46 protein-coding genes and 3 pseudogenes are annotated in these 57,671 nt (G+C 43.5%); 16 read left to right on the top strand and 33 right to left on the bottom strand.

Annotation, left to right across the window (positions count from 1 at the left end; all coding sequences use genetic code 11):
* Window positions 1-286: 286 nt before the first annotated feature.
* Window positions 287-1,270, bottom strand: a complete 984-nt coding sequence (locus V5G28_RS02675; protein ID WP_332996671.1) for a tRNA (5-methylaminomethyl-2-thiouridine)(34)-methyltransferase MnmD — start codon at window positions 1,268-1,270, stop codon at window positions 287-289.
* Window positions 1,271-1,487: 217 nt separating this feature from the next.
* On the opposite strand from V5G28_RS02675, the pseudogene V5G28_RS02670 reads away from it, so the two are divergent.
* Window positions 1,488-2,332: pseudogene (locus tag V5G28_RS02670) on the top strand (sulfurtransferase).
* Between the two features lie 24 nt (window positions 2,333-2,356).
* Here the strand turns inward: V5G28_RS02670 and V5G28_RS02665 are convergent.
* Window positions 2,357-3,877, bottom strand: coding sequence for a hypothetical protein (locus V5G28_RS02665; protein WP_332996669.1), 1,521 nt, complete (start codon window positions 3,875-3,877; stop codon window positions 2,357-2,359).
* A 359-nt stretch (window positions 3,878-4,236) separates the two neighbouring features.
* Here V5G28_RS02665 and V5G28_RS02660 point away from each other — a divergent pair, with 359 nt between their 5' ends.
* Window positions 4,237-5,718 (top strand): FecR family protein, encoded by a 1,482-nt coding sequence (locus V5G28_RS02660; RefSeq protein WP_332996667.1) that lies wholly within the window; start codon window positions 4,237-4,239, stop codon window positions 5,716-5,718.
* Window positions 5,719-6,434: 716 nt separating this feature from the next.
* On the opposite strand, the gene V5G28_RS02655 is transcribed toward V5G28_RS02660, so the two are convergent.
* The gene (locus V5G28_RS02655) at window positions 6,435-8,867 is read right to left on the bottom strand and encodes a serine/threonine-protein kinase (protein WP_332996665.1); all 2,433 of its coding nucleotides are present in this window, start codon (window positions 8,865-8,867) and stop codon (window positions 6,435-6,437) included.
* 908 nt (window positions 8,868-9,775) lie between these two features.
* Between V5G28_RS02655 and V5G28_RS02650 the strand changes: the two genes are divergently transcribed.
* From V5G28_RS02650 to V5G28_RS02640, 3 genes are all read left to right on the top strand, one after another.
* On the top strand, window positions 9,776-10,018 hold the full coding sequence (locus V5G28_RS02650) for a hypothetical protein (RefSeq protein ID WP_332996663.1): 243 nt from the start codon (window positions 9,776-9,778) through the stop codon (window positions 10,016-10,018).
* Window positions 10,019-10,311: 293 nt separating this feature from the next.
* Window positions 10,312-10,833, top strand: coding sequence for a LabA-like NYN domain-containing protein (locus tag V5G28_RS02645; RefSeq protein ID WP_041034447.1), 522 nt, complete (start codon window positions 10,312-10,314; stop codon window positions 10,831-10,833).
* Window positions 10,834-10,926: 93 nt separating this feature from the next.
* Entirely contained in the window at window positions 10,927-12,528 is a 1,602-nt protein-coding gene (locus V5G28_RS02640) for a 2-isopropylmalate synthase (RefSeq protein WP_332996660.1), read from the top strand.
* A 317-nt stretch (window positions 12,529-12,845) separates the two neighbouring features.
* Here the strand turns inward: V5G28_RS02640 and V5G28_RS02635 are convergent, their stop codons facing one another.
* The 6 genes from V5G28_RS02635 to V5G28_RS02610 all read right to left on the bottom strand — a co-directional run bounded on the left by V5G28_RS02635 (window position 12,846) and on the right by V5G28_RS02610 (window position 18,576).
* A complete protein-coding gene (locus V5G28_RS02635; RefSeq protein ID WP_332996658.1) occupies window positions 12,846-13,706 on the bottom strand; it encodes an SDR family oxidoreductase in 861 nt (286 codons plus the stop codon).
* A gap of 294 nt (window positions 13,707-14,000) precedes the next feature.
* The gene (locus tag V5G28_RS02630; RefSeq protein ID WP_332996656.1) at window positions 14,001-15,020 is read right to left on the bottom strand and encodes a catalase family protein; all 1,020 of its coding nucleotides are present in this window, start codon (window positions 15,018-15,020) and stop codon (window positions 14,001-14,003) included.
* 104 nt (window positions 15,021-15,124) lie between these two features.
* Entirely contained in the window at window positions 15,125-15,859 is a 735-nt protein-coding gene (locus V5G28_RS02625) for an SDR family oxidoreductase (protein WP_332996654.1), read from the bottom strand.
* Between the two features lie 302 nt (window positions 15,860-16,161).
* A complete protein-coding gene (locus tag V5G28_RS02620) occupies window positions 16,162-16,545 on the bottom strand; it encodes a nuclear transport factor 2 family protein (protein ID WP_332996652.1) in 384 nt (127 codons plus the stop codon).
* Between the two features lie 87 nt (window positions 16,546-16,632).
* Window positions 16,633-17,541, bottom strand: a complete 909-nt coding sequence (locus V5G28_RS02615; RefSeq protein ID WP_332996650.1) for an NmrA family NAD(P)-binding protein — start codon at window positions 17,539-17,541, stop codon at window positions 16,633-16,635.
* 162 nt (window positions 17,542-17,703) lie between these two features.
* Window positions 17,704-18,576 (bottom strand): SDR family oxidoreductase, encoded by an 873-nt coding sequence (locus tag V5G28_RS02610; protein WP_332996648.1) that lies wholly within the window; start codon window positions 18,574-18,576, stop codon window positions 17,704-17,706.
* A 217-nt stretch (window positions 18,577-18,793) separates the two neighbouring features.
* Here V5G28_RS02610 and V5G28_RS02605 point away from each other — a divergent pair, with 217 nt between their 5' ends.
* The 3 genes from V5G28_RS02605 (at window position 18,794) to V5G28_RS02595 (ending at window position 19,778) form a co-directional block, all read left to right on the top strand.
* On the top strand, window positions 18,794-19,150 hold the full coding sequence (locus V5G28_RS02605) for a TetR/AcrR family transcriptional regulator (protein WP_336229527.1): 357 nt from the start codon (window positions 18,794-18,796) through the stop codon (window positions 19,148-19,150).
* Entirely contained in the window at window positions 19,144-19,443 is a 300-nt protein-coding gene (locus V5G28_RS02600; RefSeq protein ID WP_336229525.1) for a TetR-like C-terminal domain-containing protein, read from the top strand. The genes V5G28_RS02605 and V5G28_RS02600 overlap by 7 nt, the downstream gene beginning before the upstream one ends.
* Window positions 19,444-19,532: 89 nt before the next feature.
* Entirely contained in the window at window positions 19,533-19,778 is a 246-nt protein-coding gene (locus V5G28_RS02595) for a hypothetical protein (RefSeq protein ID WP_332996644.1), read from the top strand.
* Window positions 19,779-20,205: 427 nt separating this feature from the next.
* Here the strand turns inward: V5G28_RS02595 and V5G28_RS02590 are convergent.
* From V5G28_RS02590 to surE, 4 genes and pseudogenes are all read right to left on the bottom strand, one after another.
* Window positions 20,206-20,679, bottom strand: a pseudogene (locus V5G28_RS02590) (AAA family ATPase); the annotation flags it as partial.
* A gap of 99 nt (window positions 20,680-20,778) precedes the next feature.
* A complete protein-coding gene (locus tag V5G28_RS02585; RefSeq protein WP_332996642.1) occupies window positions 20,779-21,849 on the bottom strand; it encodes a bifunctional riboflavin kinase/FAD synthetase in 1,071 nt (356 codons plus the stop codon).
* Window positions 21,850-22,054: 205 nt separating this feature from the next.
* The gene (locus V5G28_RS02580) at window positions 22,055-22,975 is read right to left on the bottom strand and encodes an MBL fold metallo-hydrolase (protein ID WP_332996641.1); all 921 of its coding nucleotides are present in this window, start codon (window positions 22,973-22,975) and stop codon (window positions 22,055-22,057) included.
* 291 nt (window positions 22,976-23,266) lie between these two features.
* On the bottom strand, window positions 23,267-24,064 hold the full coding sequence (gene surE, locus V5G28_RS02575; RefSeq protein ID WP_332996734.1) for a 5'/3'-nucleotidase SurE: 798 nt from the start codon (window positions 24,062-24,064) through the stop codon (window positions 23,267-23,269).
* A 274-nt stretch (window positions 24,065-24,338) separates the two neighbouring features.
* On the opposite strand from surE, the gene pheS reads away from it, so the two are divergent.
* Window positions 24,339-25,331: a phenylalanine--tRNA ligase subunit alpha gene (gene pheS, locus V5G28_RS02570; protein WP_332996638.1), complete on the top strand. Its 993-nt coding sequence runs from the start codon at window positions 24,339-24,341 to the stop codon at window positions 25,329-25,331.
* 109 nt (window positions 25,332-25,440) lie between these two features.
* Here the strand turns inward: pheS and V5G28_RS02565 are convergent, their stop codons facing one another.
* From V5G28_RS02565 to V5G28_RS02550, 4 genes are all read right to left on the bottom strand, one after another.
* Window positions 25,441-26,883, bottom strand: coding sequence for a RecQ family ATP-dependent DNA helicase (locus tag V5G28_RS02565; protein WP_332996636.1), 1,443 nt, complete (start codon window positions 26,881-26,883; stop codon window positions 25,441-25,443).
* A gap of 74 nt (window positions 26,884-26,957) precedes the next feature.
* Window positions 26,958-27,635: a pyridoxamine 5'-phosphate oxidase family protein gene (locus V5G28_RS02560; protein WP_332996633.1), complete on the bottom strand. Its 678-nt coding sequence runs from the start codon at window positions 27,633-27,635 to the stop codon at window positions 26,958-26,960.
* A gap of 65 nt (window positions 27,636-27,700) precedes the next feature.
* Complete coding sequence (locus tag V5G28_RS02555) at window positions 27,701-28,120, bottom strand: GNAT family N-acetyltransferase (protein WP_332996631.1); 420 nt, start codon at window positions 28,118-28,120, stop codon at window positions 27,701-27,703.
* A 69-nt stretch (window positions 28,121-28,189) separates the two neighbouring features.
* Entirely contained in the window at window positions 28,190-28,666 is a 477-nt protein-coding gene (locus V5G28_RS02550) for a GNAT family N-acetyltransferase (RefSeq protein ID WP_332996629.1), read from the bottom strand.
* Between the two features lie 108 nt (window positions 28,667-28,774).
* Between V5G28_RS02550 and pdxR the strand changes: the two genes are divergently transcribed.
* Together pdxR and V5G28_RS02540 are read left to right on the top strand one after the other, a co-directional pair.
* Complete coding sequence (gene pdxR, locus V5G28_RS02545) at window positions 28,775-30,247, top strand: MocR-like pyridoxine biosynthesis transcription factor PdxR (RefSeq protein ID WP_332996626.1); 1,473 nt, start codon at window positions 28,775-28,777, stop codon at window positions 30,245-30,247.
* A gap of 352 nt (window positions 30,248-30,599) precedes the next feature.
* Window positions 30,600-32,156 carry a serine/threonine-protein kinase gene (locus V5G28_RS02540; protein WP_332996625.1) on the top strand — a complete coding sequence of 519 codons (1,557 nt, stop codon included), beginning with the start codon at window positions 30,600-30,602 and terminating at the stop codon, window positions 32,154-32,156.
* A 520-nt stretch (window positions 32,157-32,676) separates the two neighbouring features.
* Here the strand turns inward: V5G28_RS02540 and V5G28_RS02535 are convergent.
* From V5G28_RS02535 to V5G28_RS02520, 4 genes are all read right to left on the bottom strand, one after another.
* Window positions 32,677-32,874, bottom strand: coding sequence for an NblA/ycf18 family protein (locus tag V5G28_RS02535; RefSeq protein WP_041034419.1), 198 nt, complete (start codon window positions 32,872-32,874; stop codon window positions 32,677-32,679).
* A gap of 652 nt (window positions 32,875-33,526) precedes the next feature.
* The gene (locus tag V5G28_RS02530; protein ID WP_332996621.1) at window positions 33,527-34,252 is read right to left on the bottom strand and encodes a PP2C family protein-serine/threonine phosphatase; all 726 of its coding nucleotides are present in this window, start codon (window positions 34,250-34,252) and stop codon (window positions 33,527-33,529) included.
* Window positions 34,253-34,268: 16 nt separating this feature from the next.
* Window positions 34,269-35,954 carry an ABC1 kinase family protein gene (locus V5G28_RS02525; protein ID WP_336229523.1) on the bottom strand — a complete coding sequence of 562 codons (1,686 nt, stop codon included), beginning with the start codon at window positions 35,952-35,954 and terminating at the stop codon, window positions 34,269-34,271.
* A gap of 110 nt (window positions 35,955-36,064) precedes the next feature.
* A complete protein-coding gene (locus V5G28_RS02520) occupies window positions 36,065-36,391 on the bottom strand; it encodes a DUF6825 family protein (RefSeq protein WP_096570113.1) in 327 nt (108 codons plus the stop codon).
* A gap of 168 nt (window positions 36,392-36,559) precedes the next feature.
* On the opposite strand from V5G28_RS02520, the pseudogene V5G28_RS02515 reads away from it, so the two are divergent.
* Window positions 36,560-37,300 (top strand): annotated as a pseudogene (locus V5G28_RS02515) (CHAT domain-containing protein); the annotation flags it as partial.
* A gap of 163 nt (window positions 37,301-37,463) precedes the next feature.
* Here the strand turns inward: V5G28_RS02515 and abc-f are convergent.
* From abc-f to V5G28_RS02500, 3 genes are all read right to left on the bottom strand, one after another.
* A complete protein-coding gene (gene abc-f / locus V5G28_RS02510; RefSeq protein ID WP_332996616.1) occupies window positions 37,464-39,131 on the bottom strand; it encodes a ribosomal protection-like ABC-F family protein in 1,668 nt (555 codons plus the stop codon).
* Between the two features lie 443 nt (window positions 39,132-39,574).
* Entirely contained in the window at window positions 39,575-41,287 is a 1,713-nt protein-coding gene (locus V5G28_RS02505; RefSeq protein ID WP_332996614.1) for a diflavin flavoprotein, read from the bottom strand.
* Window positions 41,288-41,438: 151 nt separating this feature from the next.
* The gene (locus V5G28_RS02500) at window positions 41,439-43,163 is read right to left on the bottom strand and encodes a diflavin flavoprotein (RefSeq protein ID WP_332996613.1); all 1,725 of its coding nucleotides are present in this window, start codon (window positions 43,161-43,163) and stop codon (window positions 41,439-41,441) included.
* 147 nt (window positions 43,164-43,310) lie between these two features.
* Between V5G28_RS02500 and V5G28_RS02495 the strand changes: the two genes are divergently transcribed.
* The gene (locus tag V5G28_RS02495; RefSeq protein WP_332996611.1) at window positions 43,311-44,111 is read left to right on the top strand and encodes a pantothenate kinase; all 801 of its coding nucleotides are present in this window, start codon (window positions 43,311-43,313) and stop codon (window positions 44,109-44,111) included.
* Here V5G28_RS02495 and V5G28_RS02490 read toward each other — a convergent pair.
* The 4 genes from V5G28_RS02490 to V5G28_RS02475 all read right to left on the bottom strand — a co-directional run bounded on the left by V5G28_RS02490 (window position 44,108) and on the right by V5G28_RS02475 (window position 47,408).
* A complete protein-coding gene (locus V5G28_RS02490) occupies window positions 44,108-44,908 on the bottom strand; it encodes a hypothetical protein (RefSeq protein WP_332996609.1) in 801 nt (266 codons plus the stop codon). The two genes, V5G28_RS02495 and V5G28_RS02490, sit on opposite strands and share 4 nt — an antisense overlap.
* Window positions 44,909-44,918: 10 nt before the next feature.
* Window positions 44,919-45,581, bottom strand: coding sequence for a PEP-CTERM sorting domain-containing protein (locus V5G28_RS02485; protein ID WP_332996607.1), 663 nt, complete (start codon window positions 45,579-45,581; stop codon window positions 44,919-44,921).
* Between the two features lie 291 nt (window positions 45,582-45,872).
* On the bottom strand, window positions 45,873-46,685 hold the full coding sequence (locus V5G28_RS02480; RefSeq protein ID WP_332996604.1) for an alpha/beta fold hydrolase: 813 nt from the start codon (window positions 46,683-46,685) through the stop codon (window positions 45,873-45,875).
* Between the two features lie 228 nt (window positions 46,686-46,913).
* On the bottom strand, window positions 46,914-47,408 hold the full coding sequence (locus tag V5G28_RS02475) for an NUDIX hydrolase (RefSeq protein WP_332996600.1): 495 nt from the start codon (window positions 47,406-47,408) through the stop codon (window positions 46,914-46,916).
* A gap of 675 nt (window positions 47,409-48,083) precedes the next feature.
* Here V5G28_RS02475 and V5G28_RS02470 point away from each other — a divergent pair.
* Window positions 48,084-48,248 (top strand): hypothetical protein, encoded by a 165-nt coding sequence (locus tag V5G28_RS02470; protein WP_169154005.1) that lies wholly within the window; start codon window positions 48,084-48,086, stop codon window positions 48,246-48,248.
* A gap of 73 nt (window positions 48,249-48,321) precedes the next feature.
* Here the strand turns inward: V5G28_RS02470 and argH are convergent, their stop codons facing one another.
* Together argH and V5G28_RS02460 are read right to left on the bottom strand one after the other, a co-directional pair.
* Window positions 48,322-49,710 carry an argininosuccinate lyase gene (argH, locus tag V5G28_RS02465; RefSeq protein WP_332996597.1) on the bottom strand — a complete coding sequence of 463 codons (1,389 nt, stop codon included), beginning with the start codon at window positions 49,708-49,710 and terminating at the stop codon, window positions 48,322-48,324.
* A 50-nt stretch (window positions 49,711-49,760) separates the two neighbouring features.
* Window positions 49,761-50,513, bottom strand: coding sequence for a hypothetical protein (locus V5G28_RS02460; protein WP_332996595.1), 753 nt, complete (start codon window positions 50,511-50,513; stop codon window positions 49,761-49,763).
* Between the two features lie 464 nt (window positions 50,514-50,977).
* On the opposite strand from V5G28_RS02460, the gene V5G28_RS02455 reads away from it, so the two are divergent.
* Together V5G28_RS02455 and V5G28_RS02450 are read left to right on the top strand one after the other, a co-directional pair.
* Entirely contained in the window at window positions 50,978-51,874 is an 897-nt protein-coding gene (locus V5G28_RS02455; protein ID WP_332996592.1) for an AraC family transcriptional regulator, read from the top strand.
* 282 nt (window positions 51,875-52,156) lie between these two features.
* Window positions 52,157-53,098, top strand: coding sequence for an SDR family NAD(P)-dependent oxidoreductase (locus V5G28_RS02450; protein ID WP_332996590.1), 942 nt, complete (start codon window positions 52,157-52,159; stop codon window positions 53,096-53,098).
* A 41-nt stretch (window positions 53,099-53,139) separates the two neighbouring features.
* Here the strand turns inward: V5G28_RS02450 and larB are convergent, their stop codons facing one another.
* The 3 genes from larB to V5G28_RS02435 form a co-directional block, all read right to left on the bottom strand.
* On the bottom strand, window positions 53,140-53,913 hold the full coding sequence (gene larB, locus V5G28_RS02445) for a nickel pincer cofactor biosynthesis protein LarB (RefSeq protein ID WP_332996587.1): 774 nt from the start codon (window positions 53,911-53,913) through the stop codon (window positions 53,140-53,142).
* A 133-nt stretch (window positions 53,914-54,046) separates the two neighbouring features.
* Complete coding sequence (locus V5G28_RS02440) at window positions 54,047-55,864, bottom strand: ABC transporter substrate-binding protein (RefSeq protein WP_332996585.1); 1,818 nt, start codon at window positions 55,862-55,864, stop codon at window positions 54,047-54,049.
* Window positions 55,865-55,993: 129 nt separating this feature from the next.
* The coding region (locus tag V5G28_RS02435; protein ID WP_332996582.1) for an ABC transporter substrate-binding protein at window positions 55,994-57,671 on the bottom strand (1,678 nt) is incomplete at its 5' end.

The raw sequence follows: 57,671 nt of genomic DNA, 5'->3' as shown, positions 1-57,671 counted from the left end.
GAGCAATAATTGCAAATCTTAAATCAGGTTTTTTACGGAGATTTATTCATATCAGATTCAAAAAAAATCTTTAACTGCCGAATTTTCTATCAAACTTAGGTGTATTTTGTTTAAAGTTGTAATTCTGAGATATTTAGTTATGCATCATTGCCGATCTCTTTATGCGAACCATCAAACTACGCTTATCACTAAGTAGCAGTGACCATTTACTTATCATAAGGTGATGTGAATCACAAAAAATCATTGCCCAAGATTATAGAATTAACCGAAAAAATAGTAACAAATGTTACAAAACTTCTAGTAGACTTTTCGATAACCATCTTTTGCGCCAACGAGAGGTAGGCTCTAGGAAAGAGGCTTGTTGCTCTTGTTGTCGTCGTCTCAAAATCACATCAGCAGTATCGCATAATTGTGGATCGCGATAAGCAATGGCAGCACGCGTGAGTAAATGTTCGTGTTCAGCCTGGGAAAGCGGCGGAAGCACAGATGAGGGAGATGAGGGAGTGAGGGAGTGAGGGAGTGAGGGAAATGAGGGAGAAATTCGTTGCTCCCCTACTTCCTGCGCTTCCCCTACTCCCCCAACTCCTTGATGTCTGGCTACAGTACCGGGTGTTTTTCTTCCCACTGGTGGTGTAGAGCCTATTTCTAGCCCAGCTGCTAAAAGAGCCGTACGTACAGCAGCAGCGCAGGAATAAGTCGCAAGTAAGCCAGATACATCTAAACTCATAGAAAGTTCTTTGATAAATTCAACAGTCCATAACTGAGGACAATGAGGCGGTGAAAACGGATCGAGAAAAATTGCATCAGCCTGAAAACCTGAGTCGTTCACAAACTTAATCGAGTTTCTCGCATCGCCAATGAATAAGGTTGCTTTGAGACGGTGTTGCAGCACTTGATGGTTAAAGGCTAACTGAGTCAAAATTTGGGTATATTCGTATCCCCAGTTGTCGAATAAGCCATGGGCGATCGCAGCTTGTGGTACAGCAGCATTCATTTCTAAACCAATGACTTCTACATAACAATTCGGATTAACTGCCCAAATGGCTTGTAAAGCAGCCGCTGTATTGTATCCCAACCCATAACAAACATCCAACAGCCGCAACGTTGGTTTGTTTGCTCTTCCTTGCAATTGAGTAGGACCAACAAACTTGAGAAAACTCTCTTGACGCGCTCCATAATGGCTGTGGAACGACTCGCCAAACTCATGAGAAAAAAAAGTGAACGACCCATCTGCTGTTGGCTTAGGTGTAAAATTGTCTAAGTCTGACATAGTAATAAAGACTAGTGGTCTATCGCATTAATTGTAATGGGTTACAAGATCCCCGACTTCTTAAAGAAGTCGGGGATCTGACCCCTAGGACATATCAAAATTAATCACATAAACTACTAGTCAGTGATTAGTAGGAATCGAACAACTAACAAATGTACAGACGCTTTCATTCAGCGCGTCTCTACAACTAATAATTACAAATTACCAGCTTTAGTTTATGACCGACAGCCTTTTCGTTGTTTCTTGTGAGTGGCTATTTAAACATCTTGACGAACCGCAAGTTGTTATAGTAGATTGTCGCTTTTCTCTCGCTGAGCCACAACTAGGACGACAGCAATACCAAGAAAGTCACATCAAGGGAGCATATTACCTAGACTTGAACCAGGATCTTTCTAGTCCCGTAGGAGAACATGGAGGAAGGCATCCTTTACCCAACCCTATTGAATTAGCTGATAAGTTATCAGCAATAGGGGTGAATTCCCAAAAAATCGTTATAGCTTACGATGACTCCCGCCTTGCATTTGCATCTCGTTTGTGGTGGCTATTGCGTTACCTCGGACATGACCAAGTAGCGGTGCTGGATGGAGGGTTTTCTGCTTGGAAAAAAGCTGAATATCCCGTGACAAATATTATTCCTGAAACTAAAAGGCGACTTTTACCCCTAATCTACAATCACAAATGGTAGTGGATATTTCGATAGTGAAAAGTCGCAAAGATTCACAACAGGTAGCGTTGGTTGATTCACGAGAAAGAGAGCGTTATTTAGGGATAACAGAACCAATTGATAAAATCGCTGGTCATATTCCTGGAGCCATAAACTATCCTTGGCAACAAGTAACAGATTCCTCCGGCTATATACTTCCACAACAACAGCAACAAGAGCGATGGTTGGAATTGGAAAATCCAAAGGAAATTTTTGTCTATTGCGGTTCTGGCGTGACTGCTTGTGTGAATTTACTTTCCTTAGAGATGGCTGGCATTCACACGGGTAAACTGTATGCTGGTAGCTGGAGTGACTGGATTAGTTATTTAGGTGAGGACGAGGAACTAAGAACTGGGTGAATTTGCTATCGCTCATGACTGATTTCAAAATCGACCTAATTCCAAATTGTAATTAACACTGAAGAACCAGCCATCAAAATCAATATTTCTGTCAGTTGAACCACCGATGGTGAGACCTCCCTGCAAGCTAAGATTTGTGTAGTTGGATATTCCGTAAGTTAAGTGACCATATAACCGATGGTACAGGTCTTCTCTCTGGCGTCGGGTAAAGTCTGAGAAACCAAGCTGGTAGTCAAGACCAACTTGGAGGGATTGTTTTAAGTAGTAGTTCAAAGAAATCCACACAGAATGAATGACTCGATCGCGGTTCTCTTCTTTACTGGGAGGGTCAGTCAAACTTAGACGGAATTCGTAGAAGCTATCTAACATTAATTTGGGTGTGAGGGGATCTCGTCGTCCCAAAGACACACGGAAGGAATTTTCATTTAAAAAGCGATCGCCTGCGTCAAAGTTACTGCCATTTCTGGCATAGAACAACTGTTGATTGATCCATCCAATTTCACCGTACATTCGCGGTGATAGCTGCTGGTAAACTCCAACGTTGAATCTCAGTTGGTTGTAATTGTATTTTGATTGATTGATGTAACGAATCAGGTTGCCATTAATTGATGCATTCAAATAAGTTTTGCTTCCTAAGGCTAAAGGCGCAGAGGCTAGTGTGAGTCCTGAGTAAATTAAGCCATCTTCTATTGGATTTACTTTCGAGGAAAAAATGTTGTTTGTATGGAAATAGCCAACATGAGCCTGTAGGTTGCCTATAGGTTTAGGCTGAGGCTGAGGAGGCGGTGGGGGTTGTTGCTGTTCTAGTGGTCGTTCCTCTCGCAGCAGCACTGTTCCTAGTTCATTATTGCTAGTTCCCTCTTGCGGCGGTTGCTTGTTCTCTTGCAACCGTTGCAATAGTCTTTGCAATCTTTGTGCGTTATCTATTTCAGGTACTTGCAAGCGTTCCTCTAAGGGTGGAGAGAGAGGATTGGGGAAATCGGCTGGCTGACCTTCTAATTGTGGTGGGTTATTCGGTACAGAAGGTTGGGGTGGTGGTGCGGTTGGCGGCGCTGGCGCGGGTTGGGGTGGTGGTGCGGTTGGTGGTGCTGGTCCGGGTTGGGGTGGTGGTGGAGTTATATTTTGTTCCGGTGGTGGAGGTGGTGGCGGAACCGGATTTTGTTCGGGTGGTGGAGGTGGTGGCTCTGGCGGAGTCTGCGAATATAAACTTGGGGTCTTAGTATAAGCACTTGCCAAGTAGGCTGAGGAGCCACAATAGTTAGAAGAGAAGCCTTCTTTTCGCTGTGACTCTCCCCCTGCTTTTTTACCAAAAATTGTTTTATCTACTTCTTGGCGAGATGTTTTTTGCTCACGCTCTTGGCACAATTGAGCAAGTACCCACGCAACCCCTAAAGATGGTATGGTTGATACTAGGTCATCTTCAGTAATTGATAGGTCTGTATTCGCAGCCTGCGCCGCATCTACCTTCTTGATGCAAAACAAGTTTGCACTACTAGAAGCTAATACAATCCAAAAGAACAAATTTATCCAGCCCTTGGGTTGCATATTTAATCTTTTTTGGCAAACGTAGATTCACGGACTGTGCTAAAAGTTCCAAGAAAAAATATTAAATTTCTAAGAAACTTTAGCCACAAGATGTGGTAAATGTACCTAATTTTTTTAAAGAGTAAAAAAATTATGAAGTATATACTATGGTATCCAAAAAACTGATTTTTCTTAAAAGAAACTTAAATCATGCAGATACAGTAGAATCACGGCCTTTCTAGACAAAAGTATTAGTACAACTTAAGCAATTTTACGTACGGGAATAAAGTTGTTATAACAGATAACAGGCTTAAGCCGTAAACATCAGAACCTGTTCTCAACTGGTTTGGTATCAATGAAATTATCCGAGGCTCCAAACGATGTTTCGCAAGTTTTTTTTACTCGTAGTAATTAGTTTATGGGGAGCTGTTGTGCTGCCGCTGCCAAACCGGGCAGATGCTACAACTCCTCTGACTCTTGCTGTCATTCAGAATCTCCGCAATTTGGTACAACTGATGCCGCAAAACCAACCAAATCGTCAGGCACGCAAATCGGATGCTATGAGTCCTGGGGATGGGTTATCCACTGGGCGATCTGCCTTAGCAGACTTGCGTTTTAACGACGGTTCTTTGGCTCGCATAGGAGAACAAGCAGTCTTTCGATTCTTACCAAAGACAAGAAATTTCAACCTGACGACTGGGACAGTGCTGCTGCTCATTCCACCAGGAAGGGGGCAAACACGTATAAATACGCCAAATGCAGCAGCAGCAATTCGCGGTTCAGCATTATTTGTACGCTACGACGAGAAAACTGACACTACCCTTGTCGGCGCACTGACAAACAGCGGCATTCAAGTTTCTAACAAGGATGCTTCTCAAAAACAGGAGCTAGAAGCAGGGCAAGTGATAATTATAGTTAAAGATAAATTTAAGGGCTTATACGATTTTGATCTGAGAACTTTTTATGAAACGGGTGAGCTGGTTAAGGGGCTAGATCTGACTTTAAAACAGGGTGTACCGAATTCAGATCCGGCGATCGCCAGCGTTCAAGCTGAAACTGCTGCAGCTGTAGCTGCACAGCCGCCACTCACTGGTCAAGATATTGTTAAAAACCCATCTTTTGGAAAGCCAACGACGACGACTTCCCCAAATTCATTAACTAACAACATTATTAGAAACAATTCCCCAGTTGGCACCTTGCTCGATACAGGACAAGTCGTATCAAACACTGCTGCACAATCTGACAGAAAAAATTCCAATCCACCGCCATCAGTCGTCGTCACACCGCCGCCAGTCGTCACACCGCCAGTCGTCACACCACCAGTCGTCACACCACCAGTCGTCACACCACCAGTCGTCACACCACCAGTCGTCACACCGCCACCAGTCGTCACACCACCAGTCGTCACACCACCAGTCGTCACACCACCAGTCGTCACACCGCCAGTGACAACACCACCAGTGACAACACCACCAGTGACAACACCACCAGTGACAACACCACCAGTGACAACACCACCAGTGACAACACCACCAGTGACAACACCACCAGTGACAACACCACCAGTGACAACACCACCAGTGACAACACCACCAGTGACAACACCACCAGTGACAACACCACCAATATCAACAGTGGAACCACCTACTCCTGCTAACCCGTCATCACCCCCAGTGACACCACCTACTCCGGCAAACCCGTCACCACCCCCAGTGACACCACCGCCAACATCAACAGTGGCACCACCTACTCCTGCTAACCCGTCACCACCGACAGTGACACCGCCTACTCCGGCAAACCCATCAGCGCCAGCCACAAATAGTCAACCTTTACAGCCAGCTCCGGTCATACCTAGCACATGAAATCAACTTCTTGACACTCCGAGCGCCTAAAGGCATGGGGATTCCTGCTTCATTGGGAGTTCTAAACAAGCGGACGAATCGACTCTTTCAGATTACTTTACCCGAAGCCGCGCTTGCACCGACTGCCCGACCGCACTGAGGCTATTTCTTAAGCTTTTCTAACACTCCCACATTTGTACAAGATTTTGGGATTATTGCCCCCAGGGTTGGTGGCTCAGGAGTTGTCCACTCGACCTACTAAGCTTTTTATATGTGCGCATTACCGCTAAAAAGCACTTTAGCAGCAACCTACACACAATTGCAATCTAAAAAGACAATTGACAAATATAAAGCCGCCCTTCTAGGGCGGGGCTTTAAACCCAAATTTTCGGTAATATTAAGTCCCGTTAATAGTCATCCATTGTCAGTTATCCTCTGTTCGCTAATTTGATCATTAGGTTTCTTGCAAAAATCTGGTGATGGGCTATTTGGAACCGCAAATGTACAAAGCATTGGACTCAGACAAATACAAATGTTTATCTGTGTCCATCTGTGTTTATCTGTGGTATTACAGCGCTTTCGTGTAATAATTAGACCTCTCCAAAAAATAATGTAGAGTGCCATGGCAGGTCTCTACAAGGGTTGTAGAGAACGCACAATTCATTTCAGCAGATGTGTATTCTGTGTTCTGCGTTCTTCTTCAATTTTGCAACGCCCTATTTTTGCCGCTTCCAACCCTACTTTGTAGAGGGAGGAAAATCCTTACGGTCTTTTATTGAATTTTTATAATAAGTTGGCAGTATAGATGTGGAGGAAGTTTGTGCTGTGTTCTCAGATATTCCAGTCCAAGGTGTGGTGGCAATATCTGGCTCTTCTAAAGAAACAGCATTGAGTGATGAGTCGTCCTTGGGCAAAGTTTGTGTGTACTCACCAACTAACTCTTGCAACGCCTGAAGAGCTGCAGATGCAGATTGATAACGTTGTTGGAAGTCTTCCCGCACCATTTTACTGAGAATGTTGGATAAGGAGTGGCTCACGTATGCTTTCTCAACCCATTTCAGTTCTCCATTAACATCTCTTTCTATCTCGTGGGGAGCCATGCCAGTTAACGCTTTTATACCAATCATGCCGACTGCATAGATATCACTACTATATTGTGGACGTCCGTAGCACTGCTCGCTAGGTGCATAACCCCTAGTACCAATCCCAATAGTAAAGGCAGTTTGCTCTGAATTATCCACCACTTGTGTAGTGACTTCTTTAACGGCACCAAAGTCAATGAGTACCAGCTTGCCGTCTGATTCTCGTCTTATGATGTTGCTGGGTTTTATGTCCCGGTGAATAACGCTATTGTTGTGGACAAATGCCAATGTTTGCAATAAGTCCCGTAAAATCTCGATGACTGCTATTTCATCGAGCCGTTTACCTGATGGCGTTTCCTGGCTGAGAGCATGACCAACTATATATTCTTGAATTAAATAAAATTCTTCTTCTTCTTCAAAATAAGCTAAAAGCTGTGGTATTTGTGTGTGAGTTCCTAGTTTTTGGAGTGTTTGAGCCTCTGAAGTAAATAAACGTCTGGCTACTGCTAACTGCTCTGGTTTACTATTAGCTGGTTTTAGCTGCTTAACAACACACAAAGGGTTGCCCGGAAGTTTGGTATCTTCAGCAATGTAAGTTTCGCTGAATCCACCTGAACCGAGAACTTTAACAATTCTGTAGCGTCCGTCCAGGATTTTTCCTGATATTGCCATCTCCCTTTGCTGTAGCAAGTCTTTGAGATCGTCCTGCTGGCTGAGAATCTCTTGGACAACACGGTGAGAGGAATATTTCTGAAAAATATCGAGCAATTGGCTTTTTCTGATGATCTCCCTAGCCATTTCTGTTCCTAGGTAACATACCCCGATAGTGGCGATCGCTACCATAGGTATAGCTGTAGGTAAGATGAACAAACCGTAGACAAAGGTAAAATAGCTGATTCCTCCCCAACTCATGGCAAGGGCGATACTAGAGAAAAATCTCGTCGCACCTCTTTTTCTTAAGCCAATTATTACCCCACATCCACTCACTAAAAAAAGCACAAATAAACCGCGCCCTTGTGGATTGGGAATTGCTTGCGCGATCGCTTTATTTTGCATTAAAGTTGCGATCGCATGGGCGTGAACTTCCACCCCTGACATTCGCTGTGGATGCCACCAACTGCTAATCGCTGCAACTGGATGATAATCGTCCCCCTGACCCGTCTTAGCTGTTGCTCCAATCAGCACAATTTTGTCCTTAAAAAACTTTCCCTGCTCCAAATAGGTGTTCCAGTTTTCCGGGTCGAGAACGTACCAAAACGGAATTTGCTCAAATGTCCCTGCTGGTCCGTAAAAATGTATGTGATCGCCCTTTGGTGGTGGATAATTCACTTGGGCTGCTCTCAAAACTGCTTCATCAAAAGAAAGCATTTTCACCGTTAAAGCATCTTCACCTACAAGCTTGGAAAACTCACCCGATAATCTGTGAATTTTGCCATCTACCTCTAGAGGGAAATTTACAGTACCAATGGCGACAGACCCAGTGCGAAACATCTGCTGGGGCTGTGTCAATTGCATGAGCATGCCTTGGGGTGTTTCAGAATTTTCGTAGAGTGCAGCCAGAGTCACTTGGCTTCCATAGCGTTCCAATGAGGAGCGCAACTTTTCATCGTCCTGCGATCCGTAACTACTTGGTGTATCAAAAACTATATCCAAGGCTACAGAACGTGCCCCTGCGTTGATCAACTTCTCAATAACTTGGGCGTATGCAGCACGTTTAAAGGGAAAAGCTTGCAGCGGTTCAAAAAAAGCATACTCTTTTGGATCTGTTTTATAATACTGCTCACCTACTGATATCGACTGTTCATCTATTGCCAGAATCACGATATCTTTTGGAGGATCTACGGGCCCCTGTAATAGATAAAATGTGCTTTGAGCTTGACTTTCCATGAATTTAGCCAAGTTCACACCAGAAGTTGCCAGTAGTGCTGCACCCACTGCTGCAACACCAGCCAGTAAATGACCCAAGTGAGCCAATCGCTTTGACCGACGTGCCGATACCGTCGAAGTCGCTTTTGTAGGGTTCTTTAACGCTCGATTGGCAGCAGAGACGTTTTTTTTGGTGAATGTAGATGTAGGTTCTTCTGCCATATCGTATTAGTGATTAATTTACCTTCAACGCCTTTATTTACACACTCTTGAAGTGCCACACAGTTGAAATTAGATTGAAATCAAAAACTTATACATTTGTAAACTATTTTGTCTGACTTCCCAAATGTCCGGAAACAGTTTTGAGTACCGAGTGTTAAGTGTCTAGTGCTTAGTAGTATGCAGAAAATTTGGAAAAAGTGACTCGGCACTGATTGCTCAGAAGTTTGGACTTTAACGCTCTGACATGAGTCAAGCACTAACCTTACACGGTAGATGTCGCCGTAAATGCACCGAAGGCAGTTCTTCTTAGGTGGGACTTGACAACAGTCGATAATTGTTCATTCTTTCCCGCAGATGGGATAAACAATGTGCTACAGAGCAAAAAACTTTGCAAGTATCATTTGTACAGCATCTTGTCGTAGAACCTCGTATTGTCATAAAACCCTGTAAATACCCAAAGGTCTGCTTCCCAAAAGGGAGAGTAGGGTATGACATAATAAGGTACGCAACAACAGACACTACCTAACCTCTTGCCTAATTTAACTCATAATAGTTATTATTTCACGGACAAACAAGTTACGGCTAGTTAATTTTGCCACCACAGGTGCATTTTTATTTTACCTAAGGGGTACGCTTTATTTAAAAAGCAAAGTGCCATGCTACGGGTCTTTGCCTCCGCTTCGCAGATGACGCCTAACAAAGAAGCGCCCTCCAGAGTTCTTGAGAGCAACGTAGTGTCGTGAGCAGGGTGGTGAGACGAGCAGTTCTCAAAGGAGGGAAACCCTGCACGAAAAACTGCGGTGCGAATCACGACTTTCAGTGAACTCAAGCGCGATCGCCTTCACCGTCAGGAGAAGGGCTTCTTGCACAGTAAGGTAAAGTAGGGTAGGCTCAGCAAATTGACCGCTTTGAACAATATAAGCGGAACTCTACAACAGACGCTTTGTGCAGCTGTTACGAATGCTCTGTTGCATCCTACTGTTGTTAAAAATGTTAAGAAAATTTATAAATGTGCGATCGCCTTTAAGGGTAGTGCGCTTCTCGCTATCCCCCTTTGGAGCATCGCCAACGCGGGTGTGTGCGTACGCTTAAACCCGGTGATCTGCACCATCGCTTGTACGCTATCGTTGACCTATTCCATACCTCTTTAGGAGTAAAGTTGACTGATACGGAGCTAAGAATGCTGTTAATGAGTCAATTTTATTGGTAGATTTTGATCACAGGGGCGGCAGAGCCCGCTAAGAGAGAAAAAAGTTAGCACTATTAGAGAGGAGGAGAGCTACTACTTATCATATTTGAGTTAATTTTCTGAGATGCGCTCTTGTTAGATAAAAGCTATATATGACAAGATAATTTATAGAGATTAGCAAACTTATTATTTTATAATTGCTATAATCTATTGTTCAATCTAAATTTTTTTTATATTATTAGGTGTAACTTTACTATGGGTTCTCCGATGAATCGTCTGTCTATTTTTGTAGACGGAAACAATATGTTCTATGCTCAACAAAAAAATGGCTGGTTTTTTGACCCGCGAAGAGTCTTAGAATATTTTAGACACGAACAATCAGACACAACCTTAACTAATGCTTTCTGGTACACTGGCTTAAAAGACCTACAGGATCAGCGAGGATTTAGAGACGCTCTAATTAGTCTAGGTTATACAGTCAGAACTAAAATTTTAAAAGAATATTATGATGATTCATCTGGTCGGTACTCGCAAAAAGCTAATTTAGATATAGAAATTGTTGTAGATATGTTTAATACAGTAGATCAGTACGACCGAGTTGTTTTATTTAGTGGAGATGGAGATTTTGAAAGAGCAATAGAACTGTTACGAGGAAAAAATACTCATATTACAGTAGTATCAACAGAAGGAATGATAGCTAGAGAACTACGTAATGCTACTGATAGATATATAGATTTGAATGATATTCGGGATCGAATCGAAAAAGTAGATTCTTAAGTAATCTTAGCAATTATTTACAAAGATAAGCGCAAAAAAAATAAGGTAGAAGGTATTTTAAATCACAAGTAAAAAGTCAACAACAAGGCGCAAATGAATACCAAACCAGAGCGAATAATTATCTTTGACACGACACTTCGAGATGGCGAGCAGTGTCCGGGAGCAACACTGAATATAGATGAAAAACTCACTATCGCTAAGCAACTGGCGCGTTTGGGTGTAGATATTATTGAGGCAGGCTTTGCCTTTGCCAGCCCTGGAGATTTTGAGGCTGTGAGCAAGATTGCCCAAATTGTGGGGACAGAAGATGGTCCAGTGATTTGCTCTTTGGCAAGAGCGCGACAAGAAGATATAAAAACAGCAGCCCAAGCAATTAAGCCAGCCGCAAAAGGGAGAATTCACACCTTTATTGCGACAAGCGATATTCACCTTAAGTACAAGCTGAAAAAGACAAAATCAGAAGTTGTGGCGATCGCTGAAGAAATGGTGGCTTACGCCAAAACCTTCACTGATGATATAGAATTTTCTCCGGAAGATGCTGGACGTTCCGATCCAGAATTCCTTTATCAAGTATTAGAGCGAGCGATCGCCGCTGGGGCAACAACAGTTAATATTCCTGATACTGTGGGTTATACTACCCCAAGTGAATTTGGAGCGCTTATTAAAGGCATTAAAGAAAACGTTCCTAACATTGATCAAGCAGTTATTTCTGTTCATGGACATAATGATTTAGGCTTGGCAGTTGCTAACTTCCTAGAGGCTGTGAAAAATGGAGCAAGGCAGTTAGAATGTACTATCAATGGTATTGGTGAACGTGCAGGAAATGCAGCACTAGAAGAATTGGTCATGGCTTTGCACGTCCGGCGGCAATATTTCAACCCCTTCTTAGGACGTTCAATTGATTCGGAAGAACCTTTAACAAATATTGACACCAAACAAATTTACAAAACATCTCGTCAAGTTTCTAGCTTGACAGGAATGCTAGTCCAACCAAATAAAGCAATTGTCGGGGCGAATGCCTTTGCTCACGAGTCTGGAATTCACCAAGATGGGGTCCTGAAAAATAAGCTCACCTATGAAATAATGGATGCCCAACTCATTGGATTAACAGAAAATCAAATTGTTTTGGGCAAACATTCAGGAAGAAATGCTTTCCGGACTCGCTTGAAAGAATTGGGCTATGAACTAACAGAAACTGAATTAAATAAAGCATTTGTTAGATTCAAAGAAGTAGCGGATAAAAAGAAAGAAATTTCCGATTGGGATTTGGAAGCCATTGTTAATGATGAAATCCAACAAGCTCCCGATTTGTTCCGTTTGGAATTAGTGCAAGTTTCCTGCGGTAGCAACGCCCGTCCTACTGCAACAGTTACACTCCGTACTCCAGAAGGAGAAGAATTGATTGATGCAGCGATTGGTACAGGACCGGTGGATGCGGTTTATAAAGCCATCAACCGTGTCGTTAATGTACCCAACCAATTGATTGAGTTTTCTGTACAGTCAGTCACAGCAGGAATTGACGCAATTGGGGAAGTGACTATCCGTCTTAAGCATGAAGGTAGAGTGTTTTCCGGTCATGCGGCAAATACAGATATCATTGTGGCATCAGCTCAGGCTTACGTGAATGCACTCAATAGGTTGTATGGTGCTTTGCAAAATACACCGCAGCAACAGCAAGTCGGTGCAAGTAATTAATAATTTGTAATTACAGCGCTTTCAAAGGCATAAACCAATACCGTTGGTGATAAGACCAAAACCGTTATCAAAACCTCAATGTAGAGACGTTGCATGCAACGTCTCTACACGTGTGTAATCTATGGCGCATTCGTGCCATGCCTTCTCAGTAGCCCAGACGCTACGCGAACGGTACGCTTTGCGCTTACGCTATCATCAATAATCCTTAACTGAACCGTATTGAGGCATAAACTACAAACCAAATGGTAGGGGCACACATTGCTGTGCCCTTACAGCTAACTTGTATTTTAGCCAATTGAAAACTGTGTCAATTAGAATTACGAATGAGATCCGACTGTCTCAAAATCGGTACTTGCTGCTATTTGCTCCCAAGCATCTAACTCAGCAGTTAAGGACTCAATCTTCTTGCGAAACTTACTATAGGCATACTTTCCAAGTACCAAGCGTAGTGGTGGATTATCGGAATTTACAACTTGAATGAGGACTTGTGCAGCTTTGTCTGGATCTCCCGGCTGAGTTCCCTCAATTTTGTCGAGAAACTGGAGGAACTCGCCGACGGTTTGTTCGTATTCATCGATACTGTGTTCCGCTCGATCCAGAGAACGCCCGATAAAATCAGTACGGAAAGGACCAGGTTCGACAATTGTCACTTTAATACCAAGAGGTGCGACTTCACCATGCAATGCTTCTGATACACCTTCGAGAGCGAATTTAGCCCCACCGTAAATAGAAAAGCCAAGTTCGTTGGAAAATCCGGCAATTGCAGACATATTGACAATATGTCCTGATTTCTGTTGTCGCAGAATTGGCAGGACGGCTCGTATCATGTTAATTGCACCAAAAAGGTTAGTGTCAAAATTACGCCAGATCTGCTCATCACTAACTTCCTCCAACGCACCAATCAAACCGTAGCCAGCATTGTTGACAAGGACATCAATGCGTCCAAAAGCTTCTAGAGCGGCATCCACGGCTGCTTTAACTGCTGTTTTATTAGTAATATCCAAGCGGACGGCTTTGACAGTTTCTGGGTATTGGTTGACAAGGTCATTCAATTGTTCTGGCTTACGGGCGGTAGCAATCAGGCGATCCCCATGCTTGAGGACAGCTTCTGCTAAAGCGCGTCCAAACCCACTCGAACTACCTGTAATCAACCAAACTTTTTTGTTGTTACTAGACATTGTAAATCTCTTCCTCTGTATTCTGTGCGTTTTTTGTAGTCCATGAAATTTATTTCTTGCAAAAATCTGGTATTTGCTCATGTTCTGCGGAAGTTCGTAGTGAGGGCTTTAGTCCTCTTCAACTAAATCTTGGACTAAAGCCCTTACTACAAACAAGTTTTATTATGGGTAACTAGCCGAACATGATATTAAGGATATTTGGAACCGCAGATAAACGCAGATAAATTATCTGTGCCCATCTGTGCCCATCTGTGGTTTTATATTCAAAAAAATTGACTTTTGCAAGAGATACATTTAACGAGGCTCATCCTGTACAAAAGCGAAAGGTTGAGGTTCTCTCAAACGCTTTTCGATTTCCTCGCGTCGATATTTAGCAAGTTCTTGGTAGATTTTTTTACGAGCTAAATTTACACTACCAATTGGTTCATGTTCAGATAAAGTATGCCAAGGATTGAAAGACAAGCCCTCATCCAACCGTTTTCGCTCATCAAAATCAAACTTTTGGCTAGGAATCCTAATACTAGCCACCTTAATAAAAGGTGAATCCTCCTCTTTCCACTCCTGCATTGGATTTTCAACTGGAGTCTTTTCTTCATCTACATAAACTTGAATCAAAAAGTCAAAAAAAGCATCCTTTCCTTCATCGGTCAGATATCTGACAATTGCTTCGTGCAGGTAATTCTCAGAGTCAGGTAGTGAGTCAGGAGCCTCTTCTTGTTGTTGAGGTTTGACAGAGAACTTGATAGCTTGAGAGCCTAATTTGTAAGGTGTCGTACTCCAGTACTGGATAAGAAGCGGATTGCTGACTTTCTTATTGCCAGTTTCTTGAAGTATCGCAAACGAAGGCTGCATCACTTGCGTCAACTCTGGGTCAGCTTGTCCACTTGCTACTTTGGCAATATCAACATATCCTTGGACATCTCGAACGAAAAAAACTGGATGATTTATGAGAAGAAAATCCTGAGTTTTTTCTTCATCATCAAGAGCTTTTTCACCTTCAACGTTCATTAATTTGATTGCCAAACCGCGAGCATTAGGTTCTTTATCTGAAACGAACTTGCCCCGCTTTTCCGCTTCTCCAGCATTAGAAAAACGAACCCAGATAGGATAAGCTTGAGGAGCAGCAAAGACCCCAACTTTTAGTGCAGCAGGAATGTTATTCTCAACGATAAATTCTCCCCAAACTAAACCGTGGCTTTTTGGGTGTACCTGGCGTAAGGCTGGTCCCTTTTCTTGCTGACTTTTGAGGCTAGCTGCTAAAACTCTATCAGTAATTGCTTGTTGTTCAGAAGCAGATAATTTTGAAATGGTCATACTTTTCTCCTCTCAATATGTGCAAAAAAAATGTAATATTAATCAGCAAATAATTTCTTGTTTACTTAATAAAAAAGGTGGGCAGTACCCACCTATTCAAGAAATTACCAAGCAACTGGTTTACGAGAATTAAAGAAACCACCTGTTGGACCATCTTCTGGTAATATGGCAAGCCACACAGGAGTGTCAGCACCTTCCTCTACTGTTCTCGGTGCATCTGCACTGCCCATGTCTGTCTGCACCCAACCAGGGCAAGCAGAATTGACCTTGATTGGTGTATCACTTAATTCTTTGGCAAATTGAACTGTAATTTCATTAAGCGCCGCTTTAGACGCTTGATAAGCTAGCCCTTTATACCCAAAATAGTGTGAGTTTGGGTCAAGAGTGTCAGTCAGGGAGCCAAGAGTACTCGACATATTCACGATACGACCAGCATGGCTCTTGCGAATCAGGGGCAGCATTGCTTGTAATACCGCAAAAGCACTGAATAAATTTGTTTCAAATGTCTGTTTTAAAACATTGAGGTCAAGGTCGCTCGGATTCACACCCCCGTCAAGTAGAATACCTGCATTGTTGACCAAAATATCGAGCTTACCGAAACGCTCTTCAATCTTTTTGGCTGCGGTGGCAACAGAAGTAATGTCTGTTACATCAACTTTGATGGATTGCACATCAAGCCCTTCAGCCTGTAATTTCTCGGCGGCTTCAGCGCCTTTAGATTCATCGCGGGCACCTATAAGTACAGTAATTTCTTGTTTTGCTAATTGGCGGCTGATTTCAAAACCAAGTCCTTTGTTTGCACCAGTAACTAGAGCAATCTTTTTGTCATTACCTGACATAGTTTTCTCCTAATTTTTCTGTTCAGATATTTGTGCTGTGTTGAAATATTGACTTAGACAGCGTTTATCTCACTTACCGTTATGCCTTTAGCCCCAGCACTTCAGGGTTACCTGTTGTCCAACGAACAGTTACTTTGACCCCGCTTATTTTCCAGCCTTGTGCAGTTTGGATTAACGTATCAGTGTACCAGCCATGTACATTAACAGTGAACAGTGAACAGTAAACAGTTATCAGTTAAATCCGAGTGGTCGCGCGTCCCCCACCAAGAGCGTGGAAGGCGTTGGTGGCGGGTCTAAATCCCCTACCATACGCCTGATAAGTGATAACTGATAACTGTTTTAAACGCTTCTCCACTACCGCTATCTTTTGGTAAGTAGTGCTGGGCAACGTAGTACGAAACACAGGTTGCGCGATCGCCCTCAATCGTGATTGCGTTGTTGGTACTTAGCGTTTGGGTTCTTAATTTTTCTGTGCTTAAAGTGCCTTGTATGAAAGCCACAAAATCATTTGCTTTCAAGGTGGCGGCTGGTTGACCCGTAGCTTCCGAATAATCAGCTTCTACTTCATCACTTAAGCATGAACGAAACAATTTCCAGTCCTGTAGATCCATTCCCATTGCATAACGGGTTACGATATCGCTAATTTCTGCTCTATCTAGTAATAGTTGGAGTTTAGCTTCGTTCATAAATTGATTTCAAACATGAGGTTTGGGTAGCTCTTTGTTGTGCTTATGGAGTGAAATTCATAACTGTACTCTTGTTATTTTCTCAACTTACGCAGCCTCAAAAAAATCTCGATTATTTCTGACAAATTCGCGGAAGATTATCGGTTGTTCTCCAATAATTTCTGGGATATTGTCGTAAACATCCGCAAAGTCAGGAAGTTGTCCAGCTTGAAGCAGTTCCATCTGACGGACAATGCACTCAAAATAGGCAGGTTCCATTGCTTCACCAAGAGGTAACTTTCGCAAATCCGACGCGGGTAATGGTTCGTAGCTGATGGGTTTGCCGAGTTCTTCCGAGAGGATTTGTGCAGCTTCCGTCATCGTCAGCGCTTCCACACTCAGAAAATATCGTTCTCCTGTGTGTTTTTGCGGGTGACGTAGCGCAGCTGCAGCAACACGAGCAAGGTCATAGCAATCCACCAATCCCACACGTTCATGACCAAAGAACATGCGAAGTTTGCCATCCTGCACTGCACCGAAGAAGTTTTGCATGAATGCGTTGGGGTGCAAGTGAGTCCAAGCAATACCGCTGGCTTCTATGTACGTTTCGATAAGTTGATGCCAGACGTAATGGCGAATGAGTTTCGTTTGGGAGCGACCTGGTTGGTGGAAGGTGCCAACATGAACGATATAGTCAACGCCTGCATTTTTGGCAGCATCAGTCAGGTTTTTGCCCTGGCTGAGCATATCCACGGTGTACCCAGTAATCATAAATAGGCGCTGTACACCTTGCAGTGCGCTTTCATAGGTTGAGAGGTCATCAAGGTCAAGATGTACCGTCGCAATACCCCGTTTTGTGAAAGTTTCAGCCTGTTCGGGTTTGCGAACTGCAACCCGAATCTCAAGATTGTCTGGATCACTGTCTTTTTCTAGCAGGTTGACTAAGTGAGAACCTGTTCTGCCAGTTGCACCGAGAATTAAGGCAACAGGTTTAGATTGAGTTATTGACTGAAACATAAACAAGCTAGTACCGCAAGGCGGAAGTCATGCATTCAAAAGTCAAAAGTCAAAAGTATTATGGAATCGGCTTTTTGGGGATTTTAAATGGTTGCTCTATTTACGCCATAGTGTACTAGTCTATGGAAGCTGAGTAGTAAGCCGGCAAGCACACCCTGGTATTTATCCACCTATTCCACTCACCACAACTCCCTCAAAGGCAGTATCAACAGCAACTTCTCTCCATGCATCTAATTCGGCTTTCACGGATTTAAGCTTGGCATCGATCGCATTTACAGCATCTGCCCCAAGTGCCAATCTCAATGGAGGCTTCTCGCTGTTAACAGATTGAATGATTGCCGAAGCAGCTTTTTTAGGATCTCCTGGTTGCTGACCATCAATATCCTGCACCCACTGGCGGTACTGACCAATCACTGGTTCATAGTCCGCAATTTGGGTGTCAGAGACGACTAGAGAACGTCCGCTAAAATCAGTACGGAACGCACCAGGCTCAACTATTATGACTTTTATACCAAGAGGCGCAACTTCTTGGGCTAATGCTTCGGAAATCCCTTCTAGGGCAAATTTAGTACTGCAATAAATTCCTGAGCCAGGAAAGGACACAAAGCCTCCCACTGAGGAGAAATTGATAATATGCCCACTACGCTGCTGTCGCAGATGGGGTAATACTGCCCGCGTTAAATCAAGTGCGCCGAAAACGTTAGTATCAAATTGTCGGCGAATCTCCTCATCGCTGGCTTCTTCTATTGCCCCTAGCGTCCCGTATCCGGCATTGTTGACCAAAACATCAATGCGTCCAAAGGTGGCGATCGCCTGTTTCACGACTTCCCGCACCTCCGTAGGGTTCGTCACATCCAACCGCGCTGCCAAAGTACGAGCCGGAAATTTTGCTGTTAAATCTTCTACCTGCTGCGGGTTCCGTGCTGTTAGCACCACCGTCTCACCCTGATCTAGCACTGCTTCTGCTAACATCCGACCAAAACCAGTTGAGCTACCAGTAATCAACCATACTCGTGTCTGAGAAGAATTTGTCATAAAAATTCTCTGTGTTTGGGAAGCGTTAGTATTTTACGGAATTGCAGCTAGTGTAATCTTGCATATTCTTGCGAAATCTATTCAATTCTTGTTCGCATCTCATTGCTACAACTTTCATATTCTTAATTTATATGAGCCATACCGTCTCGCTTAAATCAGACAAGCCGTCTCGTATCGCTCAAAATAAAAATATGAAATAAGTCTAGAGCCTGCACCCATGCCACAAAAAGTAGAAAACAAGGAAACTCAAATGCTATCTCCCCCGAAAGCACCTTCGATTCGCAGGCGAAATCAGCGTTCCCATCAAGCAATTCTCAAAGCAACTGCTGAGTTACTGGAGGAGAAAGGCTATCGCGATATTTGTATTGAGGCGATTGCGCCCAGCGCAGTGCCCTTTGGGCAATTCCCTCGTGCAGGAGTAGGAAAACAAACTATTTATCGTTGGTGGCCTTCTAAGGCAGCAGTCGTTATGGAAGCATACTCCGAAAAGCTACGCAGAATATTCCCACACCCGATACAGGTTCGGTTAAACAAGACCTGTATCATATTCTACAACAACTATTTGCAATGCTGACAACAACGACAACCGGTACTGCTGTTACAGGACTGATTGCTGAGGCACAAATAGATGCGTCTTTTGCTGAGGCGTTTCGCGAGCAGTTTATTAAATGTCGTAGAGCAGCAACCCGCACAATTTTGGAGCGGGGAATGGCACGAGGTGAACTACGCCCAGATTTGAATTTGGAATTGGTGATTGATACGATTTATGGTCCGATCTGGTATCGGTTACTGCTAAAGCATGCCCCATTAGACGATGGATTTGCCGAAGAATTGGTGAATTTTGTGATGGTGGGGATGCGGGCATAATAGTTACTTATCTGTGAGGACTGCACACAGATGCTTCTCTTAAGAAGAGTTAAACTACAGTTGTATGAATATGCAGGAACTGAAGCGCGATGGATGCGTATATCCCGGTCAGTTGTGACTTTCATGATGAATTAGAAGCATTGGCGACGTTGCGCCAGAAATGCCGAATTGTTTACTCAAATGCAGCGAATGAGTTAGTGGAAGTGCAAGGTTTGATTGTCGATGTTTACGCTGCAAATAAAGCTGATTTTCTCAAGCTAAAGGATGGGACTGAAATTCGGTTGGATAGAATTGTATCAGTCAACGATAAACAGCTTTCGTCTTACTCCGATTAATCAAAGCACTACCTCCTGAGCGCAAAAACTCAAGTGTCATCTGCACAAGGAAAGAAGTTGTTTTCATCTTCAAGACTTAGCTAGCTCCGACAGAAGCCCCACGTCTGACCCGTAGGGCAGCAATAAGATTCAAGTACCTATAATTGGTGTTCTCAAAACCTACGAACGACTACCACAGGTACTAACGATCGGCTGCCGCAATTAGCCGACAAGCTGATAGATGGTTTATTAGTTTCAGATTTGATGTCGATGCTCTACAGACAGCTGCTGTCGATGTTGTAGGCGTTGACCTTGGTGTTAAAAACCTTGCAACATTGTCTACTGGCGAAGTGGTGTTAGGCGCAAAATCCTATAAGAAATACGAAGTAAACCAATTGGTACAAGTTATCTTTGTCTAGAAAACTCCAGTTGTGGGTAGCTTTGGGTAGGCTTTATGTAACGGAAAAGTGCCTTGGTACTCGATAGGGTTTTGAGTAGCAATCACAAAGAAGGGCGTGGGAACATCACGAGAGACGCCATCTACTGTAACCTGCTGTTCTTCCATAACTTCCAACAAAGCTGACTATGTGCGGGGTGTAGCACGGTTAATTTCGTCTGCTAGCAAAACATTGGTAAATACCGGACCAGGAAGAAAGCTAAATTCACCACTTTTGGGGTTCCAAATGTTGGTACCAGTGATGTCAGTTGGCAGTAAATCGGGGGTGCATTGTAGACGTTGAAACCTTCCATCGATAGAACGAGCCAGAGATTTTGCAAGGAGAGTTTTGCCAACCCCAGGAACATCTTCTAGTAGAGCATGACCGCCAGCTAGCAAGGCGACTAGCATTAAGCGTATTGTCTCGCTTTTCCCGACAATGGTAAGAGCCAGGTTTTGTGTCAAAGCGTCAATTTTTTCTCTCATGCACTCATTAATTAAGGAATAGGGAATGGGGAATAGGAACTAGCTTTTCCCTTAGACATTCCCTATTCCCTTCATTAGTATTCCCTCAGCAGAGATAAACTAACACTCGGCACTAAAAAAAGCTCTGGCGACAGCGCAATCTTGCTGAATTTGTGTTTTCAGGGCTTCTAGAGAAGAAAATTTTTGTTCCGGTCGCAAAAATCTTTCTAGCTGCACCACGAGCTTTTTGCCATACAAATCACCAGACCAATCGAACAAATGGACTTCTACAGATTCAGACATACCATTTACCGTTGGGCGATGACCTATATTCATTACGCCTAAGTAACTATCCTCAAAAGTGTCTAGTGTCTCACCGATGGTAAAAACACGAACAGCGTAAACACCTTGGCAAGGCAAAAACTTGTCTTTTGGTATTTCTAAGTTGGCTGTGGGAAAGCCAATCGTTCTGCCCAGTTGTTGACCTTTGACAACAGTACCGATGAGAGTGTAGGCACGTCCTAACAGTTGGTTTGCTTGTTGAATGTCCCCACTTTGTAAGAGTTGCCGGATCAATGAAGTGCTGATGCGAGTTTCCTGGCTGGAAGCAACGCTGGGACGACTGCTATCTGTAGACTCATGAGATCCACAAGTTTCTAGAGGAACAATGGTAACGGGAATGCCGTACTTGGCGGCGAGCAATTGCAAATCAGCAGCAGTACCAGTGCGGTTGGAACCAAAGCAAAAGTCTTGCCCGACGCTAATTCGTGCAGCTTGCAGTTGTTGGACCAGAATTTTTTCTACAAACTGTTCAGGAGTTAAAGCAGATAATTCTTTGCCAAAGGGTAGTAGTACCAGTTGTTCTACTAAGAGCGATCGCAAGGCATGGATTTTTTCATCCAGCGGAGTTAACCAAGTACGGCGTTGCCCAGTAAAAAATTCTTGTGGATGCGGATCAAAGGTGACAACCGTCGAGTAGACGTGTGAGGACGGGGTGGAGAGTGACGCAAACGCCGAAGAATTCCCCACGTCTTCTTGTGTCCTCATAGCGGGTAATATCGGTTGAATCACCCTCTGATGACCAAGATGTACGCCGTCAAATTTGCCGAGAGCAACAAAAGTTGGAGTTAGAGCCAATTCGGTCGAAGAAGTAACCCACACAGAACACCCATTTTGAGACAAATTTACCACGTCGATTCTGGGATTTAAGATTTTGTAGCTTCAAGCGAACCCTAGGGAAAGCCGTTCGGGGTTCACTGCAATCAGCTAGCACAGGTGTAAGTACTTAGTAACGAGTCATGAGTAGGATAACAAGTCACTCCACTCAGAACTCATTGCTCAGAACTTCCTGTGCGCTGACTGCTGAAAGCTCCTAATCACCAATCTAATCCAAAATCTAAAGTTGCTCCGACTGCAAGCTATAAGCAGAAAACTTACTAACAGAAAAAGATTCTGATAAAGGAAATGGTACAGGAACTTGGAGCACCATTCCTTCACGTGCCATAATAGCACCAGGAAATTTTTGTGCTGCTTCTTGTCCGACACGATCCAAAAACTCATCATCATGTGATGGGTCGTGGTGAAAAATCACCAGAGTTTTGACATTAGCGGCTTTGGCTACCTTCACAGCTTCTTGCCATGTCGAATGTCCCCAGCCAATTTTAGGCTTGGTTGGACAATTATACTCATCGTCAGTGTAGGTGGAATCGTAAATCAGGATGTCGGCGTTACGAGCTAACCATAAAACGTTTTCATCTAGCCTGTCAGGATAATGTTCAGTATCAGTAATGTAAGCAGCAGCGCCACCACGCCAGTTAACTCTGTAGCCTATAGCTTCACCTGGATGGTTCAGTGGAGCTGTTTCTACAGTAATGTCATGAATGTGAATGGGTCGCCCTGGTATAACATTGTGGAAATCTAATTTTGCCTGCATGATCTGCAAGGGAACGGGAAAATTTGGGTGCAGCATCTGGTCATTGAGACGCTGTTCAATGGTGGAACCATCGGGAGCGATCGCACCGTGAATATGAAAGATGTTTCCCTTGATAAACCCTGGGGAAAAGAACGGGAACCCTTGCATATGATCCCAGTGGGAGTGGGTAAAGAAAATGTCAGCCTCTATCGGCATACTAGGCAACAAAGATTGCCCTAAAACATGCAGTCCTGTGCCTCCATCAAAAATTAAGCGTTTGCCGCCCACTTGCATCTCAACGCAAGGGGTATTCCCGCCATAACGGACGGTGTGTGATCCCGGACAGGGGATACTGCCGCGAACGCCCCAAAAATGCACGGTAAATTGATTTTCTATCCTAGACATGAGTGTTGCTTGCTGGACTCACCGGGCAATCAATACAAAAAATGGTGACTTATTTTGTTAAGTTTATGTTGTCTCACGGCTTTTGATGGTGGAGGAATTTCTTGGTAAAACAGCATACCTTGTTTAAGGTTGCTTTTTTGTTCATATATGAAAAATTTGCAGACGGCAGTCTCAGATTTTCCGAAAGTTTGCGTATGGCTGTTCTTCAATGATGCTCCTACTTTATAACCTATATTTTCCTGTCGTGCATTTATGAACCCTTGATATAATCACCTCCAGAACCAAAAGACTTTACAGAAATTTAAAGTTCCATTGAGATAATTTGTTGAATGCATTCGCATAAGTAAGATTGTATTGCAAGGGGGTTATACTGATGTAGTTTTTACGGATAACATGTACGTCTATAGGTATATTTTGGGGAATATTAAAATCTACGGTCGGTTCCACATCTTCTAAAACTTCTCCGGTTAACCAGTAGTATGTTTTACCACGAGGGTCTACTCGCTTATCAAACACATCTACGTAACGCCGCACTCCTTGACGCGTAAAAGCCACTCCTGCAATTTCTTCCCATTTAACAGCAGGGATATTTACGTTAAGTAACATCAAATCTGGTAGAGGGTTTTGTGCCAGTTGTCCTACCAGGATTTTGGCAAAGTTAGCAGCAGGCTGAAAGTCTTTACTAGTATGACTGGTAAGACTGAACGCTATACTGGGAAAACCTTCAATCAAACCTTCCATTGCTGCAGAGACAGTACCAGAGTAGAGAATTTCCGTTCCTAAATTAGCACCATGATTAATTCCAGACAGAACTAAATCTGGTGGAGAATCTAACAAAGCCCACAGCGCCAACTTCACACAGTCTGAAGGAGTCCCATCACAAGCCCAAGCTTTGACAGCAGGATGAAAAATCGAGTCCACTATTTCGGCACGAATTGGTTGGTGCATCGTTAAGCCATGCCCAGTTGCCGATCGCTCCCGATCCGGACAAACGACACTGATATCATGACCTGCTTCAGCCAAAGTGTTTGCTAGAGTACGAATACCTAGGGCAGAAATACCATCATCGTTGCTAATCAGTATTTTCATAGACATTGCTCAGTAGTCATGAGTCATTAGTTATTAGTCATTAGTTAGTACTTAAGTGTCAAGACCAGCAGGCACCCCCTACGCTCAAATTCACTATTTAGAGTCATACCTTGTACGTTGTGGAGTTCTCTAAAGCGGCTAAACTGGTAAAAAGAAGTTTGGGCTATACTACTGTCGCGTGACAAATCAATGGCATATTACGAAATGTTATTTGTCCAGTAGCCCAAAGCCTTGGACTAATGACTAATAACTAATGACTAATAACTAATGACTAATGACTAACAGTTTAGAGGCTCAACTTTTAGAACTGCGAGAGGAAGGAGAAAAAGCGATCGCCGCCGCTGATACGCTAGAACGTCTGGAAGAACTGAGAGTCAGCTACCTAGGGAAAAAGGGTCAACTAGGGGCGCTGTTGCGGAGTATGGGGCAACTCTGTGCCGAAGAACGACCGACAATAGGAGCGATCGCCAATACAGTCAAAGAAGCCCTGCAAAACAGCCTAGATCAGCAACGCGCAGTCTTGGAAAGCGTGAAAATTCAGGCACAGCTAGAAGCTGAAGCTTTGGATGTCACAATGCCAGGAACTTACCGTCCTCAAGGTCGCGTTCATCCCCTCAATGGCATCATCGACAAAGCTTTGGATATCTTTGTCGGTTTGGGCTACACCGTAGCTCAAGGACCAGAGATGGAAACAGATTACTATAACTTTGAGGCTCTCAACACCCCTCCCGACCACCCCGCCCGTGATATGCAAGATACCTTCTACCTACCAGACGGCAATCTCTTGCGGACTCACACCTCATCGGTACAAATTCGTTATATGGAAACAGAGGAACCGCCAATCCGCGTTATTGCACCAGGGCGAGTCTACCGGAGAGATAACGTAGATGCAACACACTCAGCGGTTTTCCATCAGATAGAACTTTTAGCAATTGACGAAGGACTGACGTTTACTGACCTCAAAGGCACCATTAAAATATTTTTGGAGGCAATGTTTGGCGAGTTGCCTATTCGCTTCCGTGCCAGTTATTTCCCGTTTACAGAACCCTCTGCTGAAGTTGATTTACAGTGGAAGGGTCGCTGGCTAGAAGTGATGGGTTGCGGAATGGTCGATCCAAATGTCCTCAAAGCCGTGGGTTACGACCCAGAAGTTTATAGTGGATTCGCCGCTGGTTTTGGTGTGGAACGCTTCGCAATGGTTCTGCATCAAATTGATGATATTCGCCGTCTTTATGCTAGCGACCTACGCTTTTTACGGCAGTTTTAAATGGAGATTGGCGACTGGGGACTGGGGATTGGGCAGACTGGGCAATACTCTTCCCAATCCCCATTGCCCCTCATCCCCAGAGGGAACCCCGAGCTCCCCAATCCCTTAATTATGAGCAATTATCACAGTGACCACAACGCCAGTTTTTCATCTCTTCCTCAAAACCAAAAGCACTTAACAAAAAACGCCAGCGACAATTCTTGGTCATAAGATATTGATTCATTTGCTTCGCTGCGTGCAATTGTGTGACTGATTCAGTTTTCGCCCCCGAAACGATAGTGTAATGGAAAGGGTCAAGCCACTGGAGTTGTCCGCTGCTGTGTAGCAGAGAAAGAGCGATCGCCCCATCAGGAAATTCTCTCGCCACAGCATTCACTTCCCCTGTTTTTGGCAATTTTTTCAGCACTTGCTGCGCCGATAATTGTTGCTTGTGCAAATTCTCCTGAAAAAACTTTTGTCTTTGCTTATCCTCGGGATCTAACCACCCTGTCGGTTCACTAATCAACATCAGCGCCTCGGCTGGTTTCCCATCACGTCCAGCGCGTCCAATTTCCTGCACGTACTCTGAAATCAACAACGGTGGGTGAAAATGAACCACCCAACGCACATCACTTTTATTTATTCCCATACCAAAAGCACAGGTACAGATAACAAACAGCATTTTTCCACTCAGCCATTGTGCTTCTACGGCGCGGCGTTCCTCTGCGCCCAATCCTGCATGATAAGCTGCTGTGGCGTAACCCATTTCTTGCAGCCATGCAGCCAACTCCTCGCTATCTCGCCTTGTACGAACGTAAACTAACCCAGTTTGTTGTCGTTTATCTAAAAGAAATTTTAATAATTGTTGCTTTCTGCCTCTTGGCGTCCAAATTATGCGAATAAAAAGGTTAATATTAGATCGGTAAGGATAAATGCAAAAAACTGCAGGTTGCTGCAGCCCAAGAACTTCTCGAATTTTACTTTGGGCTAGAGGATCCGCGGTGGCGGTAAAAGCGGCTAGCGCTATATTTGTTCCCAACTGTTTTGCTTTAAGCAGCGCTGGTCGTACCGTCCCCAACCTTCGATAAGCTGGTCTAAAAGTGTCTCCCCACTGTACCAAACAATGCGCTTCATCTAGTATCAAGCCATTAATCACAACTTGCGGCTGACACAACTTTTCCCACACTGGCTTGCTCAGTAAAGTTTCTGGAGACAAGTAAAGTAATCTCAACTGTTGTCGTCCCAAAGCTTGCAAAGTTTTACGTCGCGTGTCAGACGGCAATTCACTATGCAAAAGGGCAGCTGGTAAATTGCGTTCCCGAAGTTCCTGCACTTGGTTTTCCATAAGCGCCACCAAAGGTGAAACAACGAGCGTTAATCCAGTTTGTAGCAGTGCTGGAAGTTGAAAGCAAATTGACTTTCCCCCACCTGTGGGCATGATAATAAGCGCATCTTTTTTTGCCAACAAACTCTGGATAATTTCTCCTTGGGGTGGACGGAAATCTTCATAACCCCAGATTTTTTGAAATGCAGCGCGGACTTGATTCCAAGATGGTGTTGCAGAGGGATTCATGAGCCATAGTATACTGGGACGATACTGAATATATCCTCTGCGATCGCATTACTGGCTCAGTAATTTCATGCATGTTATCGTCTATAATTCCTTACAGAGTATGGTAAACCTATCTCCGTATGTAAACGCGGATCGGCGATCGCATCACCAGCAACCACTTGCAAAGGCAAAACACCTGCCCATACAGGTAAACTATAGTCTTCCTCATCATCCAGAGGTGGACCTGTCCGCACTTTGGCAGACGCTTCTGTAATAGGTAGAGAAAGCACTAAAGTTCCTTGTAATTCCTGACGATTGGGTGGGCGTACCTCTGTCCATCTTTCTGGTACGATATGCTCAGTAAAAGCTCGTAGCGCTTCTAGCTTTTGCTCAGTGTCTTGCACGAGGTTAGCTGTACCAAATATCACGACAGAACGGTAATTCATGGAGTGGTGAAACGCTGACCGTGCCAGTACTAACCCATCTAGCAAAGTGACTGTCACGCAAACTTCAATACCAGTAAGTAGAGAACGCAACATCCGACTTGCTGGCGAACCATGAATGTATATTTTGTCTTCCACACGACCGTAAGCAGTTGGAATCACAAACGGCTGATTATCTACAACAAATCCTACATAACAGATTAATCCTTCATCTAAAATCTCATAGATCAGCTGACGCTCGTAATGACCCCGTTGAGAAACTCGCTTAATTTGACTGCGTTGTGTAGGAGTCAACTGTTCTTGGTGAATTGCGTTGTCTAAAGGACTCATAGTTTTGTACTCCAATTGTGATTCTCTTGTGGGATGGGCATCTTGCCCGTCCACATACATCAAGACTAGAAAGAACTGATATCAATTAAGTCCAACTGCATACCATTCCCATTGGAAAAACCAAGGCTTTCATAAACTGGTTTTCCCATGACAGAGGCGTCAAGACGTACTCGCGTACAACCAATTCCTTTCAAATAGTTAACCGTCGCGCTAGTTAATTGCTTGGCAATTCCTTGCCTGCGGTAACATGGTTCAACGTAAACGCCCCAAATGTAACCAGTTTTGCGAGATTGCTGCTTGAGAATATTTGGGTAAAGACTTTTGATTGTATAGATCTGACAACTTGCAGAACCTACAATTGCACCATCAACCTCTGCCACAAACGCTTTGTAAAATAATTGACGAGCCTCTTCTATAAACTGAAGAATAATATCAAGCCAATCAGGATTGATATTATGATCAGGAACACCAAGGTCTTTCGACATCTGCTAAAAGTGCTTTGCAATAATTCGGTCTTCCTGTTGAGTAGCTTCTCTAATAGCAATTTTCATTTTTCATAAATCCAACTGCATAGCATTGCTATTGGAAAAACCAAGACTTTCATAGACTGGTTTGCCTAAGGGAGAGGCGTTGAGAACCGCTCGCGTACAACCCAGTGCTTTCAAATAGTTAACCGTGGCGCTAGTCAGTTGCTTGGCAATTCCTTGTTTGCGGTAAGATGGTTTAACATAAACGCACCAAATATATCCATATTTGCGGTATTCTGGGATAAAAACATTCGGGTATAAACCTGAGTAGAGTTGACAACTTGCAGAACCAACGACTCCACCGTCAACCTCTGCCACAAACGCTTTGTAAAATAAATCTTGACGAGCCTGTTCTATAAACTGGAGAGTTATCTCAAACCAATTTGGGTTAATAGCCTCATCAGGAACGCCAATATCTTGCCACATTTGGTAAAAATGCTCTGCAATCAGTGAGTCTTCCTGTTGAGTCGCTTCTCTGATAGTGATTTGTTGCTCTATCAGCATTTTTAAGGAGTTTTAATTCAACCAATATCAGCGTAATTCTTCAAAGTGGTCTTTTACAAGAGCCACTTTTATGATTTCATATAAGTCCACTTTCCTAGCTGTGAAGTTATGGATTTTGTCATTACGCTGGATAGCAATTCTCCTTTTCCACTTCATCAACAGCTTTACGAAGAACTGCGCTACTGCATTCTTAGCGGAAGGTTATTACCAGGAAAACGTATTCCTTCCACACGCCAGCTTGCCAAGTCTCTGGGGATTTCGCGCACGACTGTGACTCAAACCTACGACCAACTTTTAAGTGAGGGCTACATAGAAACTGTCGTCGGTTCTGGTACTTTTGTTTGCACTCAACTTCCTGATGATTTACTAAATTCAACGCCAATTCAATCGACTGGGAAAATGGTTCGTCCACCAGTCAAGCTTTCTAAGTATGGCGAAAATTTAATTAAGACGGAAGATGTCCCCAGAATTACTGAAGCGGAAATGCCAATTAACTTCCGCTACGGACGACCAGCCTTTGACCAATTTCCGATTAAGTTGTGGCGCAAGTTACTTTCTCGTTACTGTTGCTCTGATTTAGAATGGCTGGACTACTCAACAGATATTCTAGGGTACAAACCTTTGCGAGAAGCTATTTCTCGTTACCTCTCTCGTTCCCGCGCTGTCAACTGCGAACCAGAGCAAGTGATAATTGTCAATGGCACGCAGCAAGCACTTGATTTAATCATGCGCTTATTCATTGAACCAAATTATGTTATTGCTGTGGAAGACCCAGGCTATTTAAGCGCACGGCTAATCTTTCAGACTCACGGTGCAAAACTCTTGCCCATTGCTGTGGATGAGTCTGGCTTGGCGGTTAAAGACTTAGCTAACTATTGGGGTGAACAAATCCGCCTTGTTTACGTGACACCTTCTCATCAGTTCCCCACAGGTGCAATACTTTCGCTACCCCGACGATTGGAATTACTCACTTGGGCAAGGCAAACGGGGGCTTTAATCATTGAAGATGATTACGATAGCGAATATCGCTATGGTGACAGACCTATTCCAGCTTTGCAAGGCTTGGATCACAGTGATTCTGTACTCTATATCGGTACGTTCTCAAAAGTGCTGTTTCCTTCGCTACGAATTGGCTATTTGGTCTTGCCAAAAAGTTTGGTTTCTGCTTTTGCTCGTGCTAAATGGTTGAGCGATCGCCACCTCCCATTACTAGAACAACAGGTTCTTACAGATTTTATCGAACAAGGGCATTTAGAACGGCATATCAGAAAAATGCGATCGCTCTACGATAAGCGTCGTCAAGCTCTTGTTAAAGCATTAAACGTTCATTTTGGCGAGAAAGCAACGATTTTAGGAGAAAAAGCGGGAATTCATGTGATGGTGCGATTACACACGCCTTTCACAGATGAAGAGATTATTGAGCGTGCTGCTTTGCTAGGTGTTGGGATGTTCTCTGCTGCACCTCATTATCTCAAACCACATTCTCAAGGTGAGTTTATCTTTGGTTACGGTGAACTGACAGAGCAGCAGCTTGTGGAGAGTATTTGTAGGATAGCTCAAATCCTATTGGTCAGCCCATAAATCAAAACCATTTTTTTAGATGCCTCAAGTTATCTCATCGGTCAAATTTGGGAAAACTAAATAACAGCAAAAGTACGGGATAGTACAAAATTTCTCACTGAGTGTGCTAACCCCGTTTATCTAAATGCACTTGTAAACCAAAACACTGACAACTTGTAGGCTGGGTATCTCCCAGGATTGTTAAATCAGTGAACAAGTGACCAGTGACGCCTGCAGGCTGGTGGAGGATTTAAACCCGCCACTAACGCTTTCGGTCCAATTGGTGTGGTGTTTCCCCCAACGATAAAACTGATAACTGGTACTGCGGCTACTTGATAACTGGTAACTGTTAAACATTGGAGTCGAATTTTCTATGTTAGACCCCAACATTGGTCGTTTACTCAGCAAACGCTATGAACTCCAGGAGATGATTGGTGCTGGAGCAATGGGTAAAGTTTATCGTGCTAAGGATGTTTTGTTGGGAGGCGTACCCGTTGCGGTTAAATTTCTTGCTGTATCAATGGAAAATCAAGAATTGCGAGTGCAGGAGCGCTTTGAGCGAGAAGCGAAAACCTGTGCCTTACTGGGGCAAAAAAGTATCCACATTGTCCGAGTCATGGACTATGGCGTAGACGAGAATAATATTCCCTTCTACGTTATGGAATACCTACAAGGAGCAAGCCTGAGCAATGTCATCCGCAAGCAACAACTGTCTTTACCAAGATTTTTGAGCATGGTACGTCAAATTTGCTTGGGGTTACAGTGCGCTCATCATGGCATCCCAGTTGATGGCAAAATCTACCCAATTATCCATCGCGATATTAAGCCGAGCAATATGCTCGTCATTCAAGACGATAGTTTTGGCGAATTAGTTAAAGTTTTAGATTTTGGGATCGCTAAGTTACTACAGTCAGATACCGATCATACTAACTACTATTTAGGTACTCTCGCTTATTCTTCTCCCGAACAAATGGATGGCAAGGAATTAGATAACCGTTCTGATATTTATAGTTTGGGAGTGATGATGTTTGAAATGCTTACAGGTAAAATTCCCTTCATCGCATCAAGCCACTCTTTTGGAGTTTGGTATAAACTACACCACTATCAACAACCGCGTTCTTTAGCTGAGGTTGCTCCCGCTCTACAAGTACCAAAAGAAGTAGAAAATTTAGTTATGAGTTGTTTAGCCAAGCCACCAAGCTCAAGGCCCCAAAGTATAGACGAAATTCTTAAGGTTCTGGCATCCTTGGAACAGCGTTATGGCACAAGCAAAACTTTGCCACCCATTAATGAACCATCCACTACCCTTCCTCCAGCAAAGAGAGATGTTGAACACAAGACTACAAAAACGACGCTAACATCTGCAGTAATTGATGAAATCGCGAAGCAAGCTTCTTGGCCGGCGAATAAACCCATTGCCGATATCGTCTTTCCCAGTCGCCTCTCTTCTAATGGAGAGGTTTCACCAGCTTTGTGGGTGATGCTACCACTTTTAGAAATTCAAAAACGTTTAGTTTGTACGCGCTACAATCAATTTCTTTTCATTACTGCTCCTCACCCGATGCTGCTCTGGATTACCTTGATTTACAACCGTAGGTATGGTGCCAAATGGTTGCCATACTACCTCGACTTGAAAACAACTTTCGGGCAAGAAATTACTCGCTTATTGGGACAAACAGGTTTCTACCGTATACTGTTCTTTACTCGAGAGGCTCCAAATCGTTGTGTTCATGTATTATTTTCAAGTATCGCCTCAGCACAGCACCAGCGGCTGCAACAGTGGGAAAGCATAAGTAACAAGCTAGTATCGTCCGCTGAACCACAACTTAGTAAAACTTTACTTAAAACCGAATACGAAAAGATTAAGCCTCAAATTTTGGCAAAGATACAAGCACTTGATACAGACTCCCCATTAGACCTTTCCGGTTAGAGGCAAGATTTCCACTTTAACCAGTGAAACAACACGCAAACAGTGACTCCATAAACTTTTTACGTCTTTTTCAAAGGGAGGATTATTCCAGCTGCGCTGCAAAGCGTGCAGCATGACTCATCATTCATATTAATTATTGTTAAACATTATGTATGTGCTTGCCACAAAAGTTATAAGAAATGTAAATATAAATAATATGAGCAGCAAAATTCAGATAGACTAATTGCTGTGATTACCTTTGATCGATGAGTCAAGCACTGTTTCAAAAGAACAGGCACAGCTATTTGTGTAACGCTAGCGTGCGACAAAGCAAGAGTTTGCCGAATGCACATAGGCAGTGACTCGCAATGTCAATTGAAACGATATAAGGTATACAGCCAGTTTATTTGGTTAGATGAGTTATATTCTGTAGATTCTCTAATCACAATCGCTCATTTGAGTTGACGCCCCGACATCCCCAGCTCTTTTCCTCCTTGGAACTAAGCAAGAGAAGGAGGTCGCCTACTACGGCGCTACAACTCTATGCCAAACTGGAACCAGAATCTAGCCCCCACTGATGCTTGAGAAGCTCCTTATAGGTTGCTTCCCGCACCATCATCTGTTCGTAAAGCTTAACTAAAAAGTCTTTAGCTTGATCAGGACTCATGTGCTGCACTTGAGTAGCAAATGACCGGATGCTGAATTGTTGTTCAAGGCTTAGTTCGATAGGTTGGTTCATAATTAACTCCTAAAAGCAAAAAAAGTAAAAGTGATATAGCTGTCTGAAGACCAATAGGGTTAAAAAGAGGACTTTTGTTTGCCGGACATTTGTACCTCCGTATTACGAAAGATAACAATTGTTTGACTAATTGCCCACACCCTAATGGGTAGTTTTTTAGTTGATACACCTTGTTCCTCAGCCCACTGATATAGATCCCAAGTCTGTTGAAGCAGATTTCGGAAAAATATAAGTTTTTATACCATGCATGGTGGCTGGAACTCCCTTATTCCCTGTTTGAGATCAAGTGTAGGATTTGCAATGTCATGAATTTTACGTTGCAACAGTGACAACATAGGCGCAAGCCACTGCGCCCTTGTCCTCTACACCTTGCCTTCTTAAGGGATGTAAGGTAGGTAAGTAAGATTGAATTATATTCGTCTTACCTTATGAGGTGCAAGATGTCAATTACACAAAACGCTTGAATTAGCCTCCCAAGTTAGAAATTTGGGAGGCTAAAACTATATGTATCAAATTGTAAATGAGAAAAATGCTCAAATTGAACAAATTTTGAGTGGGTATAGGGAACAGGTGACAAAATGTAGGGTACAGGGGGAAAAAATTTGTCACCTAAACTCTAAAACTAAAAATTTATCACCGCTACCCCTATTTCCTAGTTCAGTGCGACTATAACGACTGTGATGTTATCGTGTCCACCATGTTGTTTGGCAGCTTCAACGAGGCACAGAGCAGCCTTGTCTACCAAAGAGATTTCTTTGAAATAGTCAGCAATCTTCGGATCGGCGAGTTCTTCTGTTAAACCATCACTGCATAACAGGAGGCGATCGCCCGGTTTCACATCCAGTTGTTGCACTTCAATCTGACGTAGATCTTCACGCCCCAAACAGCGGGATAATACATGACGAAAAGGATGAACCCGAGCTTCTTCTGGCGTAATTTCACCCATTTTCAGAGCGCGGGCGACCCAAGTATCGTCTTCCGTGAGTTGCTCTAATTGGGAATTACGAAAGCGGTACAACCTTGAGTCACCAACGTGAGCGCACAAAGGCGGCTCTTTCGGGCGAAAGATAACGGCCACAATCGTTGTCCCCATGTCCGAGCGTTCCGGATGATTTTGCTGATCGAGCAAAATTGCTTCATTTGCCTGTAACAAAGCTTCCTGTAATAACTGCCCAGAAGGTTTAGAGGAATTCCAATTAGCACCCAAATACTCCTGAATTTGCCCAGTAGCAATGCGGCTTGCTTGCTCGCCTCCTGCATGACCACCCATGCCATCGGCGACAATGAAAAAACGCCCCTCTGGGTCTATGTAGTAAGCATCCTGATTATTAGAACGAATAAGTCCCGGATCGCTAACACCGGTAAAATTAAGTTTCATATACTTTTTACAACATTTATGACATACGGTCGTAGCGGTCGAGGCGCATAAGTAGTCGAATCAGCAAGCCTGACACTGCGGCTGCAATTATAAACCCAAGCATCGCCAACCATACATATTTTTGTACCAATAATATTGTGGCGCTAAGTGTAAAACCAGCCACAATTACAGCGTAAGTCGTGCCTAACTGAACATTGGTTTGCCGTCGCAGCAAGCGTTCTGTTTCTAAAGACCTGACACGCACGCGTATATCTCCCCGTTCTAGCTTTTCTAGTGTCTCTTCCAGCCTGCGTGGTAGTCCTAGTGCAGTACTGCTTACCTGAACTGCTTGACGGCTCAATTCATTGAGAAAGGTATTCCCCTCAGAACCATTCATATTGGTCATAAGCTGCATCGCATATGGTTTAGCAACTTCCATAAAGTTAAATTCTGGATCTAACCCTTTCCCTACACCTTCGAGTGTTGAGAAAGCTCGCATCACGAAAGTGAAGGTCGCTGGAAATCTAAATGGTTGATCATACGCTATTTCGTACAAGTCGTCACTAATAGCGGCTACCGATTGGTTTTCAAACGGCTGATCCATAAAATGATCCAGCATATACTGGACGGAACGCCGCACAGGTCCCATATCTTCTGTAGGTGCCAGTGCCCCCAAATCAACCAGAGACTTGACAACGCGATCGCCGTCTTTTGAAGCAATGCCAAACAGCGTTTGCATCAGTCCTTCACGCACGTTGGTCTTAATGCGCCCCATCATCCCAAAATCATAGAATATCAAAGCACCAGTCGGACTGACGGCAATATTGCCTGGATGAGGGTCAGCATGGAAAAAGCCATTATTGAGTAGCTGATGCAGGTAAGCTTCGGCACCCTGGCGGGCAATGACTTTGCGATCCAAACCTGCTGCTTCTATTGCTTCATATTGGCTGATCTTTATTCCAGGAACATACTCCAGTGTCACCACCCGTGACGAAGTGTAACGCCAGTACACACGCGGGACTTTCACCCATTCGTAGCTACGAAAATTGCGGCGAAAAGTATCAGCGTTGCGCCCTTCATTGAGATAATCAATTTCTTCCCAAAGAATGCGACAGCACTCGTCATAGATTCCCATCCAATCTCGCCCCCGCCCCCAATTGGGATGGTTTTGGAAGTAGCGGGCAATTCCTTTAAGAATCCGCAGGTCAATCTCAAACAGTTTCTTTAGCCCTGGACGCTGCACCTTGACAACAACTTCTTCCCCCGAATGAAGCACAGCTTTGTGTACTTGTCCCAAGCTAGCAGCAGCCAAGGGTATCGGTTCAAAACTTTGGTAGAGTTCGGGGATTTTCTTGCCTAGTTCTTGTTCAATAATTGTTTCTACCTGCTCATAGCTAAATGCCGGCACTTTATCTTGTAGTTTGGCAAGTTCTTCGACATATTCGCTGGGGAATATATCAGCACGGGTAGAAAACAGTTGCCCAACTTTGATAAAGGTTGGTCCTAAATCTAGCAGGGTAGTGCGAATCCATACTGCTTGAGCTTTACGTCGAGCAGCTTGCTTGGCTTCGGTAACTCCTCCTGGGTAACTCCAAGATTTGTTGTATCGCCAAAGCTTGAACATCAAAAGCAAGACAAACGACCAAATGTCTAAAAAGCGGCGTCTACGAGAGTAGTTTTCGCTATTCCAACGGTATGCCTTATCTGAATAACCTTTTTCCATATGCTTTGCGTACCGCTGGTTTTTGACCGAGTCAGTAGGAAGAAAAGACACTCTAATTCCAAAACTGTTTCTCTCTCATTTTCTAGTAGAAAGGTTGCAATGCAACGTCTCTACAAAGAATTACTGCTGCGATAGCGTTGTAATTCTGTTCGTAATGTGGCAATTTCTGCTCGCAAATCATCAATCGTGGCTTGCAAGTCAACTGACGCTGAACCGGGTTCTCTATAGCTTGTCGTTTGAGCAGCACCAGCAGCTTCGGCTGCACGATTTGCTCGCTCCAGGACTTCGTCTGTAAAGTGTCGCAGTTGCTCTTTGGTTTCAGCATCCCATTTGCCGAGTTCCGAGAGAGCATCAGTTAAGGCGAATTCCAACTTCTCGGTAAGAACCTCAGCCGCTGCTCTACCAACGAAAAATGCTTGTAAAAGGGGGTCACTCATAAATTTTTGTTACGTTCATCTGCAAAAAATTATAACTTGCCCGTCTGCTTTACTGCTTATGTCTGAGTGCTTGGCTTTTGTGGCAAAGGAAATTTGCCTTTGCAGATTTTTTCACAATTGTTATTTTGTAGTCTACATTACCAGTATCCAACGTAGTTCGTAGGCTTATTGCCAACTTGGAGACAGGAAGTTAGTAGGGACAAGTCACTCGCTTCGCTCAAATTCAAAATTCAAAATTCAAAATTATTAATTAGTGGGAGCAAGGAAGCGCTACTATCTGAAGTCGCTTTAAGCTTGGCAGTGCGTCATCGTAAATTAGTAACTCCCAAAGACAGGGTAAAAATACTAGCAGTTTTTGGCAATAATCAAACTTCGGGGAGTGAGACCAAAATTGGTATAGATAAAGATTGGGAATTACTGCAAAAGTACTTATCAAATGCAGAATTTATCCCCGCTATACAAGAGTCAACTTTAGAGGAATTACACGATCTGCTTTGGGAGCAAAACCCAGATATTTTCTACTATGGGGGTCATAGTTCGATTGAAGCAGATGGCAGAACTACAACAATTAATATTAGACACGATGAAAAAATACAAATTAATGATTTAATTCAAGCATTGAAAAGAGCAGGTGAGCGGGGTTTGCAATTGGCGATTTTCAATTCTTGCGAAGGTTTGGGAATTGCACGACAACTGGCAGATTCTACTATTCCCCACGTGATAGTGATGCGGGAACCTGTGCCAGATGAGGTAGCAAGGAGATTTTTGGAGTATTTTCTCAGGGAATTTGCTAAGGGAAAGCCTTTGTATTTGGCAGTACGAGAAGCAAGAGAAAGGATGGGGTATCTGGAAAGTAAATTTCCAGGTGCGACTTGGTTGCCGATGATTTTCCAAAATCCTGCTGAGATACCTTACACTTGGGGAAAAATTCGTGGTATCCCGACTATCAGGGAATCGATTCAGCCTGAGCAAACGGGTGAATATTCGGGCGTAGGAAATGAAAATCAGCAGCCACAAACAAAAGGCGATGATTCATCCATGAGTCAACAACAGCAATTTGCAACCAATGAAGTCAATCAAGATAATGTAGTTGATTCCACAAACAGAATGACTTGGGCACCAGGACTTTTATTGCAAGTAATTCTTGATAATAATGCTCCGATTCACTGGGCAAATATGTCGTCACCTGCAACGCTTGCTCACTCAACTTGTAAGCCTGAGTGATATTAATCCGGCTTAAGAAATCCAAATCGTGGGAAATAACCCAAAGCGCACCTTGGTACTCGTTGATACCTTCTACCATTTGGTCAACCGTTTCAATATCTAGATTATTCGTCGGTTCATCGAGAATTAGCAGGTCAATTTCCGAAATGCTAATCATGGCGATCGCCAATCTTGCCAATTCACCTCCACTCAACACCGATGCGCTTTTGTGTACGTCATCGTATTTAAAAAGGAAGTGTCCCAACTGCTGCCGTAAAAGCTGATAATTTAAATTGGGATTGGCAGCTTGCATATTTTCTAGAATCGTCTGCTTTCGATTTACGAGTTCATACGTTTGATCCAGGTATACGGCTTGCATTGTGGGAGCAAGTAAAATTTCACCTGACTCCAAAATCGCTGTTGTACTATCCCTGTGCAAAATTGCCTTTACCAAACTAGATTTACCTGAACCATTAGCGCCAGCAATGGCTATTCTGTCACCAGAGGAGATATGAAGGTGGATGTTCTTAACCAGCAGGTTTTTCCCCACCCAAAGATTTCCTTCTTGAATATCAATAAGATTTCGGTGTTTTTGGCTTGTTTGTTCCAGTTGAATACTCGTCGCCTTCGTCGTTCTTACCTTCGTCTGTGCAACTTGTTGAGTAGCATTTGCTACTGCTGCTTCATGTTTCTTTTTGGCAATCCCTGCGGACACCTGGGCTTTGGATTTAAGCAGTTCTGCTGCTTTTCTGTCTACACTACCCTTAAGAACCTTGGCGCGACCATTTCTGCTAGATTGTGCTGCGCGTTGCTGCTCGTGTAACGCCGTCGTTTTGGCACGTTTGAGTTCTTTTCTCGCCACTTCGTGCGATCGCAATCTTGCCTCTAACTCTATTTCTTTTTGCTCTCGGTACAAAGAAAAATTTCCTCCATAAACTTTCACACCTTCTGGTGTAAGTTCCCAAGTTATATCAGTAACTTGGTCTAGAAAAAATGGCTTGTGAGAAACAATGACAAACGCTCCCTCAAAGTTGTTAAGAAAAGACCTCAAACTTTCTAGCGCCATCAAGTCCATATGATTTGTTGGTTCATCCAGCAATAACAGCTGAGGTTCAAAAGATAAACCGATAGCCAGAAATAACTTTGTGAGTTCCCCACCACTTAAATTCAAAAGTGGTAAGGATAAGTCAAGGGTAGTGCTGAATTGCGCCTGCAAAATTTCCTCAATTTTCCACCATTCCTCAGAAACAGAACTCACAAAATTGAGCACTGTATCTGCTTTAATGTTCTGTTTGATGGTACTGATTTGAGGCAAATAGTAAACGGTTCCATTTCGTGTCACAGAACCTGTGGTGGGGTTAAGTTGACCTGCAAGAATCTTTAACAGAGTAGATTTACCAACACCATTGGAACCGACTAAGGCAATGCGTGGGCGATCGCCCTGCACAATGTTTACCTGAACATTTTTAAATAAAGTCCTCGTAGTGCTGAGTTGATAAGCTAAATTCTCAGCAAACAATATTGATTTTTTCTGCATAATTTTCAAACTTCAAAGTGGCTCAACTGTAGCTACCTGTTTACTTATAGCCAGTTGCGGTTATCTGTTTTGGCATTAAATAAAGACGTAAATTTATCTTTGTCCTCGCCTGTGCAAATTTCCGCATCTAACGTTCACACGACAGGTGCTTGTAGATATAAGTTGTTCAAAAGTTTTTTAACTAAGTACAGAATTTCACAAGTTCGTAACGAATTAATTTCAGAAAGGCTCTGCGTTACTCTGCGCTGACTCCCTTCGGGTATGCCTATGGCTAACGCCACGGCTATCGCCGAACGGCACGTCTGAGCGCAGAGCGCACGCTACGCGAACGACGAACACCAGTCGCCTGCTGTCGGGAAACCCTCCTGCATAGCGCTGGTTCACCGCGTCTCTCTGCGTTTTAAAACGCTACGAATTAATGCAAAGCTGTACTTAGTATCACCTTAATAATGGTTACCAGATTTGCGGTGATGCACAGCGGTAACACCATCATCATCTAGCAATTTGCCGTTATCCACAGTTGCATAAACAAGCCAATGATCGCCTGCTTCCATCCGGTTTTTTACGGTGCATTCTAAGTATGCCAAAGCATCAGTGAGAACGGGAGAGCCATTTTCGGCTTCTTGGGCGGATACACCATCAAATCGGTCTTGTCCTGGACCAAAGGGTTTGAGAAAGTGCTTCATCAACCCTATGTGATTTCCTTCTTTAAGAACATTGAGGACGAATTTGTTTCCAGAGTGTGTCAGTAGTTCCACAGCGCGGTCTTTAGCGACAGCAACTGTTAAAGCAGGAGGGTTAAAGCTTGCTTGAGATACCCAAGAAGCTAACATGGCACTGGATATATCGCCTTGCTTTGCTGTAAGAACGCATAGTGAACCAACAACACGCCCAACGGCTTGTTCAACATTTGTTGCGGGTTGGCTGGGAGTACGGACTTTTTTAGCTTTCTTCAGGACTTGGGCAAAGTCGGTTCCTGCTTCTTCACACATTTGCAATGTGGCATCGTTGGGTTTAAACTTGACGCGGATGGTGTCAAAACCAAACCGATATCCAGCATCTTTGAGTTTGCCTTCGATTAAATCAACAGCTTCTCCACTCCAACCGAAGGAACCAAAGACACCTGCAAGTTTGTTGTTAGTGGCTGTGGAAAGAACAATACCCAAAGCTGTTTGGACAGGAGTCGGTGCATGACCGCCAAGGGTGGGGGAACCAATGACAAAACCAGATGCTTTTTCAACTGCAGCGCGGAGTTCTTCAGGGTCAGCAAATTCGCAATTAATAGATTCTACAGCAACGCCTGCTTTTGTCATGCCACGGGCGATCGCCTGCGCTAAAGTTGCTGTGTTTCCATAGGCTGAGGCATAAATCAACGCTACCGTTGTATCAGCAGATGTTTGCTGCTGACTCCACTGGCGGTAAGCTTTCGTTAGCTCGATTAAGCTATAGCGTACCAAAGGACCGTGCCCAGTTGCATACAATCTCACGGGCAGGTCGGCAAGTTTATCCAGCGTTGTTTCCACTTGACGAGCATGAGGAGCCATCAAGCAATCAAAATAATAGCGCCTATCTTCGTTAAATATCTCCCAGCCTTCATCAAAAACCTGGTCGCCACAAATATGCGCCCCAAAAAGCTTATCTGTGTAGAGAATTTCCGTTTGCGGGTCATAGGTGCAAAGTTGGTCTGGATAGCGGGGGTTGGGGGTGGGGATAAATTGCAAATTATGACCTTTCCCCAAATCTAAAGTTTCTTCCCCCCGCATCACGATAACTGGCAAATCTGGATTTTCCAGTGCGCCACGCAAATTTTTTGCCCCAGGGTTAGAACAAACAAAAGTTATTTGCGGTGCGAGTTCCAGCAAAGCTTTTAAACTTGCGGCGCGGTTGGGATTGACGTGACCGAGAATGACATAATCAATATCTGTTAAATCGAACCGCTGCTGCAAGGCTTCTAAGTAAATTTGCGTAAACGTTTCCCCTGGAGGGTCAATAACGGCGGTTTTGTCTGCTTTGATCAGATATGAATTGGCAGTTGTCCCTTTTGCTAGAGCATATTCTATTTCAAATCTCAGGCGTGACCAACTGCGGGAACGAAGCACAGTTGTGTCTGTAGCGATGGGGAGAACCTGAACGTCACGGGGTTTTGTAGATGTCATGGCTTTTGAAAGAAAGGAAAAGGAACCGCAGATGTAGACGCCCTCCTGTCGGCTTCCGGTATAGGGTATGCTGATGCACGCAGATGAATTCAGTTTTTATCTGTGTGCATCTGTCTGCATCTGTGGTTTTTTATCTTTAGTAATTATCTTTTTAGTAATGATTACCAACTTTACGATGATGAACTGCGGTCAGCGCCTCCGGTTTGGAAACGCGTCCTGCATAAACGGTGCTGTAGACAATCCAGTGGTCGCCACCATCCATCCGACTGATAACTTCACACTCCATATATGCCAAGGCGTCAGCAAGGATAGGCGCACCGTTTTCGGCTGGCTGGGTTTTCACTCCTTCAAAGCGGTCAGCACCTGGGGCAAAGCGTTTGAGGAAGTGCTTCATGAGGCGTTGATAATTGCCTTCTTCTAGGGCGTTGAGGACAAATTTATCACCTACTTGCATGAGTGATTCAATCGCCCTATCTTTCGCAACAGCTATGGATATTCCCAAGGGTTTGAAGCTGGCTTGACTTACCCAAGAAGCTAGCATGGCGCTGGATACATCACCTTTTTTGGCAGTGATGATGTATAATCCGCCGCTGATTCTGCCTAATGCTTTGTCAAGGTCAGCACCGAGAGATTTCATCTGCTTGATGCTGCGATCGCGTGTCACCCACTGTCCTAAGTCTGTCCCCGCTTCTTCACATAGTTTGTATGTCGCTTCCCCTGGAGTTTCTTTAATCCGAATTCCTGGGAAGGCTGCTGTTAAACCCAAATTTCGGAATTGACTCAGGAACGGGTCGATCGGTTCGTCATCGCCACCGCCTGATTCAAAAATGCCCACAGCTTGCTTTTCATTCACAGAGCCTAAAATGGTGCTTACAGCAGGTTGGATACTGGCTGCACTAGAAGCTGGAGGTATTCCGACGACAATGCCGGCACAGCGACCTACAAGTTCTCGCAACTCTTGTAAATCAACTCCAGCACGCAAGTCTACCATTTCTACACCAACACCAGTTTTGGTGATACCGCTGGCAATTGCTTGTGCTAGGCGATCGCTATACCCGTAATCGGAAACGTAAAATACCCCAACAGTCGTTTCTGCTTTTGCCTGGGTTTTGCTCCAACTGCGGTAGCGTCCTGTCAGTTCGCCAACATTATGGTATAATAACGGCCCGTGACCTGTAGCAATCATGCTGATTTGTTTCAGTTCATCCATCCGTTTGAGCGCAGACAGAACTGAACGGGCATTGGGAGCCATCAAGCATTCATAGTAATATTCAAAATCTGCTTCAATCGTTTTTAAGTCTTCGTCAAAGGTGCTATCCGAGCAATAGTGCATCCCAAACGCATCGCAGGTGAAGAGAGTTTGGGTTTTGTGGTCGAAGGAGAAGATGGTGTCGGGCCAGTGTAAATTAGGTGCAATCACGAATTCTAGTTCGTGTCCGTTGCCCAAATCAAGGCGATCGCCATTTTTGACAATTTGCCGCTTAAACGGAGTATGGACCAAATTTTCAAGAAACTGGATTGCCACTTTGGAACCAACAACGGTAACATCCGGCGCGAGTTGCAGAACATCTTTGACTAAACCGCTGTGATCTGGTTCAGTGTGGCTGATAATGAGATAATCAATCTCTGCTGGATTAATCAGACCTTTGAGGGTATCTAAAAACAGCTGGCGAAACTTTTCATGAGAGGTATCGACCAGAGCTGTTTGCTCACCGCGTATCAGGAATGAATTGTATGTCGTACCATTTTGCAGACCAAACTCGATGTCGAAGCGATCGCGATCCCAATCCAGAGAACGGATTGCCGTCGTATCGGGAGCAATCTCGACAGTCTGCATGGTGAGCCTTTTTTTTGTTCTTTCGGTGAGCGCTACCATAACCAGCCTCCTTAGCAACTGAGTATTTATTACTCTGTCCCTATTGTGACACGAGTTAATTGTAAAGTTTTAATAAATAATCTATAGATAACTTAAAAAAACCAAAAGTTTCACGTAAGGGTGAGGAATGTAGGAGTTCAACAGCAGATGAGAGACGAGAAGCAGACAACTTGGTTGGGGTTAATGATTGGAAATTCCCGGCTGCATTGGGCGTGGTTTACACACAAAACACTCATTCGTGCTTGGGATACAGACTATCTACCAGCAGATGTTGTCCAGCAACTGTCTGAATCTCAAACACTGCAAGATCTAATTTCAGAGAACCTTCCTCTCAATACTCTCCCCACTCCTCCACTCCTCCTCGCCTCTGTCGTTCCCAGTCAAACAGCACTCTGGCAAACTTACCATAATGTTCATATTCTTACCTTAGACCAAGTTCCTATCAAGGGGATGTATCCCACACTGGGAATTGATCGCGCCTTAGCTTTATGGGGTGCTGCACAGACTTGGGGTTTTCCCATACTGGTGATTGATGCTGGAACAGCACTGACATTTACAGGTGCTGATGATAACCAATGTTTTGTGGGAGGCGCAATTCTTCCAGGACTAGGCTTGCAGCTGGCGACTCTTGCTGGAACAACAGGACAATTACCAAAAGTTGAACTTCCCCACCAACTTCCCGAAAGGTATGCTCTAAATACTCAACAGGCTATGCAAAGTGGGGTTATTTACACTTTAGTAGCTGGAATAAAAGATTTTATTGAGGCGTGGTGGCGCGATTTTCCGCAAGGTAATGTTGCAATCACTGGAGGCGATCGCACTTTGTTAGTAAAGTATATGCGATCGCAGTTCCCTGAAATTGCAGCGCGTTTGATGGTGGAACAGAATTTGATATTTTGGGGAATGCGATCGCCGAAGGCGGGGCGTAGCCCATCGCTATTTTTTTAGATAGCTAGCGGCTTGTTTCTGTCCGAATTGCGTTTGAGTAGTAAACCTGCAAGAGCAATACCAAAAGCTAATATACCTAAGCCAGAGTCTGATTCAGGGACAACTTGCTTACGGACAACTTGAAATTGGGTAAATTCCTCAATTCCAACCGACACTCGCGTTATGGGGTCAATTAACATAACACCAAGACCTATAAGGTCCGAAGGGTAGGAATTAGGGTCATCGGAAAGTTTTGGAAGGTTTCCTGCGTAGCCTACACCAATATTAATCACACAGGTGAAATTAGTTCCCCTTGCACACCCAGCTGGATAATCAACACCAGCAAGAACCGGACTACCAGGAGGACCAAGAAAAATAGATGGGATAACTTCCCAGTCAGCAGTTTCACCGCTCACCTGAAGCTGTGGTGATGAAAAAGAGAAGTTAGAAACAGCATTGGAGTATAAAATCCCTGGATTTTCAGGTCCAAGTCCTAAAGCTGGCTCACCAGAGGGGGGAGTGTCTGTATCCAAGGTAAATGTTCCTGTTGCACCACTTTGACTCTTTAAGCTAAAGTCAAGTAGAGCAGCTTGAGCTGGATTTACAGCTACAGTTCCCAAAGTTATAAACGCTGCTCCTCCAACAGCCATAGATAACCTTTTCATACCGATAAATATTTGCTTAATCATGCGATTGCACCTTGGTAGTAAACTATTTGCAATTCCAGTTTCCTGAAATTGCAGCGCGTTTAAGTGTGGAACAAAATTTGATATTTTGGGAAATGCGATCGCCTTCGCGTACGGCGGGACGTAGCCCATCGCTATTTTTTTAGATGGCTAGCGGCTTGTTGCTGTTCTTCTTACGTTTGAGTAGTAAACCTACGCTCCCAATACCAAAAGCTAATAAACTCAAGCTAGAGCCTGGTTCAGGAACAGCTTGCTTAGGAACAACTTGAAGATTGGTAATATTGTCGGTGAGCAGCCGCTCTTGAGTTGTGGGATTATACAATCTAATAGCAGCACCTCTAGAGTAGGAAAGTGGATTGTCAGAAAGTACGGGAAGTTCTGAAAGATTTCCTGAGTAAAGTACCGCAACGTCAAATAAACAGGTGAAGCCTGGTGCTGTTATGCATCCGGGTGGATAACTAACACCGCTAAGAACCCCCAAATTAGCAGGAAAACCTATAAAATCAGAAGTAATAGATGGGACAACATTAAAGTCAGTAGTGACGTTGCTCAAATTTACATAGGGTGCAGAAACAGAGAAATTAGAGACAGCATTAGGATATGAAATCCCTGTAACCCCAGGTCCAAATATACCTGGTTCAGAAGAAGAGGGAGTGTCGGTGTCCAAGGTAAACGAACCTGTTGCACCGCTTTCAGTCGTAAAGCTAAAGTCTAATAGAGCAGCTTGAACTGGCGCTGTGGCTCCAGTTAAGAGAGCGATAAATGCCGCTCCTGCAACAGCCATAGATAGTTTTTTTCTTTCCATGTATCCCCTGGATGATTAATGAAAACAATCTGGTAATCGAGAAAAGTTAATCATTTAGCTTGATTTTTGAGCTTTGTAATCTATTGCCCATAGTGCCTATAGGTAGATATAAAAAGACTCAATTTTAAATTTTTAATAAAGTTTTATTGTTTTTTTTGTAAAGCTAATACTTAATATTTGCTGCGTAGATATGATATCTGTCACTCTACTTTTTTGCTGCGGTTGCGTGGCGATCGCCAATCGCTCTTTGTTACTATATTTGCAGTCTCAGAAAGTTGGGCTTGCAGTAAATTACTCACGCTTGATAAAGTTGCGAATATCTCCAGCCACAACTGGGGCGCAGGACTGTGGTAAATCGTTTCCTCCGTGAGCAATTGTTTTCAACTGTGCTTGAGGAATATATTGAGCATAAGCCCGACTCATGGCTATAACTTCTGAGGTGTCTTTTCCACCTTGTAGAATGAGAACTGGGACTGTAATGAATGACAATTGGTCATCCAGCAATTCTGCCTGAATTTCTGGATGCTTGCGCTCAAAGAGGAGCTCACAAGCTGTGGGATATTCCAGCATCACCTGATGAAAATGCCAATCCTGTTCAATTTGTTGATTCAAACCAAAAATTTTGGTGATGGGACGAAGAAGTCGCAACAATTGAAACACCAGTGGTGGACGTTTCAGTATCCGCTGCATTCTCTGCGATCGCTGTTTTTGTCCTTCTATCTTTATACCCTCTGGCGCTAGTAGTACCAAACCATTAATTTGTTCTGGATACTTCAAAGCATAACTAGCAGCAATCCAACCCCCAAGGGAATCTCCAATTAAATACACTCTTTGTTGCTTTAGAGCGTGTAGGAATTGAGCTAAACACTGAACTTGCAAATCAATTGAATAGTGGACATTCGGAAACTCTGACTCACCAAATCCAAATAAATCTGGAGCAAAGCAATGGAAATCCCGCGACAGCATCTCCATAACAGATACCCACTGGCTGCTATCATTCCAAGCACCATGTAAAAAAACTAAAGACGTTCCTTCACCAATTTCACGCCAGAAAAGTATCCCTTGAGAAAGCCTTATCCGGGAATTACGCAATGGATAATCCATATTATTTAATTATTTAATATAAGAGTTATTTTTAGCAGACCTTGAATTGGCAATTGTAACCTGTTAATTCTGAGTTGGTAGTTGTAGAGACGCGCCATGGCGAGCCAGCGCCCTTTGGAGGGTTTCCCGACAGAGGCGACTGGCGTCGCGTCTCTACATTTGTTAGTTGTTCTACTAACCACTAACTACTAACGAGTCTTAATCCAAAAGCCAAACTCTAAAATTGCATTATGCCAATGTTGTCAAGCCATCCACATAGTCTTGTAACTGGCGATTATGGTCGTGAGACATCTGTCCTGGAGGTAGGGAATTGAGTGGAAAAGCTTCGATTTCCATCACCTCCAAAGTATCTTGAATTTCCATTTTTCCCCGCACTTCTGCTTCAACTACAATACAAATGGAATGAATTCTAGGATCGCGGTCTGGTGCGGAGTAAACACCAACTAAACGCCGAATTTTTACCAGTTCTAGTCCGGTTTCCTCCATCAGCTCTCGTTGGACAGCATTGGGAACATCTTCTCCCCAGTCCACCATACCCCCAGGTAATGCCCACAGACCATTGTCACGCCTGCGGATGAGCACAATTCGACCATCTGGCAAAATAGGGATAATACTCGTGCCTGGGATAGGATGACGGAAGATAATGCCCAGTACGGTTTGTCCAATACGCCATAAGTTACGTGTGGACTGAACAGTCACACCAAAAAAAGCAAGAACGTTCAATTTTCAAATGTCTGCCTTGTAGTGTAGAGTTCCCCCGCCACTCACATCTCAACTGTAAAGCTGAGTTGCTTATTGTACAACAATGTTTGTGGTTTGGGGTTTTATTCTAACGATTTATCGTAGAATTTAAATTAATTCTACCATTTACTGAAAAGAAAAACAGTGTATTTATATATACATATAATTTTCAGTTGATGTGATTTTTAGGTTATAGCAAAAGCATTATACTTGCTGTCACTAGCAGCAAAATCTGTTTTTTGATACAAAATCATCAGAGAAATAAAAAAAATCAATAAGTTCAATTGAAAACTCAAATCAGTCCTGCAAATATATTTTGTATTTTTACTTTTCTACAATTTTTTCATTACAATTTATCTTGGTCAAGGAGCAGCTTTCCCTAATAACCATAATGCTGAGGCAGGGTTCTGATTAGCTATCAAATTGGGATGCTCCCGCAATTTGAGCATTCGCAATACACAGAACTAGCAATTGTCAGCAGAGTGATCATTCTGAAGAGCAATTGACATCAAAAAAATAAATGTGCTACTATTATTGACCGTCTGAAAGTATGTAACTTGCAGAACTAGGCTAAAATTGCATAAGTCATACTAATAAGTGTTATTGCCTAGATTGAGCCTAGAGGCAGTTTTTTTGTTGTTTATTCATGAGGTGAATATGGCTAAGCGCCGTAATCCAAAAAAAGAAAAGGCGCTACGGAACCAGGCATATGCCCGAAAGTTTCGTAAACGAACCACAACAGGGCGTTTCCAAAGAAGGTTCCAACAACGACCGCCGAAGAGTGAAGAAGATGAGGGCGCAGCAACAATTGATGCTGAATAAGTTACCAGTTGAAATGTTTTTTGCCCTATAGCTCTTTCGGGTGTCAGGGCGTACATTTGTACGCCCTGATTGATTATTCAGCGGTAATTTGAGCGCGAGCGGCAAGAAGTGCTTGCCTGACTTGGGCAAAACCTGTGCCACCGTAGCTATTACGAGCAGCAACGACTTGCCGAGGCGATATCGCCTCATAGATGTCCGCTGCGAATGCTGGATGCAGTTGCTTCCACTCCTCCAAGCTCAGATCTTTAAGGAGTTTCCCGGCAGCAATACTAGTTTTTACCACTTTGCCCACAAGATTATATGCTTCCCGGAAAGGTACACCTCGTGCGGCAAGATAATCTGCTACATCGGTAGCGTTAGAGAAGTCTTCTGTGACTGCTTGTGCTAAGCGCTCTTGACGAAATTCCAAACCTTCTTGGAGTAAGATCGTCATTGCTTGCAAACAAGCTTTAACAGTATTGACACTATCAAATAAGCCTTCCTTGTCTTCTTGCAAATCTTTGTTGTACGCCAAGGGTAGCCCCTTCATGATGACTAACATTGCCTGGAGATGACCAAATACACGTCCAGTTTTCCCCCGCACCAGTTCCGGTACGTCGGGGTTTTTCTTTTGGGGCATAATGCTAGAACCAGTAGCGCAGCTATCGTTGAGAGTGACAAAGCGAAATTCTTCTGACGCCCAAAGAATCACCTCTTCTGAAAGACGGCTGAGGTGAACCATAATTAGGCTGCTAGCACAGAGAAATTCGATGGCAAAATCGCGATCGCTCACTCCGTCCAGGCTGTTTGCATAAACTCCCTCAAAATCCAAAAGTTGGGCTGTATAGTGACGATCTATGGGGAAAGTTGTTCCAGCCAAAGCCCCACACCCCAAGGGTGAGATATTCACTCGGCGAGAAACATCTGCTAAACGTTCCCAGTCGCGTTGCGCCATATGAAAGTATGCCAGCAAGTGATGAGCTAAACTGAGAGGTTGAGCGCGTTGCAGATGCGTATAACCAGGAATCAGGGTTTCAACGTGGTTTTCAGCGATATCTAGTAAAACTTGTTGAAATTCTCGCAGTTGATTGCGGATTTGTTGAATTTGATCGCGCAGGTAAAGTCTAGTATCAGTGCCTACTTGGTCATTGCGAGAACGAGCAGTGTGTAGCTTTTTACCTAAATCGCCGACAATTTCCACAAGACGCCGCTCAACGGCAAAATGCACGTCTTCCGCTTCGATACCTGGGTGAAATTTGCCTTGGCGATATTCTTGGCGAATTTGCTCTAAACCCGCAACGAGTTGCTCTCCTTCTGCTTGAGAAATAATACCAGTGTGAGCCAGCATTTTGGCATGAGCTTGAGAGCCTGTCAGGTCGTACTCTATTAATTCTATGTCAAAATTAATACTAGCATTAAACCGAGCTATTGCAGGATGGAGTGCTGATTCAAATCGTTGACTCCAAGTTTGTTGTTCTGTCATGGTGTGAGAAAATTATGAATGCCAAATTATGAATTATGAAATAATTAACGTTAATCTTCAATGACATCCACCCAAAACCAGTTCTGATTGATTTTGAAAGAATCTAAGAGCCAAACATAATAAGTTAAATTTCTCACTCCAAAGATGTGTTTTTCGATGGATGTCCCAGTATCTAACCTATACATCCAAGCTGTGTAATTTGGTTCTCCTTTAAACTTACCAACACTGGTAAAAAAAACAATTATTTTAGCTTTCTTATCTTTATCAGCTACTATATTGATTTCTCCACCTCTTTCACCACTTTTAGAAAGATGTGCATACTGAGGTGGTAATTGCATCTGGTAAACTTTGTATAAAATATGTTGCTCTAACTTTATTCTTTGGGATTCATTTGGTTGTAAATCTCCAGATTTTATCATGGCAACTACTGCTTCACGCTCTCGTAGATGAGAATAAAAATCTGGTAGGATAATAGGATATTGAGCTAACCATAAACTTATAAAAGTAAGTAAAATTATCAGTAAAAGAACTATTGCTTTATATTGATTGCGTTGAAAGTTTTGTAAAAAATACTGAACTGAAAAAATAGAAATGACGATAAAAAGTATGAATAAGCATAGAAAATAAGCACTTTTATCAGTGAATTTAGTATAATTTAAACTAATAGATAATAGAGAATAAAAGAGTGTATAGTTAAAAGAATGAGGCAAAAATAAACTTCTAAGTAAAATTAACAAAACACTTATAAATAAAGATGAGTTTAGAATAACAAGCCGCCGTTTTCGTAAATTATCTCTAATCATTTAAGTATCCTAAAAATAACTCATAAAAAATGACAAAATCTATTTCTTGATTAGCTATGCTTACACTGCTTTTATGGTAGGCATTGCTTACCAATATCTCAAATTTCCATCACATAAGCTTTTCTAAGAGGAACACCCGAACATTTGTGGTCTAATCATAGAAGAAGCGCTGTAAGTGACAAGAAATTTAGTAATTATCTAATCAAACAAACTTTTCAATTAAATTGACTCTCCCACAGGGATTTTGTTCCAAGAGAAAAATCTCGTATCTACTTGATGAATAGCTGGAAATCAATCTCAAACTAATAGTTTCTTAAAGTTTGGATAAATAGAGTTTTAGAAAAATGTTTGGCGTGATTCAGTATGGCTTATCCCCAGTGAATAGTATGGTTGCCAAGCCCTACGCGGATTGATTGCCCTATATATCAACTTACTTTGAAAGTTAATAGGGAGAGGTGAAAATCATGTTTGAGGATAAGCCTAAAACTTCTGATCCCCTAAAGACAGTCGTAGCAGATATCCTACCCAACCAGCCTATTGTTGCGAGTCAGCCGCAAGCATGGAAGGGCATTATCGTAGAACACCATTCTCAGCCGCCGTTTGAAATTCCTGAGCATTGCTTGCCACAACATCTCATTGCCATTCAAACTGGACCTCCTATTAAGGTAGAAAATGTGGTAAATGGACGCTTCCAAAGCGGGTATTCTGTGAGTGGTGATCTAAGTATTCTGCCTGCTGACCTGCTCAACTGGGAACGTTGGTATGGAAAAGCCGAATATATAGCTATACGCCTTGAGCCAGAATTGGTTGTACAAGCCACACGATCGCTCGAACCCAACCACATTGAAATTATTCCACATCTGAGAATCCGCGATCCACTCTTGCAACAGATAGGGTTAGCACTGCTAAGAGAAGTCAAAGCCGAGGGAACCATAAGTCGTCTCTACGCTGAATCAATGGCGACTACGCTAGCGGTTCACCTCCTGAAACATTATTCTGCATCTCCACCAACTATTAAAAATTACACCAATGCTTTGCCGCCGTCCAAATTGCGAGAAGTCATCGAGTATATCAATGAAAATTTGTCGCAAGATTTGTCCTTGGCTGAACTCGCCGCCGTTGTTAATTTGAGTCCAAATTACTTTGTCACCTTGTTCAAACGCTCAACTGGTTTGTCTCCTCATCAGTACGTGATTCATTGCCGGGTTGAGCGTGCTAAGGCACTACTAGCTGAGAATAAGTTACCTATTATCGAAGTTTGCGATCGCGTAGGATTCCAAAATCCTAGTCACTTCACAGCAGTATTTCGGCGGTTCATGGGAACAACGCCAAAAGCGTATCGGGAAGAAACCAGAAATTAGGCATTCACACCAAAATCTTAGTGATGCATTGCCAAGCTAATTTCGTAAGATTACGACATTCAGCGCAAGAATTGGCAAGACAGCAAGAGCCGGAGTTCTGTATGATTGCTACCGATTGAGGAACCGAGGAGAAATTATGGCGGTTCTCAATTGAATAGAATACAGTTTTAGATTCTTGTGGGATGGGCATCCTGCCCGTCCTATTATCTGGGCGGGCTAGAAGCCCACCCCACAAGATTTGTATTGCACTCAAACGAGAACCGTTATAGCTGTAGGAAAGCGATGAGCAACACAAAAGATAAGAACCAACAATCAGGAGACAGTGGAAAAAGAAAAAATTCTCGGATGACGCGGCGCGAAATGATTGGCGCAGGTGTCGTAGGACTAGCAGCAACAGCAACAGCTCAAAGTGCTTTTGCCAACACCCAAAAACCAGTAGAACCAGAAAGCGGTAAGGTAAATTCTAACGGTAGATTCAAAGACAAGGTTGTACTGATTACCGGAGCAACATCAGGCATCGGCAAAACTACTGCTTACGCTTTTGCCAAAGAAGGAGCCAAAGTATTCTTTTGTGGTCGTCGCACCAATCTTAGCGAAGCAAATGTTCTTGAAATTCAAGCTTTTGGCGGTGAAGCCACTTATATGCAAGCGGATGTCAGAAAAGAAACTGATGTCAGGAATTTCATTAATGGCTGTGTCCAAAAGTACGGTCGCATTGACATTGCCTTTAATAACGCTGGGATAGAAGCTCCACCAAAGGCGATCGCCGAATTGTCTTTGGAGGAGTGGAATAATGTCATAGCAACTAATGCGACAGGCGTTTTTCTTTCCATGAAGTATGAAATTCCTGTGATGCAGCGGCAAGGTGGCGGTATCATTGTCAACACAGCTTCAGTCGGCGGACATCAGGGATTTCCAAACATTGCGCCTTACGGGGCGAGCAAGGCTGGAGTCATGTCTCTTACAAGAACTGCAGCTATGGAACTCACGGGTAAAAATATTCGTGTCAACTCCTTTTCTCCCGGTGCGGTTGACACGCCTATGTTGCGTCGAGCGTTGAGTTCTTGGGGTACGACGACCCAAGCCACTGCTAAAGATTATCCCATCAACAGACTGGCAACCCCAGAAGAGATGGCACGAGTTGTTATGTGGCTGTCTTCCGATGATGCTACGATTATGGTCGGCACCGATATCGATGCAACAGGTGGTTATCTTACCAAATAGTGAAGGTGGCAGATTTTTCCACAAATAGCGTGGATAGAATTCTAATTCCTTAATTTATAAGCTGTCCGCAAAATTTGCCCCGCCAGTACTGCCGCACCAAAACCATTATCAATATTCACCACTCCCACACCAGCAGCACAAGAATTGAGCATTGTCAAGAGTGGCGCTAAACCCCCAAAACTTGCCCCGTAACCAATGCTGGTAGGAACAGCGATCACAGGACAATCTGCCAAACCTGCAACCACACTCGGTAAAGCACCTTCCATCCCCGCCACGACAATCAACACGGATGCTGATTCAATGACATGGCGGTTATTTAACAAACGGTGAATTCCTGCAACTCCCACATCCCAAAGGCGCTGCACGCGGAAACCAGAAAGTTCTGCGGTGACAGCAGCTTCCTCAGCAACAGGTAAATCCGCAGTGCCTGCAGAAAGAATCCCAATTGTGCCAGGATACTGTGGTTCAATGGTAGGCGGAACGATGGCACAAATTCGTGCTAAGTCGTAGTAGTGCAAACCATTAACTTTTGTTTCCAGTGCAGCAAAAACGTCTGGTTCTATGCGTGTTGCCATCACCACTGGGTTGCGTTGGCGCATAGCTTCCATAATTTGAGCAATTTGCTCTGTAGTTTTGCCTGGTCCCCAAATGACTTCTGGGAAGCCAGTTCTTAAGGCGCGATGATGGTCAATTTTGGCAAACTCACCGACAGGTTCATAAGCTAAATTTTTGAGTTTTTCTAATGCTGCATCTGGGGTGATGTTACCATTGGCAACGGTTTCTAAGAGCGATCGCAAAGATTTCTCATCTGTCATTTGTCTGTTTTCCTTTGTCGCTTGTGAGTCACTGCGGTGGACGGGTTTCCCGGCATAAAGCAAGTGACGAACCCGAAGGGTTCTTTGTTGAGTAGTCCTTTATCCTTGGTAACAAATGACTAATTACTAATGACTATTGTGCGACTTTAATTTCATACTTGTTCCACAACGCTCCTCTTTGAGAACCCATAGCAGAGAATTTGACATTTTCTAGGCGATCGCGTATCGCTGCTAATGATAAAGGATTCACCAAATAAACGAAAGGTAAATATTCCTGTGCGAGACGTTGCGTTTCGGCGTAAATCTCCTTACGCTTGTTTTGGTCAAACTCTTGTGCTGCTTTTACATAAAGACGACCAATTTCTGCCTCCCAGTCTGGGACTTCCCTACCAATGAGCGGTTCTCGTCCTGGTTGTGATTTTTGGTTAAAGACGTGTAATCCACCATCAGGTGTCCAGACATTTGCTCCATCATGTGGTTCTGGTCCTCCAACAAAACCTCCTATGTAACATTCCCAATCGAAGCTATTCGCAAGCTTGTCTGTGAGGGTATTGAAAGTAATCGGATTAAAATCAGCTTGAATACCAATTTTACTTAAATCTTGCTTTATTTGTGAACCCATTGTGACACGGGTTTTATTTTCAACATTAGTTAACAGAGTGAAACGTACGCGATTACCATCAGCATCTAACAATTCGTTTCTAGCATTATATTTAAAGCCTGCATTTAATAGTAATTCTTTAGCTTTTTCTGGATTGTAATCATACACTTTCACATCTTTGCTTGGAGGAGTATAAAATGGGCTTTGAGGCTCAATCGGTGAATCTTGGAGCGTACCAATTCCCCGAAAGACGTTAGTCAAAATTGCTTTTCTGTTGATAGCGTGGGCAACTGCTTGCCGAAATGCCAATGTATTAAACCAACGAGATTTAACCGGATTAATAAGAGGCTGTCCGTTTTGTCGCCGACCTTTGTTTAAATTGAAGGAAATAAAAGTTGTGGTAAACTCTGGACCACCGTTATAGATAGTAAATTTTCCCCGTTTTTCTTCCCGTTTCAGTAAGGAAAAATTTTCAGGAGTCACAAGAACCGTATCTAATCCACCAGAGCGAAATTGCAGAATCATCGTATCCGTTGATTCTATAATTTGCCAAACAATCCGCTCAACGTAAGGCAATTGATTTCCTTGACTATCTTTGCGCCAGTAATAAGGATTGCGCCGAAACACTACACGCTGGCTGGGAGTATAACTTTCTATTTTATAAGGACCATTAACAATAACTTTTGCAGGGTCGGTACCTGTTGTCCAAGTCGAGACAAATTGAGGATTACCATTTGCATCCTGAGATTTGATAGATTCTTCTAAAGCGTGTTTTGGTAAGATAGCAATTGAATTTGTTGAACCTCCTGTCGTTGTATAAAGAAAAGGTGAAAAAGGTTCGGGGAAAGTAAATTCAACTCGACGATTATCTATTTTTATTATTTTAGGAAAAGCTCCACTCGAACCAACTTTAACCCCATCTTTCCAATCAGTAGGAATTTTTGGGTTGAAGATAATATCTTGATAAGTGAAGATGACATCATCAGCAGTTAGTGGTTCGCCATCAGACCATTTCAAACCCTCGCGTAGGGTAAAAATAATGCGCTTTTTATCATCAGAAATATTCCATGATTCAGCTAATGCTGGCTCAATTTTGCCCGTTATAGCGTTCAGGGTTGTCAGTCCTTCAGCCGTAAACAAAAAAACGTGAGGATACTCTTGATTGAAAGCGTAGTTAAAGGTTTTTGGGTCACCAATAGTACCTGTTACCCATTGGGAGACTTGCGCCGCATTAGTCTTGAATTTGGCTGGGTTGCAGCTGGTGAAAATTAACTGGCAACTCAGCCATAGAGTTAATATCAGTACAATCGAAAGCCAGCGGCGACGAAAAGGTAAGAGGGCAAATATCATGGGAGTGAAACACTAATCTCTTCGCATCATACACCTTGGATGCGTAATTAGTGGGTGGTGTCAATCCTACGTTAAACAAACCCAGTTTCTTTGGGAAACCGGGCTTGTAAACCCAAACAGAGAATAGAATTAACTAGCCTTGCTGTTGACAGCTTTCAGTTCATAGACGTTCCAAAGCGCGCCGCCATAAGCAGAGTATTTTACTCCTTCGATGCGATCGCGCACCGCCGTCAGAGAAAGCGGTGTGAACAAGTGAATGTAAGGGACATATTCTGCAGCAATGCGCTGTGCTTCCCAATAAATTTGTTTGCGCTTGTCTTCGTTTAACTCTTGCGCTCCCTCAATATATAAGCGACCGATTTCTGCTTCCCAAGGAGCGACTTCTCGACCTTCTAGGGGTGGTTGTCCTGGTCCTGCTTTTTGATTAAATGGGTGGAACTCACCATCGGGAGACCAGAAATTGGCACTACTGTTAGGATCAACACCACCGCCAGTAGTAGCACCAAAAAGAGCTTCCCACTCAAAGGTATTGCCTAGCTTATCTCCCAGCGTGCTAAAGTCAATCTGCTGGAAATCCACTTGAATACCAATTTTAGCCATATCTTGCTTCATTTGCGAACCTACAACCTCAGCAGTTCTGCTACCAGTATTCGCTAACAGCGTGAAGCGGACTCGGTTCCCATCAGCATCAAGTAACTGTTTTTTTTCGTTGTATTTAAATCCTGCTCCCAGTAGTAGTTGCTTTGCCTTTTCTGGGTTGTAATCATAAACTTTTAAACCTTGTTTGGGTGAAAGGTAGTAGGGGCTTTTTACCCAAGTCCCTGAGTATTGCAGTTCGCCCAACCCTCGAAAGGCATTATTCAGCATGAGTTCGCGGTTTATACCGTAGGCTACTGCTTGTCTAAAAGCAACGTTGTTAAACCAGCGAGACTTAATCGGATCGACAAGGGGCTTTCCGTTCCGACGACCTTTGTTGAGATTGAAGCTAAGATAGATAGTGCCAGTATCTGGTCCACCGTTATAGATGCTAAAATTCCCTCGCTTTTCTTCGCGCTTGAGTAAAGAAAAATTCCTTGGCTGCACTTCTATGACGTCTAACCCCCCAGAGCGAAACTGCATTAAGTATGTATCGGGGTTTTCCACAATTCCCCAAATTATGCGCTCAATATATGGCTGTTGATTTCCTTGAGCATCTCGTCGCCAGTAATAAGGGTTACGTCGAAACGTTACGCGCTGAGTCGTTGAGTAGCTCTCCAGCATATAGGGACCATTAGAAATAATTTTTTTTGGATCTGTACCTGTGTCCCAAGTAGACAGAAACAGGAGATTTCCATCTTTGTTTTTTGTAGTAACCGACTGGCGCAGTGCGTGTTCTGGAAGAATTGACAACCCTCCAACTGTTCTCAATAACGGTGCAAACGGTTCCGGGGCAATGAATTCTACTCGGCGCTCATCTAATTTGCGGACTTTTGGCAAAGCACGACTCTTACCGATATAAAGTATATCTCTAATGCTTGTGGGAATACCTTTGTTGTAGTAAACGTCATTGAAGGTAAAAACAACATCATCTACTGTTAGCGGCTCCCCATCCGACCACTTCAGCCCCTCTCGCAGGGTAAAGACAATCCGCAGTCCTTCTTCTTGCCAAGACTCAGCCATACCTGGTTGAAGTTCGCCAGTCACGCCGTTTTCAGTCAACAGTCCTTCATATATGGGACCAAAAACATTGGGTGACTCGTTGCTCAGTACTACGTTAAAGGTCTTTGGATCAGCAGTAATAGAGTATACCAACTGGGGGACTTGTGCA

This window comes from Scytonema sp. PRP1, from assembly GCF_036697665.2.
Taxonomy (GTDB): Bacteria; Cyanobacteriota; Cyanobacteriia; order Cyanobacteriales; family Nostocaceae; genus Kalymmatonema; species Kalymmatonema gypsitolerans.
The sequence above is the reverse complement of the archived record's forward strand: the minus strand, read 5'-3'. Positions and strand labels throughout refer to the sequence as shown.

Coding starts and splice junctions, on each gene's coding strand:
- V5G28_RS02535 (WP_041034419.1), bottom strand. CDS start 32,874: ATGAACCAACCTATCGAACTAAGCCTTGAACAACAATTCAGCATCCGG.
- V5G28_RS02450 (WP_332996590.1), top strand. CDS start 52,157: ATGAGCAACACAAAAGATAAGAACCAACAATCAGGAGACAGTGGAAAA.
- V5G28_RS02485 (WP_332996607.1), bottom strand. CDS start 45,581: ATGGAAAGAAAAAAACTATCTATGGCTGTTGCAGGAGCGGCATTTATC.
- V5G28_RS02625 (WP_332996654.1), bottom strand. CDS start 15,859: ATGTCAGGTAATGACAAAAAGATTGCTCTAGTTACTGGTGCAAACAAA.
- V5G28_RS02525 (WP_336229523.1), bottom strand. CDS start 35,954: ATGGAAAAAGGTTATTCAGATAAGGCATACCGTTGGAATAGCGAAAAC.
- V5G28_RS02610 (WP_332996648.1), bottom strand. CDS start 18,576: ATGACAAATTCTTCTCAGACACGAGTATGGTTGATTACTGGTAGCTCA.
- V5G28_RS02495 (WP_332996611.1), top strand. CDS start 43,311: ATGAGAGACGAGAAGCAGACAACTTGGTTGGGGTTAATGATTGGAAAT.
- V5G28_RS02555 (WP_332996631.1), bottom strand. CDS start 28,120: ATGTCGAAAGACCTTGGTGTTCCTGATCATAATATCAATCCTGATTGG.
- V5G28_RS02440 (WP_332996585.1), bottom strand. CDS start 55,864: ATGATATTTGCCCTCTTACCTTTTCGTCGCCGCTGGCTTTCGATTGTA.
- V5G28_RS02480 (WP_332996604.1), bottom strand. CDS start 46,685: ATGGATTATCCATTGCGTAATTCCCGGATAAGGCTTTCTCAAGGGATA.
- V5G28_RS02490 (WP_332996609.1), bottom strand. CDS start 44,908: ATGGGCTACGTCCCGCCGTACGCGAAGGCGATCGCATTTCCCAAAATA.
- V5G28_RS02455 (WP_332996592.1), top strand. CDS start 50,978: ATGTTTGAGGATAAGCCTAAAACTTCTGATCCCCTAAAGACAGTCGTA.
- V5G28_RS02550 (WP_332996629.1), bottom strand. CDS start 28,666: ATGCTGATAGAGCAACAAATCACTATCAGAGAAGCGACTCAACAGGAA.
- V5G28_RS02470 (WP_169154005.1), top strand. CDS start 48,084: ATGGCTAAGCGCCGTAATCCAAAAAAAGAAAAGGCGCTACGGAACCAG.
- pdxR (WP_332996626.1), top strand. CDS start 28,775: ATGGATTTTGTCATTACGCTGGATAGCAATTCTCCTTTTCCACTTCAT.
- V5G28_RS02645 (WP_041034447.1), top strand. CDS start 10,312: ATGGGTTCTCCGATGAATCGTCTGTCTATTTTTGTAGACGGAAACAAT.
- V5G28_RS02520 (WP_096570113.1), bottom strand. CDS start 36,391: ATGAGTGACCCCCTTTTACAAGCATTTTTCGTTGGTAGAGCAGCGGCT.
- abc-f (WP_332996616.1), bottom strand. CDS start 39,131: ATGCAGAAAAAATCAATATTGTTTGCTGAGAATTTAGCTTATCAACTC.
- argH (WP_332996597.1), bottom strand. CDS start 49,710: ATGACAGAACAACAAACTTGGAGTCAACGATTTGAATCAGCACTCCAT.
- V5G28_RS02635 (WP_332996658.1), bottom strand. CDS start 13,706: ATGTCTAGTAACAACAAAAAAGTTTGGTTGATTACAGGTAGTTCGAGT.
- V5G28_RS02600 (WP_336229525.1), top strand. CDS start 19,144: ATGCTGACAACAACGACAACCGGTACTGCTGTTACAGGACTGATTGCT.
- V5G28_RS02630 (WP_332996656.1), bottom strand. CDS start 15,020: ATGACCATTTCAAAATTATCTGCTTCTGAACAACAAGCAATTACTGAT.
- V5G28_RS02530 (WP_332996621.1), bottom strand. CDS start 34,252: ATGAAACTTAATTTTACCGGTGTTAGCGATCCGGGACTTATTCGTTCT.
- pheS (WP_332996638.1), top strand. CDS start 24,339: ATGACTAACAGTTTAGAGGCTCAACTTTTAGAACTGCGAGAGGAAGGA.
- V5G28_RS02580 (WP_332996641.1), bottom strand. CDS start 22,975: ATGTCTAGGATAGAAAATCAATTTACCGTGCATTTTTGGGGCGTTCGC.
- V5G28_RS02565 (WP_332996636.1), bottom strand. CDS start 26,883: ATGAATCCCTCTGCAACACCATCTTGGAATCAAGTCCGCGCTGCATTT.
- V5G28_RS02660 (WP_332996667.1), top strand. CDS start 4,237: ATGTTTCGCAAGTTTTTTTTACTCGTAGTAATTAGTTTATGGGGAGCT.
- V5G28_RS02675 (WP_332996671.1), bottom strand. CDS start 1,270: ATGTCAGACTTAGACAATTTTACACCTAAGCCAACAGCAGATGGGTCG.
- V5G28_RS02620 (WP_332996652.1), bottom strand. CDS start 16,545: ATGAACGAAGCTAAACTCCAACTATTACTAGATAGAGCAGAAATTAGC.
- V5G28_RS02605 (WP_336229527.1), top strand. CDS start 18,794: ATGCCACAAAAAGTAGAAAACAAGGAAACTCAAATGCTATCTCCCCCG.
- V5G28_RS02615 (WP_332996650.1), bottom strand. CDS start 17,541: ATGTTTCAGTCAATAACTCAATCTAAACCTGTTGCCTTAATTCTCGGT.
- V5G28_RS02460 (WP_332996595.1), bottom strand. CDS start 50,513: ATGATTAGAGATAATTTACGAAAACGGCGGCTTGTTATTCTAAACTCA.
- V5G28_RS02655 (WP_332996665.1), bottom strand. CDS start 8,867: ATGGCAGAAGAACCTACATCTACATTCACCAAAAAAAACGTCTCTGCT.
- V5G28_RS02640 (WP_332996660.1), top strand. CDS start 10,927: ATGAATACCAAACCAGAGCGAATAATTATCTTTGACACGACACTTCGA.
- V5G28_RS02505 (WP_332996614.1), bottom strand. CDS start 41,287: ATGACATCTACAAAACCCCGTGACGTTCAGGTTCTCCCCATCGCTACA.
- surE (WP_332996734.1), bottom strand. CDS start 24,064: ATGAAAATACTGATTAGCAACGATGATGGTATTTCTGCCCTAGGTATT.
- V5G28_RS02560 (WP_332996633.1), bottom strand. CDS start 27,635: ATGAGTCCTTTAGACAACGCAATTCACCAAGAACAGTTGACTCCTACA.
- larB (WP_332996587.1), bottom strand. CDS start 53,913: ATGACAGATGAGAAATCTTTGCGATCGCTCTTAGAAACCGTTGCCAAT.
- V5G28_RS02665 (WP_332996669.1), bottom strand. CDS start 3,877: ATGCAACCCAAGGGCTGGATAAATTTGTTCTTTTGGATTGTATTAGCT.
- V5G28_RS02595 (WP_332996644.1), top strand. CDS start 19,533: ATGGATGCGTATATCCCGGTCAGTTGTGACTTTCATGATGAATTAGAA.
- V5G28_RS02500 (WP_332996613.1), bottom strand. CDS start 43,163: ATGGTAGCGCTCACCGAAAGAACAAAAAAAAGGCTCACCATGCAGACT.
- V5G28_RS02540 (WP_332996625.1), top strand. CDS start 30,600: ATGTTAGACCCCAACATTGGTCGTTTACTCAGCAAACGCTATGAACTC.